A 57,671-nucleotide genomic window follows, 5' to 3' on the forward strand; every position below is an offset into this window, starting at 1 on the left:
TCAGCAGCGCCTCGCCGACCGCCATCGCGTCGGCAGCGAAGGCGCTGCCCGCGGGCAGACCGCGGGCGTCGCCGGGCACCGGCAGGGTCAGGCCGAGCACCGGCTCGCCGATCCGCGGACCCGCGGCGATGCGCAGCGTCTGCAGCAGCGACATCGCCCCCGCGTCGTCGACGTCGGGCCACGGCAGCCCGGTGGCTTCGGCGGCGGCGGATTCGTAGGCGGTGACCGAATGCCGCGGCGCCCACAGCGACAGCGCGTCGAGCACGTCGTCGGGCGCGGCACGGCCGGCCAGCCAGGCATTGCCCCACAGGGCCAGCGAAGCGCTCGGGCACCACATGCCCGGGAAGTTTAATTCCCCGCGTTGTCGGCGTCGGGATGCACGCTAGGGTTGAAACATGCCCGCCGCAGTGATCTGGCTCATCGGCGCCCTGGTGCTGGCCGGCGCCGAGATGCTCACCGGTGACCTGTTCCTGCTGATGATCGCCGGCGGTGCGCTGGCCGCCGCCGGATCCAGCGCGCTGATCGACTGGCCGATCTGGGCCGACGGGATCGTGTTCCTGGTCGTTTCGGTGCTGCTGCTGGCTCTGGTGCGGCCCTCGCTGCGCCGCAAGATGACGCCGAACGCGGTGCCGGAGACCGGTATTGAGGCACTGTCGGGCCGGCCCGCGCTGGTGCTGGAACAGGTCAGCCGGCACGGCGGCCGGATCAAGCTGGACGGCGAGATCTGGACGGCCCGCCCGCTGGCCGACAACGACACCTTCGAGCCGGGCGCGGAGGTGACCGTGATCACCATCGACGGTGCGACCGCCGTCGTCGGGCTGCATCACTGACGATCGACTATTGGAAAGGAGCCCGTCGTGGACGGTGCGGCTGCTGGATTGATACTGCTGTTGGCCTTGATCGGCCTGGCGGTGATCATCGTGGTCAAATCGGTGGCGCTGATCCCGCAGGCCGAGGCCGCGGTGATCGAGCGGCTCGGCCGCTACAGCCGCACGGTCAGCGGGCAGCTGACCCTGCTGGTGCCGTTCATCGACCGGGTCCGGGCGCGGGTCGACCTGCGTGAGCGGGTGGTGTCCTTCCCGCCGCAGCCGGTGATCACCGAGGACAACCTGACGCTGAACATCGACACCGTGGTGTATTTCCAGGTCACCAACCCGCAGGCCGCGGTGTACGCGATCAGCAACTACATCGTCGGCGTCGAGCAGTTGGCCACCACCACGCTGCGCAACGTCGTCGGCGGCATGACCCTGGAGCAGACGCTGACCTCCCGTGACCAGATCAACGGCCAGCTGCGGGGTGTGCTCGACGAGGCGACCGGCAAGTGGGGCCTGCGGGTGGCGCGGGTGGAGCTGCGCTCGATCGACCCGCCGCCGTCGATCCAGGAGTCGATGGAAAAGCAGATGAAGGCCGACCGCGAGAAGCGCGCGATGATCCTGACCGCCGAGGGCGTGCGGGAAGCCTCGATCAAGCAGGCCGAGGGGCAGAAGCAGTCCCAGATCCTGGCCGCCGAGGGCTCCAAGCAGGCCGCGATCCTGGCCGCCGAGGCCGAGCGGCAGTCCAACATCCTGCGCGCCCAGGGTGAGCGCGCCGCCCAGTACCTCAAGGCCCAGGGTGAGGCGAAGGCCATCGAGAAGACCTTCAAGGCGATCAAGGCCGCCCGGCCCACCCCGGAACTGCTGGCCTACCAGTACCTGCAGACCCTGCCGGAGATGGCCCGCGGCGAGGCCAACAAGGTGTGGGTGGTACCCAGCGACTTCGGCACCGCGCTGCAGGGCATGACCAAGCTGCTCGGCGCCCCCGGCGACGACGGGGTCTACCGCTACACCCCGTCGCCGGCCGATCCGGCCGACACCGCCCCGGACAACGACGCCGACGTCGCCGACTGGTTCCAGACCCAGACCGATCCGGCGCTGGCGCAGGCCGTCGCCCGCGCCGAGGCCGAGGCGCGGACGCCCTCGCCGGTGCTCGGTGGGCCCGCCCCGCAGGCGGTGACCGGCCCGCCGCCGAACTTCCCGCCGCCGCCCGGCTACCCGCAGCAGCGGAGGGACTGACCCGATGTCCGCGCTGAACTCCAACCGCAGCTACGCCGCGCTGGCGGCGTTCCACGCCGCCGACGCGGTGGCCTGCGCGATCCCCGCCCCGCAGATCACCGCGGCGCTCGATGCGGTGAACTGCCCGCAGCAGGTGCGGCCGGTGCTGCCGGTGGTCAAGGCCGCCGCGGCGATCGGGCTGCTGGCGGTCTACAAGCTGCCCGCGCTGGCCCGGCTGACCACCTTCATGCTGACCATCTACTTCACCCTGGCGGTCGGTGCCCACCTGAAGGCCAAGGACTACAGCCCCGGGTTGGCCGCGTCGTCGTCGTTTTTGGCGCTGTGCGCGACGATGACGGCGATGGGCCCGCAGCGGGAGAACTGACGACCGGCTCCGGGCCCGGGCCTACGCGGCGGCCTCCCGGGCCAGCCGCTCCAGCTGCTCGCGGTGGTGCCGCCGGTGCACCCGGGCCTCGTAGACCAGCCCGGCCACCCCGATGCTGGCGGTGCACACCGACACCAGGATCAGCAGCGGATTGATGTTCCCGGTCATCGCGTCGCCGAGGATCACCACCGCGGCGGTGCCCGGGGCCAGCCCGACGACGGTGGCCAGCGTGTAGGGCAGCAGCCGAACCGAGGAGGCGCCCGCGGCGTAGTTGATCACCGAGAACGGCACCGCCGGGATCATCCGCAGCGACAGCACGGCCGGCCAGCCGCGACGGCTCAGGTGCGCGTCGATGGCCTCGACCCGTGGGTGCAGCCGGCCCAGCTGCCAGCCGAACGCGCGGACCAGCAGCACCGCGATGACGGCGCTGATCGTCGAGGCCGTCACCGCGATCCCGACGCCCAGCGCGGGCCCGAACAGCAGCCCGGCGGCCAGGGTGAACGCGGTGCGCGGAAACGGCACCACGGTGGCCAGCGCGTGCGCGGCCAGAAATGCCAGCGGAAACCACGGGCCGGCGGCGGTGGCCCAGTCGCGCATCTGCACGGCACTGGGCATCGGCACGGCCAGCGCGAGCACCACCAGCGCGACCAGGGTGGCCGAGGTGAGCACCACCCGTCGTCCGGGGAGCTGACGCACGACGGCACCGGCGGTGACCGGCAACGTCCGCAACACGGCGGTGAAGCGCCGCACACCGACATCGGACCAGGCCACGGGATCCAAGCCTACGGGCTGCCGCGGAACACGCGACGGCGTCGGTGACCAGACTCACTGTGTTACTCGCCGGTAGCCAGCGGTCGGGTCAAAACCGCAGCTGAGCATCATTTAGCCTGAAGGGAACGCGATTTTCACAGGAGCTGCCAGTGTCTTCAGGGGTAACCGTCGAGCCCGCCGACCGGGCCGAGTTGGAAAGGGCCCGCGCCGTCTGGCGTTCCGGAGTCGCCAAGGTGCTGGCCAAGACGACCCGCAAGGAACCCGCCGAGCTCGGTGCCGAGCCGGATCGGCTGCTGGACACGCCGACCTACGAGGGTGTCACCGTCCGCCCGCTCTACACCGCGCTCGACGAGCTGCCCGAGGCCCCGCTGCCGGGCAGCTGGCCGTTCACCCGCGGCGGCGACGCCGGCCGTGACGTGCTGGCCGGCTGGAAGGTCGCCGACGTCTACCCGGCCCCGGGCCAGCCGGTGGGGGAGGCCAACGCCACCCTGCTGGCCGAGCTGGGCCTGGGCGTCAGCGCCCTGGTGCTGCGCGTCGGTGACGACGGGGTGGCCGCCGACGACCTGGACCGGCTGCTGGAGGGCGTCTTCATCGAGCTGGCGCCGATCCGGCTGGAACCCGGGCAGGGCTTCGGCGCGCACTACGGCGCCGCCGCCGAGGCGCTGACCCAGCTGGCCGCCGACGTCACCGCCGAGCACCGCGCCGGTCTGTCGATCGACCTGGGCGCCGACCCGCTGACCGCCGCGCTGACCGCCGCGCCGTCGCCGTGCCTCGACGAGGTCGTCGCGGTGGCCGGGCAGGCCGGCCCCGGCATCCGGGCGATCACCGTCGACGGGGCCGCCCTGCACGACCTGGGCGCCGACGCCGCGCTGGAGCTGGCCGGGGCGATCGCCGCGGCGGTGGACTACCTGCGGGCGCTGACCGCCGCCGGGCTGAGCGCCGGTGAGGCGCTGGGGCAGCTCGGTTTCCGGATCGCGGTGGCCGACGACCAGTTCGTCGGCATCGCCAAGCTGCGCGCGCTGCGCCGGCTGTGGGCCCGGGTCGCCGAGGTGCTCGGCGCCCCGGAGGCCGGTGCCACCCGGGTGCACGCCGTCGGATCGCTGGCCATGATGAGCCAGCGCGACCCGTGGGTGAACATGCTGCGCGGCACGCTGGCCGGCTTCGGTGCCGGCCTCGGCGGCGCCGACACCGTGCAGTTGCGCAACTTCGACGTCGCCATCCCCGGCGGGGTGCCCGGCGTCGCGCCCGGCTTCGCCCGCCGGATCGCCCGCAACACCCAGCTGCTGCTGCTGGAGGAGTCGCACCTGGGCCGGGTGCTGGATCCGGGGGCGGGCTCCTGGTACCTGGAGGACCTGACCGAGTCGCTGGCCGACGCCGCCTGGGCGCAGTTCCAGGCCATCGAGGCTCGCGGCGGGTTCGGCGCGGCAACCGATTTCGTGGCCGAGCAGATCGCCGCGGTGGCCGAGCGCCGCGCGGCCGACATCGCGCACCGGCGCACCGCGCTCACCGGGGTCAACGAATTCCCCAACCTCGACGAGGATCCGCTGCCGCGTACCGGCGAGCCGGCCGGGGTGCTGCGCTACGCGGCCGGATTCGAGGCGCTGCGCAACCGCTCGGATGCGGTCCTGGCCGCATCCGGCGCCCGGCCGAAGGTGCTGCTGCTGCCGCTGGGTCCGCTGGCCGAGCACAACGTGCGCACCACGTTCGCGGCCAACCTGTTGGCCTCCGGCGGCATCGAGGCGATCAACCCCGGCACCCTGGCCGCCGCCGGCATCGCCGATGCCGTTGCGGCGGCCCGGGATTCCGGGTTCGGCGGTGACATCGCGGTGATCTGCGGCACCGACGCCCGGTACGCCGGCGAGGCCGCCGCGGTGGTTCAGGCCGCGCGCGCGGCCGGCCTGGCGCGGGTGCTGCTGGCCGGACCGGAAGGCGCCGTCGCCGAGTCGACCACCCGGCCCGACGGCTATCTGACGATGAAAATCGATGCGGTCGAAGTACTTTCGGCCATGCTGACCCGATTGGGGGCGTGATGACCGCCGGCAGGACCACCGAGATCGCCAGCTTCGCCGAGGTGCCGCGCCGCGGCGCGGACGGCCCGCCGGCCGCGCCGGGAGCCGACCAGGTCAGTGCGCTGGTCGACGCGGCGGCCGCCGCGCACGGCTACACCGCCGAGCAGCTGAGTTTCCACACCCCCGAGGGCATCGAGGTGCGGCCGATCTACACCCGGGCCGACCGGGACGCGGTGGCCGCCGCCGGCTACCCGGTGGACACCTTCCCGGGGGAGCCGCCGTTCATCCGCGGGCCGTACTCGACGATGTACGTCAACCAGCCGTGGACCATCCGGCAGTACGCCGGCTTCTCCACCGCCGCGGAATCCAATGCGTTCTACCGGCGCAACCTGGCCGCCGGCCAGAAGGGCCTGTCGGTGGCGTTTGACCTGGCCACCCACCGCGGCTACGACTCCGATCACCCGCGGGTGACCGGCGACGTCGGGATGGCCGGGGTGGCCATCGACTCGATCCTGGACATGCGCCAGCTGTTCGACGGGATCGACCTCGGCTCGGTCAGCGTGTCGATGACGATGAACGGTGCGGTGCTGCCGATCCTGGCGCTGTATGTGGTGGCCGCCGAGGAGCAGGGCGTGCCGCCGGAGAAGCTGGCCGGAACCATCCAGAACGACATCCTCAAAGAGTTCATGGTCCGCAACACCTACATCTATCCGCCGGAACCGTCGATGCGGATCATCGCCGACATCTTCGCCTACACCAGCGCGAAAATGCCGAAGTTCAACTCGATCTCGATCTCCGGCTACCACATCCAGGAGGCCGGTGCGACCGCCGACCTGGAGCTGGCCTACACGCTGGCCGACGGGGTGGAGTACATCAAGGCCGGGCTGAACGCCGGGCTGGACATCGACAAGTTCGCGCCGCGGCTGTCCTTCTTCTGGGGCATCGGGATGAACTTCTTCATGGAGGTCGCCAAGCTGCGTGCGGGCCGGCTGCTGTGGAGCGAGCTGGTCGCCCAGTTCGACCCGAGCAACGCCAAATCGCTGTCGCTGCGCACCCATTCGCAGACCTCGGGCTGGTCGCTGACCGCCCAGGACGTGTTCAACAACGTCGCCCGCACCTGCGTGGAGGCGATGGCCGCCACCCAGGGGCACACCCAGTCGCTGCACACCAACGCCCTCGACGAGGCGCTGGCGCTGCCCACCGACTTCTCCGCGCGGATCGCCCGCAACACCCAGCTGCTGCTGCAGCAGGAGTCCGGCACCACCCGGCCGATCGACCCGTGGGGCGGCTCCTACTACGTCGAGTGGCTGACCGCGCAGCTCGTCGAGCGGGCCCGCGCGCACATCACCGAGGTCGCCGAGCACGGCGGGATGGCCGAGGCCATCGCGCTGGGCATCCCGAAGCTGCGGATCGAGGAGGCCGCCGCGCGCACCCAGGCGCGGATCGACTCCGGCGCCCAGACGCTGATCGGGGTGAACAAGTACCAGCTGACCGAAGAGGAGCAGATCGAGGTCCTGCGGGTCGACAACTCGAAGGTGCGCGGCGAGCAGCTGGCCAAGCTGGCCAAGCTGCGGGCCGAGCGCGACGAGGACGCCACCCAGGCCGCGCTGGCCGAGCTGACCCGGGCGGCCGCCGCCACCGGCCCGGCCGGCGAGGACGGGCTGGCCAACAACCTGATGGCGCTGGCGATCAACGCCGCCCGCGCGCACGCCACCGGCGGGGAGATCTCCGACGCCCTGGAAAAGGTGTACGGGCGCTACCAGGCCGAGATCCGTACCATCTCCGGGGTGTATCGCGATGAGGCCGGACGCGAGGGGAACGACACCAAGATGACGACGGTGACCGAGCTGGTCGAGGCATTCGCCGACGCCGACGGCCGCCGGCCGCGGATCCTGGTCGCCAAGATGGGCCAGGACGGGCACGACCGCGGCCAGAAGGTGATCGCGACGGCGTTCGCCGACCTGGGCTTCGACGTCGACGTCGGCCCGCTGTTCGCCACCCCCGACGAGGTGGCCCGGCAGGCCTCCGACAACGACGTGCACATCGTCGGGGTCTCCTCGCTGGCGGCCGGGCACCTGACCCTGGTCCCAGCGCTGCGCGACGCGCTCGCCGAGGTCGGCAGGCCGGACATCATGATCGTGGTCGGCGGCGTCATCCCGCCCGGGGACTTCGACGCGCTGTACCGCGACGGTGCCACCGCGATCTTCCCGCCGGGCACCGTGATCGCCGACGCGGCCGGTGACCTGCTGCGCAAGCTGGCCGACCAACTCGGGTACGACCTGGCCTGACATGGACGTCGCCGAACTGGCCGCCGGGGTCCGCTCCGGCAACCGCGCGGTGCTCGCGCGCGCCATCACCCTGGTCGAATCCGTGCGGCCGGACCACCGCGCGAAGGCCCAGCAGCTGCTGCTGGAGCTGATGCCCGATGCCGGCCGGGCCATGCACGTCGGGATCACCGGGGTGCCGGGGGTGGGCAAGTCGACGTCGATCGAGGCGCTCGGCATGTACCTGATCGAGGCCGGTCACCGGGTGGCGGTGCTGGCGGTGGACCCGTCCTCGACGCGCACCGGCGGCTCCATCCTCGGCGACAAGACCCGGATGGGCCGGCTGTCCAACGACCCGGCCGGGTACGTGCGGCCGTCGCCGACCTCGGGCACCCTCGGCGGGGTCACCAAGGCCACCCGGGAGACGATCGTGCTGCTGGAGGCGGCCGGATTCGACATCGTGCTGGTCGAGACGGTCGGGGTGGGCCAGTCCGAGGTGGCCGTGGCCGACATGGTCGACACCTTCGTGTTCCTGACCCTGGCCCGGACCGGGGACCAGTTGCAGGGCATCAAAAAGGGTGTGCTCGAGCTGGCCGACATCATCGTGGTGAACAAGGCCGACGGGGCGCACAAGATGGAGGCCCGCTCGGCGGCCCGTGAGCTCGCCGGTGCGATCCGGCTGATCTACCCCCGGGAAACGCTGTGGCGCCCGCCGGTTCTGACCATGAGCGCGCTGGAGGGCAGCGGTCTTGCCGAACTGTGGAACGCGGTCAGCGACCACCGCCGGGTGCTGACCGAGGCCGGCGAGTTCGAGACCCGCCGGCGCGCCCAGCAGGTGGACTGGATGTGGGAGATGGTCCGCGATGAGGTGCTGGCGCGGGTGCTGACCGCGCCGCGGGTCCGGGCGATCCGCGCCGAGGTGGAGCAGCGGGTCCGCGACGGTGCGCTCACCCCGGCGCTGGGCGCCGAGCAGATCCTGTCGGCCGTCGAACCGTAGCCCGGCTGCCGCCGGACACGCCGAAGACGGCACCGGAAAAAAGTGGTACGTGAAGCCACTTTTTGATTTTCGGATCGAATTGCGTTGTCCGCCAGTAGATCCTACATCGCGTCGGGTTGCCTATCGGACGTCATGTAGGATTCCTGGCTATTCCTACACGGTGTCCGATAGCGGCGCGACGCGGCTGACAGATGCTGCAATGTCGACTAATCCGCCATTTCTTCGGCTGAAATAGCCGCTCGCGCAATGCCTCTCGGCGAACGCCTCGCGGCGTGTGCCAATTGGGCCGGCGGTATGAAAAGCGTTCAGCTGCAAAAAGGAAGTCGCTGCCAGAATCGGTGGTGGCCGGATCGGCCGGCCCGGGGACGCCTTGACAGCCTCCATAGGCGCTCTTATGGGTTGACCGCAATCACATTTTTCGCTCGATGTCTGCCACCTCACATCGCAGCGACACGTTCGTATCCCGTCCCGCCTCGGGCCGACTGCCGACCCGGGGCGCATTTGTAGCGCCGCAAATGCGGTCTGCGTCATCTTGCCGAGCAAGGAGTTCTCTTGAGCATGCCCGGGTCTTCGTACACGCCGGTCGCGGTGATCGGTATGGCCTGCAGACTTCCCGGCGGCATCGACTCCCCGGACGGGCTGTGGACCACCCTGCTGGAAGCCAAGGACCAGGTCAGCACGGTTCCCGTCGACCGCTGGGACGCCGAGGACTACTACGACCCGCAGCCCGGCGTGCCGGGCCGGTCGGTGTCCAAATGGGGCGGCTTCCTCGACGACATCGCCGGATTCGACGCCGAGTTCTTCGGCGTGGGCGGGGCCGAGGCCACCGCAATCGACCCGCAACACCGGCTGCTGCTCGAAACCGCCTGGGAGGCAATCGAACACGCCGGCATTGATCCCAAGACGCTGACCGGCACCCGGGCCGGGGTGTTCGTCGGCATGACCCACGGCGACTACCAGCTGCTGGCCGCCGACGCGAACGTCATCGAAGGCCCCTACGGTTTCACCGGCACCAACTACAGCATGGCCTCGGGCCGGATCGCCTACGCACTTGGCGCGAGCGGGCCCGCCTACACGGTCGATTCGGCCTGCTCGTCGGGCCTGCTGACGGTGCACCTGGCCTGCCGCAGCCTGCACGATGGGGAAAGCGACACCGCGCTGGCCGGCGGGGTGTCACTGATGCTCGAACCCCGCAAGATGGTGTCCGGTTCGGCCCAGGGCATGCTGTCGGCGACCGGGCGATGCCGGGCATTCGACGCCGAGGCCGACGGTTTCGTCTCCGCCGAGGGATCGGCCATGGTGATGCTCAAGCGGTTGGCCGATGCCCAGCGCGACGGCGACCGAATCCTCGCGGTGATCCGCGGCAGCGCCGCCAACCAGGACGGCCGCACGGTGAACATCGCGACCCCGTCGGTGCCCGCGCAGCAGCAGGTTTACCGTGCCGCGCTGGACGCCGCCGGGGTCGACCCACGCGGCGTCGGGATGATCGAAGCGCACGGCACCGGCACCCCGGTGGGCGATCCGATCGAGTTCGAGAGCCTGGCCGGCGTCTACGGCACCGCCGGGCCCTGCGCCCTCGGATCGGTGAAAACCAATGTCGGACACAGTCAGTCGGCGGCCGGCACGGTCGGCCTGATCAAGGCCGTGCTGTCGGTCGGGCACGGCGTGGTGCCGGCCAACCTGCACTTCACCGGTCTGCCGAAGGAACTCCAAGCGGTGCAGACCGGCCTGTTCGTCCCGCAGCGGACCACCGATTGGCCGGTCGCCGACACCGAGCCCCGCCGGGCCGCGGTGTCCGCCTACGGGCTGTCCGGTACCAACGTGCACGCGGTCATCGAGCAGGCCCCCCAGCCAAGCCCGGCGCCGGAGCCGCGCACCGACACCGGGCCGGCACTGTTCGCCGTGTCGGCGAGTTCGCCAGAGGCGCTGCAGCGCAGCGCGGACCGGCTGGCGCACTGGGTGGCCGGCCCGTTCGGCGACACCGGTGCCACCCTGCCGGAGCTGGCACACACCCTGGCTTGTCGGCGCGGGCACCGCCGGGTGCGCGTCGCGGTGACCGCCCGGACCCGCGCCGAGCTGGTCGGTTCGTTGCGCTCGGTGGCCGAGCTGCCGCACCCCGCCGCGGTCGGCACCGACGACCGCGGCCCGGTCTGGGTGTTCTCCGGCCACGGTTCCCAATGGCCCGGCATGGGCACCGCCCTGCTGCGTACCGAGCCCGAATTCGCCCGTGCGATAGTCGAATTGGAGCCGCTGATCGCGGCCGAGGCGGGCTTCTCAGTCACCGAGATGCTGACCGGCGCCGGCCAGGTCAGCGCGATGGACCGGGTCCAGCCCGCGGTGTTCGCCGTGCAGATCGGTCTGGCCGCGGCACTGCGCAGCCGGGGCGTGCGCCCGGCCGCCGTGATCGGGCACTCGATGGGCGAGGTGGCCGCCGCCGTGGTGTCCGGCGGGCTGTCGCTGCACGACGGCGTCCGGGTGATCTGCCGGCGGTCGGCGCTGATGGCCTCGATCGCCGGATCCGGCGCGATGGCATCGGTGGAACTTCCCGCGGCCCAGGTGCTCTCCGAACTCGCCGCGCGCGGCATCGCCGACGTAACCCTGGCGGTGGTGGCCTCCCCGGGCTCCACCGTCGTCGGTGGCAACCGGGACTCGGTGCGCGAGCTGCTCACCGACTGGGCCGCCCGCGACATCGCCGCGGCCGAGGTCGCCGTCGAGGTCGCCTCGCACTCTCCGGAGGTCGAGCCGATCCTCGATGACCTGATCGAGGCACTGGCCGAGCTCAGCCCCGGCGAACCGCACTGCGACTACTACTCATCGACCCTGTACGACCCGCGCGACCCGGCCGACCTGGACGCCTATTACTGGGCCGACAATCTGCGTCACACCGTCCGCTTCTCGGCCGCCGTGCAGGCCGCGCTGGAAGACGGCCACCGGGTGTTCGCCGAACTGTCGCCGCACCCGCTGCTGACCCATGCCGTCGACCAGACCGCGGATGCCCTGGAGGTGCCGGTCGCCACGGTCGCGGCCATCCGCCGGGACCGGGAGGCCGTCGACGGGCTGCTTCCGATGGTCGGCGATCTGTACGCCGCCGGCGGTGCCGTCGACTTCGCCGCGCTCGCGGCGGACGGGCCGGTGCTGGACGCACCGCTGCCGGCCTGGACCCATCAGCACCTGATGGTTGAGCGCGACAAGGCCGGTGCGGCCGGACCGTCCGTCGCGGCGCACCCGCTGCTCGGCGCCCACGTGCGGCTGGCCGAAGAACCCGAACGGCACGTCTGGCAAGGCGATCTGGGCACCGATGCCCAGCCGTGGCTGGCCGATCACCAGGTGCACACCGCGGCCGCGCTGCCCGCCGCGGCGTACTGCGAGATGGCGCTGAACGCCGCAGCGGCCGTGCACGGTCCCGGCGCCGTCGTCACCGACATCGCCTTCGAGCAGCTGCTGCTGCTGGATCCGGACACCACCGTCTCGAGCACCGCCACCGCGACCGTCGACGGCGCCAGCGCCTTCGAAATCGAGACCACCGAGGACGGCACCCGGATCCGCCGGTCGGCCGCCCGGCTGGCGCCGGCAACCGGGGACCGGCCGCCCGCCCAGGACATCGCCGGGCTGCGCCGCGCGCATCCGAAGGCCATCGACGGGGACGCGCTGCGGGGCTGGTTCGCCGAGCGCGGCATCGACTACGGACCGGCCTTCGCCGGCCTGGCCGTCGCGCACACCGGCGCGGGCCCCACGGTGTTCGCCGAGGTCAGCGTGCCCGGGCCGCTGCGCTCGGCCCAGCGCGGCTACCTGATCCATCCCGCCCTGCTGGACGCCTGCTTCCAGACCGTCGGCGCGCATCCGGATCTGCAGGCCGACCTGACCGGCATGCTGGCACTGCCGCTGGCCGCGGCCCGGCTGCGGGTGTTCACCGACACCCGGGCGGCCCGCTACTGCCTGGCCCGGATCAACCGCCTCGAGCTCACCGAGATCGACGCCGACATCGAGATCCTCGACGAGCACGGTGCGACGCTGGCGACCGTCGAGGGCCTGCGGATGGGCACCGGGGTGTCGGCGGGTTCCCGGCGGGACCGGACGCTCGACGACCGACTGCTGAGCATCGACTGGACCGCCGCGCCCGCCCCGGAGCCGGCGGCGGCGCCCCCGGGCCGATGGCTGCTGATCGCCGCCACCCCGGCGGCCGCCGGACGGGCCGCGACGTTGGCCGCCGAGCTCGGCCACCGCGGTGCGAGCACCCAGTTGCTGTCGGGAGCCGAGGCGGTGGCCGGCGAGCGGTTCGCCGGGATTGCCGTGCTCACCGCGGCCAGCACGGACCCGGACGCGCCGGTGGCCGGGCTGGAGCCGGTGCGCCGGTTGGTCTCGATCCTGGCCGCGGTCGCCGACACCCCGGGCGAGCACCGGGTCGTGCTGGTCACCGAGGGCGCCCAACAGGTACTGCCCGGCGAACCGGTTGACCTGTCCCAGGGCGGCCTGCGCGGTATGGTCCGCGCCTTCGCCATGGAGCAACCGGACACCGCGGTCGCGCAGATCGACCTCGACACCGGCACCGATTCGGCCAAGGTCGCCGATCAGCTGCTCTCCGGCGGCACCGAGGACGAGAGCGCCTGGCGCGACGGCCACTGGTACGTGGCGCGGCTGCGGCCCACCCCGCTGCGGCCCGAGGACCGTCGCACGGTGCGCGCCGATCACCGCGACGACGGACTGCGGGTGGAGGTCCGTACTCCGGGCGATCTGGAATCGGTGGAGTTGGTGGCCTTCGACCGGCGCCCGCCGGGTCCCGGCCAGATCGAGGTCGCCGTCGCCGCGTCCACCCTGAACTTCGCCGACGTCCTGGTCGCCCACGGCCGGTACCCAAGCTTCGAGGGACAGCTGCCGCGGCTGGGCGCCGACTTCTCCGGCGTGGTGACCGCCCTGGGCGCCGGGGTGACCAATCATCGCGTCGGCGACCGGGTGGCCGGGATCACCGGCGCGGGCGCGTGGGCGAATTACCTGACCGCCGACGCGAACCTGGCGGTGCCCCTGGATGATTCGATCACCGACGCGGCGGCGGCCGCGGTGCCCAGCGCGCATGCCACCGCCTGGTACTGCCTGCACGAGCTGGCCCGGATCCGCCGCGGCGACAAGGTACTGATCCACTCCGCGACCGGCGGCGTCGGTCAGGCCGCCGTTGCCATCGCCCGCGCCGCCGGCGCCGAGATCTTCGCCACCGCCGGCAGTCCGGCCCGCCGGGATGTGCTGCGGGAACAGGGCATTGAGCATGTCTACGATTCCCGCAGCACCGCCTTCGCCGAGCAGATCCGGACCGACACCGCGGGCTACGGCGTGGACATTGTGCTCAACTCGCTGCCCGGCGCGGCGCAGCGAGCCGGCCTGGAACTGCTGTCCTTCGGCGGAAAGTTCCTGGAGATCGGCAAGCGCGACATCTACGGCGACACCCGGCTGGGTCTGCTGCCGTTCCGGCGCAACCTGTCGTTCTACGCCGTGGACCTGGCGCTCCTGACGCTGACCGACCCCGGCACCGTCGCCGGCGTGCTGAGCACCGTGTACCGCAACATCGCCGACGGTGTGCTGCCGGCGCCGGCCACCACCGAATACCCGCTGGCCGACGCCGCGAGCGCGCTGCGGACCATGGCGGCCGCCGGGCACACCGGAAAGCTCGTGCTCACCGTGCCCCGAACCGGCGCCAGCGAGGTGGTGCTGCCGCCCGAGCACGTTCCGGTCTACCGGCCCGACGGGTCCTACCTGATCACCGGCGGTCTCGGTGGCCTTGGCCTGTACCTGGCTGCCCGGCTGGCCGCCGCCGGCTGCGGGCGGATCGTGCTCAACGGCCGCTCCGCGCCGACCCCGGAGGCCGAGGCGGTGTTGGCGGAGATCCGCGCGACGGGTGTGCAGGTCGTGGTGGTCCGCGGTGACATCGCCGCCGCCGGTACCGCCGAGCGGTTGGTCGAGGCGGCCACGGCCACCGGGCTGCCGGTGCGCGGTGTGCTGCACGCGGCCGCCGTCATCGAGGACGCCACCATTGGCAACATCACCGATGAACTGCTGGAACGAGATTGGGGCGCTAAGGTGTACGGCGCCTGGCGGCTGCAGCACGCCACCGCGGACGCGCCGCTGGACTGGTTCTGCGTGTTCTCCTCGGCGGCCGCCATGGTCGGTTCCCCCGGGCAGGGCGGCTACGCCGCCGCCAACAGCTGGCTGGACTCCTTCACCCGCTGGCGGCGCACCCGTGGGCTGCCGGCCACCGCGATCGCCTGGGGCGCCTGGGCGCAGATCGGCCGGGGCCAGCAACTGGCCCGCGACGCCGCGGCCATGGCGATTGCCCCCGAGGACGGTGCGCACGCCTTCGAGGCGGTGCTGCGCAGCAACCGCGCCTACACCGGCTACGCGCCGATCGCCGGCACCTCCTGGATCGCGGCGTTCGCCCGGACCAGCAAGTTCGCCGAGGCGTTCGCCGCCCTCGGTGCGGCCAAACCGGGCACCAGTGCGCTGCGCGCCGAGCTGCGTGAGTTGCCGCCCCAGGACTGGCCGGCCCGGCTGCGCCGACTGATCACCGAACAGATCGCGCTGATTCTGCGGCGCAGCGTCGAACCCGATCGGCCGCTGAGCGAATGCGGTCTGGATTCGCTGGGCAGCCTGGAGATCCGCACCCGCATCGAGAAGCAGACCGGGGTGCGGGTGGCCGGGACCGCCATCACCACCGTGCGGGAACTGGCCGATCATCTGGTCGGCGCGATCGCCGCCGCGGACGACGCCGCCGGATCGGGGGCCGCATGGTCGCGATAACGGCGATCGGCGACTGGACCGGTGAACCGGGAGAATTGATCTCCTGGCACCCGTCGCCGGCCAGCCGAGCCAGGCTGGCCGCGGCGCCGGTGAGCCCGATCCCGGTCAGCTACCAGCAGGAGCAGCATCTGCGGGCGTTCCGGTCGCATACCGCGCGCGGCACCGAGATGGCCCGGCTGAACACGCCGGCCTGGGACCTGCCCGGGCACTGCGATGTGCGCGCCATGTCGCATGTGATCAACGCCTACCTGCGCCGGCACGACACCTACCACAGCTGGTTCGAGTTCGGCGACGACGATGCGGTGGTGCGCCGAACGGCACGCAGCCCCCGCGACATCACCCTGGCGCCGGTGGCCCACGGTGAGCGGACCGCGGCGCAGTGGCGCGAGCACGTGCTGGCCACCCCGGGCCCGCTGCAGTGGGACTGCTTCAGCTTCGGGGTGATTCAGCGCCGCGATCACTTCACCTTCTACCTGGCCATCGATCACCTGCACACCGATGCGATGTTCATGGGCCTGGTGCTCACCGAGATCCACCTGATGTACACCGCACTGACCGGCGGCCGCGCACCGATTCCACTGGCCCCGGCCGGCAGCTACCACGACTACTGCATCCGGCAGCGCGGCTACACCGAATCGCTGAGCCTGCAGTCCCCGGAGGTGGCCGAGTGGATTCGCTTCGCCCAGGGAAACGACGACGTGCTGCCGCACTTTCCGTTGCCGCTGGGCGATCCCGGGCAGGCCTGGGACGGCGATCTGATCACCGTCGAACTGCTCGACGCCGAACAGGGACACCGCTTCGAGGCGGCCTGCGGCCGGGCCGGCAGCCGGTTCTTCGCCGGGGTGCTGGCCTGCGCGGCCCTGACCGACAATGAAATCACCGGGCGGCAAACCTATTTCGCCATCACCCCGACGACGACCCGGCGCACCGCCGAGGAGTACCTGACCACCGGCTGGTTCACCGGACTGGTACCGGTCACCGTGGCGGTGAGCCCGGACTCCTTCGCCGACACCGCCCGATCGGCGCAGCAGTCCTTCGACACCAACCTCCCGCTCGCCGATGTTCCGGTCGAACGCGTGCTGGAACTTGCTGCGCCGCTGGGCATCACCGCGCCGTCCCCGGGCGTGACGATGGTGTCCTTCCTGGACGCCGGGCTGCCGCCGCTGTCACCGGAGATCATCGACGCGTGGGAGGGCATGAACGGAAAGCTGTTCTTCGACAACCGATCTGCCTACCAGGTCGGTATCTGGGTGAACCGCACCGCGCGGCGCACCACCGTGACGGCCGCATTCCCGGACAACCCGATCGCCCGCGCATCGGTGACCCGCTACCTGGAGGTGCTGACCCGCAGGTACCGCGAGGTCGCCGGCGTCGCGGCCGAGCGGTCCCCGGTGCGCCGCCGCCCGGCACGCGCCGAAGTCCCGGTCGGCGGCTGACCGATGGCAGCACCGACACCCCTCGATGTGCTGGACTATCTGGACCAGGCGATGTTCCTGGGCCTGCGGGCGACCGGTCAGGCCGCCGTCATGCAGTGCATCTGGATCTATGACCGGCCGGTGGACCTCGACGGGGTACGCCGATTCCACCGCAACTTCGGCCGCGGGCTGGCCGGCCGCCGGATCGCGCCCTCGCCGCTGCCGTTCGGCCGGCACCGCTGGGTGACCGGAACCCCCGGTGGCCTCGACATCGGCACCGACCCGATCCCGCGCGCCGAGCTCGGCGACTGGCTGGACCGGCGCGCACGGCTGCCGGTGGATCCGCAGTGGGGACCGGGCTGGCACCTGGGCGTGCAACCGCTGGCCGACGGCGGGACCGCGGTCAGCCTGGTCGGTTCGCACTGCCTGACCGACGGCGGCGGGGGAGTGCTGGAGATCCTCAACGCCGTCAACGGGACGCCCCGGGAACTCGGCCACCGGCCGGCCGGCGGCCGAAGCCGGCGCGCCGCCGTGGCCGCCGATACCCGCCAGCTGCTGCGGGATCTGCCCGCGGCGGGCCGCGCGCTGCGGCGCGGCGCCCGCAGCGCCGTGCGAGAGCGCCGAGGCCGCGCGGGTTCGCCCAAACCGAGCACCCCGCGCCGCGGCGGCGATGACGGCAACCATGTCACGGTGCCCTCGGTCACCTGGTTCATCGACGCCGAGCACTGGCGCGCCACCGCCGAGGCACTGGGCGGAAACTCGCACTCCCTGCTGGCGGGTTTCACCGCGCGGCTCGGCCACCGGATGGGCCGGCGGGCCGGACCGGACGGCACCGTCGCGCTGATCGTCCCGATCAACGACCGGCACGGCCCGGCGGACACCCGGGCCAATGCGGTCAAGCTCGGCGACGTCCGGCTCGACCCGCACCGGGTGACCGCCGACCTGACGGCGGCCCGCGCCGACATCCGGGCCGCGCTGGACCGCCTCGAGCACAGCCCCGCCCCGGTGCTGGACCTGCTGCCGCTGATTCCCTACGTGCCCAAACGCGCGGTCGGGCGGCTGGCCGAGTCGGCCTTCGGATTCGCCGACCAGCCCGCCTCCTGCTCCAACCTCGGCGCCCTGCCGGCCGCGATCGCCCGGCTCGACGGCACCGACGCCGACTATCTCGCGGTGCGCGGCATCGACCGCCACATCACCCGGGCCGTGCTGGACCAACGCAGCGGCGTGCTGACCGTGGTCGGCGCCCAGGTCGGCGCCCGGATGTCGATCGCGGTGGTCGGCTACCAGCCCGGCGCGGCCAACACCGGCGGCTGGCTCGACGATGTGGTGACCGCCACGCTCGCGGAATTCGGGCTGACCGGGGTCAGCATCTGATGACGGCACACCTCGGCTACCTCGACCAGGCGGCCCACCTGTCCATGCGGGCCACCGGCCGGCGCCAGCTCGTTCAGCTGGGCTGGCTCTACAGCGGCCCGGTCGATCGGCAGGGCCTGGCGCGCTTTCACCGCGCGTTCGGCCGCGGGCTGGCCGGCCGGCGCATCGAACGCTCGCCGCTGCCGTTCGGCCGGCACCGCTGGGTCGCCGCCGCCGAACCCGCGCCGCTGCAGATCGGCGAAAACCCAAGGCCGCGAGCCGAACTCGGCGACTGGTTCGATGAATGCTCCCAGCTCCCGATCGACCCGGAGCACGGCCCGGGCTGGCACATGGCGGCGGTGGCGCTGAGCGACGGCGCGACGGCGGTCACCGTGGTGGCATCGCACTGCCTGCTCGACGGCGTCGCGGTGCTGGCCGAGGCCGCCCGCGCGGCCGGCGGCGCGGCCGAGCCGCTGCGCTGGCCCGCGCCGCGGTCCCGGTCCGCCGCGCGCGCCGTGCTGGCCGACGCCGCCCAGACCTGCCGCGACCTGCCCGACGCGCTGGCCGCCGTCCGCGCCGGGTGGCGCGCCCGCGGCGGCGCGCCGGACGGCCGCGCCGGGGCCCCGCCGCCGTCGGCCGAGCGCGACCAAACCGTGCTGGTCCCCGCCATCAACGTGTTCGTCGACGCCGGCAGCTGGGACGCCGCCGCCGCCCGGCGCGGCGGCAACGGGTACAGCCTGCTCGCCGGGCTGGCCACCGAACTCGGCCGCCGGATGGGCCGCTGCGGCGAGGGCCGGCCGGCCGAGCTGCTGATCGCGCTGAGCGAGCGCACCGACACCGACACCCGGGCCAACGCGCTGCGGATGGCCACCGTCGAGGTCGATCCCGGCGGTGTCGCCGCCGATCTGACCGCGGCGCGCACCGCCATCCGGGCCGCGGTGGCGTCCGCGCGGGCCGAGCCGGACGGGTTGTTCGCGCTGCTGCCACTGACCCCCTTCATCCCGCGGCGCACCGCCCGGCGCCTCGGCGCCGCGCTGTTCGGCAGCCGGCCGATATCGTGCTCCAACCTCGGTGAGCTGGACCCGGCGGTCTGCTGCCCGGACGGCACGCCCGCTGACCGGCTGTTTTTGCGTCCGGTCGACCAGAACGTGCGCGCCGGCGACATCATCGGCGGCGGCGGGCAGCTCGTCGTGGTGGCCGGCCGGACCGGTGCCACCGTGACCATCGGCGTCGTCGGCTACGCACCGGGTGGCGACAACACCCGAGCCGGGCTGGCCGCCGCCGCCGCCGCCGCGCTGGCCGAGTTCGAGCTGACCGGCGAGTTCGTTTGACCTCCCGGCACCCCGGACGTCTGCTGCCCGCCCTGGGTCGGCTGGTGGTCGCCCGCCCGGTGCTGGTGATTCTGGCCTGGCTCGGCACCGCGGCGGTGCTGGTGCTGACCATCCCGCCGCTGGCCGTGGTCGCCCAGCGCAATCCGCCGCCGATGCTCCCCGCGGACGCCCCGGTGCTGGCGGCCGGCACCGCGATGCAGGCGGCGTTCGGCGAGGCGGGTTCGGGCAACCTGGCCGTGGTGGTGCTGCACCACGACCGCGAACGGTTCACCGACGATGACGAGGCCGTCTACCGTGACCTGGTGACCCGGCTGCGCGCCGACACCGCCGACGTCGAGTCCGTTCAGGACTTCATCACCACGCCCGAACTGCGCGAGGTGATGACCAGCAAGGACAACCAGGCCTGGACGCTGCCGGTCAGCCTGACCGGAACGATGGGCACCCCGGCGGGGCAGGCGGCGTTTCGCGGCGCGATGGCCATCGTGCGGGAGAGCACCGCGGACACCGCGCTGACCGCCGATGTGGTCGGGCCGGCGGCAACCCTGGAGGACGTCAACGCGATCGGCGCCGACGATCAGCACGTCATCGAGATCGCCACTGTCGTGCTGGTGCTGACCATCCTCATCCTGGTGTACCGCAATGCCGTGGCCATGCTGATGCCGCTGCTGACCATCGGGGTTTCCCTGGTCATCGCCCAGCAGGTGGTGGCCGGGCTGGGCCTGCTCGGGCTGGGGCTCGGGCCGCAGACCCTGATGCTGATGACCGGAATGATGATGGGCGCCGGGGTCGACTACGCGGTCTTCCTGTTCAGCCGCTATCAGGAATTGCTGCGCGCCGGCCGGAAATCCGACGACGCGCTGATCGCCGCGCTGCAGACCATCGGCGAGGTGATCGCCGGCTCGGCCGGCACCGTCGCGCTCACCTTCGTCGGCCTGGGCCTGGCCACCCTCGGGGTGTTCGCCACCGTCGGTCCCGCACTCACCATCACCATCGCCACCGGCTTCCTCGCCTCGATGACGCTGCTGCCGGCGCAGATCGCGATCGCCGGACGCCGCGGGTGGATCGCGCCGCGGCGCGACCTCACCGGCCGGCTGTGGCGGCGCACCGGGGTGGCCGTGGTTCGCCGGCCCGGCCGCTACCTGGCCGCCAGCCTGGTGCTGCTGATCGGGCTGGCGGCCTGCACCGGGTTCGCCCGATTCAACTTCGATGACCGGATCACGCTGCCCGCGGACGCCCTGAGCAATCGCGGCTACGACGCGATGACCGCGCACTTCCCGATCAGCACCACCCTGCAGCAGTTCGTCGTGATCCACACCCCGGACCAGGATCTGCGCACCCCGCGGGCGCTCGGCGACCTCGAGCAGCTCGCGGCGCGGATCGCCCAGCTGCCCGGCATCGAGGCGGTGCGGGGCCTGACCCGGCCCACCGGCGAGACCCTGGAGCAGGGCCGGGCCACCTATCAGGCCGGTGAGGTCGGCGGGAAGCTGCGTGACGCGTCGTCGCAGATCACCCGGAACGACGCCAACCTCAGCAAACTCACCGACGGCGCCGACCAACTCGCCGACGTGCTCGGTGAGGTCCGCGACCAGGTCAGCGGATCGCTGGGCACCATCCGCGTTCTGGTGAGCGCACTGACCGAGCTGCAGCGCAAGGTCGGCGGCGGTCCCACGCTGGCCGAGATCGACCGCACCGCAACGCTGGTCGACAACATCCAGACCATGGGCGGGGCCCTCGACGACAGCGTCGAGCGGATGAGCCGATTGCACACCTGGGCCGCGCCGATGGTCGCGGTGCTCAACACCGCTCCGGCGTGTGACGCCGATCCCGGCTGCGCGGCCGGGCGGGCCGATCTGGCCGCGCTCGCCGACTCCGGTGACAATCCGTCGATGCAGGCGCTTGGCGAATTGGTGCGCCAGCTCAAAAACACGAAATCCTCGACCACCCTGGGTGATTCGGTCCGCACGCTGGGGCGAAGCCTGGCCACCGTGACCGCGTCGGCGCGCACCCTGGGCCTGGGCGGCGCGGCCGGGCGGCAGCACACGCTCATCGAGGCGCTCAACGGCGCCGGGACGCTGGCCGAGTCCAGCCGCAAGCTCGCCGACGGGGTGCAGCTGCTGGTCGACCAGACCCGCAAGGTCGGCGGCGGACTGGATCAGGCCTCGGAGTTTCTGCTGGCGATGAAACGCGACGCCGCGACCCCGTCGACGGCCGGCTTCTACATCCCGCCGGAGGTGCTGACCCAGAAGGAGTTCGAGAAGGTCGCCAAGCTGTTCGTGTCCGCCGACGGGCGCACCGTGCGCTACCTGGTGCAGACCGCGCTGAACCCGTTCGGCACCGCGGCGATGGATCAGGTGGATCAGATCGTGGCCGCCGCCCGCAGCACACTGCCCAACACCGCGCTGGCCGGCGCACAGATCTCCATGGTCGGGTTCTCCGCGGTCAACCACGACATCCGCGACTACTACACCAGCGACCTGCGGTTCATCGTGATTTTGACGCTGGTGGTGGTGTTTCTGATTCTGGCGCTGCTGCTGCGTGCCGTGGTGGCACCGCTGTACCTGGTGGCCTCGGTGGTGCTGTCGTACGCATCGGCGCTGGGCATCGGGGTGGCGCTGTTCCAATTCGGGCTGGGACAGGAGCTGCACTGGAGCGTGCCCGGGATGGCCTTTTTGGTGCTGGTGGCCGTCGGCGCGGACTACAACCTGCTGCTGATCTCCCGGATCCGGCAGGAGTCCGGGCGCGGGGTGCGCACCGGCACCATCCGCACCGTCGCGGCCACCGGCGGCGTGATCACCTCGGCCGGCCTGATCTTCGCGGCCTCCATGCTGTCGCTGACGGTGTCCAGCATCAGCACCGTCGTGCAGATGGGCTTCGTCATCGGCGTCGGTCTGCTGCTGGACACCTTCGTGGTGCGCACCGTCACCGTCCCCGCGCTGTGCGTGCTGATCGGTGACGCCAACTGGTGGCCGGCCGGGGGCCGGACCCGCTACCGCACCCGCTCGAAGGTCCCGCTGGCGTAGCGCTCGACGCAGGCCTGCCGGCGGATCTTGCCGCTGGTGGTCAACGGGATCGCCCCGCGTGAGACCAGCACCAGCTCGCGGGCGACGATGCCGTGCGACTCCGAGATCGCCGAGTGCACGGAATTCTCGATCTGCGCCAGCCGCTCACCGATCTCCGCCTCGGTCTGGCCGAGGTTCTTGGTCTCCACGATCGCGACGAGTTCCTCGGCGTCGGGGCCCTGGACGACGATCGCCGCCGACCGGCAGCCGGAGATCGCGGTGACGGTGGCCTCGATGTCGTCGGGATAGTGGTTGCGCCCGCGCACGATCAGCAGATCCTTGATCCGCCCCACAATGAACAGCTCGCCCGCCGAGAGGAACCCCAGATCCCCGGTGCACAGCCAATTGTCGTGCGGGGTGTCCGGCGCCGGGTCGACGATGATGCCGCCGAAGGTGCGCGCGGTCTCCTCCGGTTTGTTCCAGTACCCCTGGCAGACATTGTCGCCGCGCACCCAGATCTCACCGATCGTCCCGTCGGCGCACTCGCGGCGGGTCTGCGGATCGACGATGCGCACCGCGGGGGAGTCCGGCGTGCCGTAACCGACCAGTGCGGTTCCGTCGTCACTGCGGCGGGCCTGCCCCTGCGCGAGCAGGTCCGGATCGAAGCTCACGACGGTCGGCGCGGCGGCCGGGGCGGCCGTGGCGACGTACAGCGTCGCCTCGGCCAGGCCGTAGGACGGCCGGATCACCCCGGCGGACAGCCCCAGCGGGGCGAACCGGCGGGTGAAGCGATCCATCGAGCCGGGCAGCACCCGTTCGGCGCCGTTCATCACCGCGAGCACCGAACTCAGGTCGGCGCCGGGCAGATCGTCGTCGCTGACCCGGGCGGCGGCCAGGTCGAAGGCGAAGTTGGGTGCCGCGGTCAGGGCGCTGGGGTAAGCGGCGAGCAGCTGCAGCCACCGGGCCGGGCGGGCCAGGAATGCCAGCGGCGAGGTGAACACGGTGTGCCAGCCGCCCAGGATCGGTGCGCAGACGCCCAGCAGCAGGCCCATGTCGTGGTAGAAGGGCAGCCAGGACACCACGGTGGTGTCGGCCGGCGCGACCCCGCCGTGGTGCGGGAAGAAGTACCGGATCATCTGCCGGTAGTTGGCGACCAGGTTGGCGTGCGAGACCATCACGCCGGCCGGGGTTCGCGTCGACCCCGAGGTGTACTGCAGATAGGCCACCTCCGGCGTCGGCCGTCGGCCCGCCGCGGCGCGCGGGGCGGGTGCCGGCAGCCGGTCGACCTCGATGATGGTGGCGTCCGGCGCCGCGCCGGCGTGCGCGGCGACGGCCGCCGCGGCGGCCGAATCGGTCAGCAGCACCGTCGGTGCGGCGTCGGCCAGCACCGCCAGTACCCGCTCGTCGGAGAATCCGGGGGCCGGCGTCGACAGCGGTACCGCGATCAGGCCGGCCTCCAGCGCCGCGAGATAGCCGATCACATAGTGCAGGTTCTGCGGGGCCAGCACCGCGGCGCGATCGCCGGGGGCGGTGCGCTCGCGCAGCACCGCGGCCAGGTCGGCCACCCGGCGGTACAGCTGCGCCCAGGTCAGCTCCTCGGCGACGCCGTCCCACTGGCTGTCGTAGTCGATGAAGGTGAAGGCGGGGTCGTGCGGTTGCAGGCTGGCGCGCTCCCGCAGCACCGCCGTCAGTGACGTTTGGATGATTCCGGGTCCTCTCAAGATCGCACCGACGACGGCCATCGGATCCCACTTGGGTAACGGTCGCGCATAACTGTAGTTATTGTGCCACGGCGCCGATTACCGTTGTGTCATGGGTCACACAGCCGAACACGGAACCGGGCTGCCCCGCGGCGTGCGCGGCGCGGCCGACCCGGCCTTCGGCTGGGCGGTGCGCAGCTTCGCGGCGATGTTCCCGCACCGGCGGTTCGGCGGCGGCGCGCTGTCGGTGTACCTGGACGGCGAGCCGGTCGTCGATGTCTGGACCGGCTGGTCGGACCGGGCCGGCCGGCAGCGCTGGGACGCCGACACCGGGGCGATGGTGTTCTCCGCGACCAAGGGCGTGGCCTCGACCGTCATTCACCGGCTGGCCGACCGCGGCCTGATCGACTACGACGCACCGGTCGCTGAATACTGGCGGGACTTCGGCCAGAACGGCAAGGCCGACATCACCGTCCGGGAGATGATGAGCCACCGGGCCGGGCTGTCCAACCTGAGCGTCGGCGCCGGCGCGGAGATCCTCGACCATGTCCGGATGGAGGAGCGGATGGCCGCCGCGCCGCACACCGAGCTGCGCGGCAAGCCGTCGTATCACGCGCTGACCTACGGCTGGCTGCTGTCCGGGCTGGCCCGCGCGGTCACCGGGTCGGGCATGCGGGAGTTGTTCCGCGCCGAGATCGCCGCGCCGCTGGGCACCGACGGCCTGCACCTGGGCCGGCCGCCGGCCGGCGCCGCGACCCGGGCCGCCCAGATCATCGGGCCGCAGCGGATCCCCGGGGTGCCCGGCTTCGACCGGCTGGCGCCCCGGGTCGCCGCGCACCCGGCCTCGGCGATCTTCGGCGCGATGTACTTCCCGTCGATGACCCGGGTGATCCGCGGGGACACCCCGCTGCTGGACGCCGAGATCCCGTCGGCCAACGCGGTGACCACGGCGCGCGCCCTGGCCCGGATGTACGCCGCGCTGGCCAACGGCGGCGCGGCCGGCGGGCAACGGCTGCTGTCGGCCGAGACCGTCCGGCGGCTGCGCGGCCGCCGGGACCTGAGCCCGGACCGCGCGCTGCTGGGCCTGCCGATGGCGTTTCACCTGGGCTACCACGCCTCCCCGGTGCCCGGGGTGCTGCCGGGCTACGGTCACGTCGGCCTCGGCGGGTCGCACGGCTGGGCGATTCCCGATGCCGGCATCGCGATCGGCTTCGTGCACAACCGGCTGCTGACCCCGTTCCTGCTCGGCGACCAGGCCGGCTTCCTGGGCACCGCCCAGCTGATTCGGCGCGGCGCGGCGACCGCCCGGGCCCGCGGCTACCGGACGGTGCCCGACCTGGGCGCCGGCTTCCCGCTGCCCGCCGCGGCCGCCGGCTGAGGCACTACCGCAGCGCGATCAGCGACAGCGCGGCCAGCGCGGCGACGGACCAGCCGATCACCGGGACCGCCACCGTCGCCGGGGTGCCGCGGCGGCGGCGCACCTGGGACAGCCCGAGCGCCAGCAGGGCCAGCAGCACGGCCGCCATCGCCAGGGTCAGCCGCACCGCCGCCACGTCGTGGAACATCATCACCCCGGCCAGCGCGGCCAGGCTGATCGCGGTGCGCTCCCAGGCCAGCTCGGTCCGCTCGTGCTGCAGCCCCGGGTCGGTCATCCCGGCACCCGCAGCGCCAGCAGGCCCAGCGCGACGATCGCCGTGGTCAGCAGCACCGCGCCGAGGATCACCGGCAGCCGGCTGCTGGGCAGGTCCGCGCCCGCGGTCATGGCCTCCTGCACCCGGCGCCAGCGCCGCACCGAGAGCACCGCCAGCACCCCGCCGAAGGCGATCAGCAGCGCGCTCAGGCCGTGCCGCAGCTCGCCGATGCCGAGGTCGGGCAGCACGATCAGCGCCACGCCGCCGCCGATCAGCGCCAGCGTGGTGCGGATCCAGGCCAAAAACGTGCGCTCGTTGGCGAGGGTGAACCGGTAGTCCAGAGACACGGCTGCCACCCTAGCCAGCGGGCGGCGGTAGAATTCGGCGAATCGGCGTCGATCCGGCCATCACCGGGGAGCCTTCGGAGGAACCGTCGCCCCGGCGACCCAGTAGAACCGAACGGGTGGGCCCGTCACAGCCCACGATTGAGCGGCGCGCCCCGCGGGTGCGCAAGCGGGGTGGTACCGCGGCGCTCGCGCAGACCGCGCGCGGCGTCGTCCCCGTGCCGGAACCTCAGGCACAGGAGACGACGGTCGTGGCCGACACCCCGCAGGCATATCCCCGCTTCACCCCGGACTTCCCGGCCCTGGAGCTGCAGGTGCTCGAGCATTGGGCCGCCGACGACACCTTCCGGGCCAGCATCGCCCGGCGCGCCGACGCCCCGGAGTACGTGTTCTACGACGGCCCGCCGTTCGCCAACGGCCTGCCGCACTACGGCCACCTGCTGACCGGCTACGTCAAGGACATCGTCCCGCGGTACCGCACCATGCGCGGCTTCAAGGTGGAACGCCGATTCGGCTGGGACACCCACGGCCTGCCCGCCGAGCTGGAGGTGCAGCGCCAGCTCAACATCACCGACAAGGCCCAGATCGAGGCGCTCGGCATCGGGGCGTTCAACGACGCCTGCCGGGACTCGGTGCTCAAGTACACCGCGCAGTGGCAGGACTACGTCACCCGCCAGGCCCGCTGGGTCGACTTCGACAACGACTACAAGACCCTGGACCTGACCTTCATGGAGTCGGTGATCTGGGCGTTCAAGCAGCTGTGGGACAAGGGCCTGGCCTATGAGGGCTTCCGGGTGCTGCCGTACTGCTGGAACGACGAGACCCCGCTGTCCAACCACGAACTGCGGATGGACGACGACGTCTACCAGTCCCGCCAGGACCCGGCGCTGACCGTCGGCTTCCTGGTGCCCGGCGGCCCGCTGGCCGGGGCCCGGCTGCTGGTCTGGACCACCACGCCGTGGACCCTGCCGTCGAACCAGGCCGTCGCGGTGCACCCCGAGGTGACCTACGCGGTGGTCGCCGCGCCGGACGGCAACCGCTACGTGCTGGCCAAGGCCCGGCTGGCGGCCTACGCCCGGGAACTGGGGGAGTCCCCGCAGATCGTCGCCGAGTACACCGGCGCGCAACTGCTGGGGCAGAGCTACCGGCCGCCGTTCCCGTACTTCACCGCCGGGGACACCGCGGTCAACGCGTTCCAGATCCTGCCCGCGGACTTCGTCACCACCGACGACGGCACCGGCATCGTGCACCTGGCCCCGGCCTACGGCGAGGACGACAAGGCCAGCACCGACGCCGTCGGGATCATCCCGGCCACCCCGGTCGACTCCACCGGCCGCTTCGACGCCACCGTGGCCGACTACGCCGGCCAGCAGGTGTTCGACGCCAACCCCAACATCATCCGGGATCTGAAGAACCACACCGGATCGGCGGCCGCCGGCGAGGCGGTGCTGCTGCGGCACGAGACCTACGAGCACTCCTACCCGCACTGCTGGCGCTGCCGGAACCCGTTGATCTACCGGGCGGTGTCGTCGTGGTTCGTCCGGGTCACCGAGTTCCGGGACCGGATGGTCGAGCTCAACCAGCAGATCAGCTGGCATCCCGAGCACGTCAAGGACGGCCAGTTCGGCAAGTGGCTGTCCGGCGCCCGGGACTGGTCGATCTCGCGAAACCGGTACTGGGGCAGCCCGATTCCGGTGTGGCGCTCCGACGACCCGGCCTATCCGCGGATCGACGTGTACGGCAGCCTGGACGAGCTGGAACGCGACTTCGGGGTGCGCCCGGACAATCTGCACCGGCCTTACATCGACGCGCTGACCCGGCCCAACCCCGATGACCCGACCGGGCGATCGACCATGCGCCGGATCGAGGACGTGTTCGACGTCTGGTTCGACTCCGGTTCGATGCCGTTCGCCCAGGTGCACTACCCGTTCGAGAACGCCGACTGGTTCCTCGGCGGCGGCGGCCAGGAGGCGCACTTCCCGGGCGACTTCATCGTCGAGTACATCGGCCAGACCCGCGGCTGGTTCTACACCCTGCACGTGCTGTCCACCGCGCTGTTCGACTCCCCGGCGTTCAAAACCTGTGTGGCACACGGCATCGTGCTCGGCAACGACGGCCAGAAGATGAGCAAGTCGCTGCGCAACTACCCGGACGTGTCCGAGGTGTTCGACCGCGACGGCTCCGACGCCATGCGCTGGTTCCTGATGGCCTCGCCGATCCTGCGCGGCGGCAACCTGATCGTCACCGAGCAGGGCATCCGCGAGGCGGTCCGCCAGGTACTGCTGCCGCTGAGCAACGCCTACAGCTTCCTGGCGCTGTACGCGCCCCGAAAGGGCCTGTGGCGCACCGATTCTGAGAATGTGCTGGACCGCTACATCCTGGCCAAGCTGGCCCGGCTGCGCGACGACCTGACTGTCGCGCTGGACCAGTGCGACATCTCCGGGGCGTGCGAACAGCTGCGCCAGTTCACCGAGGCGCTGACCAACTGGTATGTGCGGCGGTCCCGGAACCGGTTCTGGGAGGAGGACGCCGACGCGATCGACACCCTGCACACCGTGCTGGAGTTGACCTGCCGGCTGGCCGCGCCGCTGCTGCCGATGCTGACCGAGACGATCTGGCGCGGCCTGACCGGCGGGCGCTCGGTGCACCTGACCGATTGGCCCGACGCCGACCTGCCCCGGGACCGCGAGCTGGTCGCGGCGATGGACCGGGTGCGCGACGTGTGCTCGGTGGGCTCCGCGCTGCGCAAGGCCAAGAAGCTGCGGGTCCGGCTGCCGCTGCCGAAGCTGACGGTGGCCACCGACGACCCGGATCAGCTGGCCCCGTTCGTGGACCTGATCGCCGAGGAACTCAACGTCAAGGCCATCGAGCTGACCGACGACATCGCCGGCCACGGCCGGTTCGAGCTGACCGTCAACGCCCGGGCCGCCGGACCGCGGATCGGCAAGGACGTGCAGGCCGCGATCAAGGCGGTCAAGGCCGGTGCGGCGGTGCTCAACGCGGACGGCACGCTGACCGCGGGCCCGGCGACCCTGCGGGAGGGCGAGTACACCTCGAAACTCGTCGCCGCGGACCCGGAATGGACCCACGCGCTGCCCGACGGGGCCGGGCTGGTGGTCCTGGACGGCACCGTCACCCCCGAGCTGGAGGCTGAGGGCTGGGCCAAGGACCGGATCCGCGAACTGCAGGAACTGCGCAAGAGCTCCGGGCTGGAGGTGTCCGACCGGATCACCGTGGTGATGGCGGTGCCGCCGCAGCGGGCCGACTGGGCGGCGGCCCACCGCGAGCTGATGGCCGGGGAGATCCTGGCCACCGCCTTCGAGTTCGGCGAGCCCGCCGGCGGCACCGAGATCGGCGACGGGGTGCGGGTGGCGATCAGCCGGGTATGACCCGGGCGCAGCGCCCGGCGTGGCCGACCACGTCGCCGACCACCAGCTGCCGGCCGCGGCGCAGCTCGACCTCGCCGTTGACGGTCACCATCCCGTCGCCGATCTCGGTCTTCGCCTCGGCCCCGGAGTCGATCAGCCCGGCGAGTTTGAGGAACTGGCCCAGCCGGATGACGGTGTCGCGGATCGGCACGTCCTGCATGCCGGTCAGACTAGACCGGTGACCCGCTGGGTTCTGCATCTGGACATGGACGCGTTCTTCGCCTCCGTCGAACAGCTGACCCGGCCCACCCTGGCGGGCCGGCCGGTGCTGGTCGGCGGGCTCGGTGGGCGCGGGGTGGTGGCCGGGGCGAGCTACGAATCGCGGGTGTTCGGCGCGCGCTCGGCGATGCCGATGCACCAGGCCCGGCGGCTGGTCGGGGCGACGGCGGTGGTGCTGCCGCCGCGCGGCGCGGTGTACCGGGTGGCCAGCCAGCGGGTGTTCGACACCGTCCGGGCCCGCATCCCGGTGCTCGAACAGCTGTCCTTCGACGAGGCGTTCGGCGAGCCGGCCGAGCTGGCCGGCGCCACCGCCGGGCAGGTCGAGGCGTTCTGCGCCCGGCTGCGCGCCGCGGTGCGCGCCGAGACCGGGCTGATCGCCTCGGTGGGCGCCGGCTCGGGCAAGCAGATCGCCAAGATCGGCTCCGGGCTGGCCAAACCCGACGGCGTCCGGGTGCTGCGGCCGGACCAGGAGCCGGTGCTGCTCGACGGTCTGCCGGTGCGCAAGCTGTGGGGCATCGGCCCGGTCGCCGAGGAACGGCTGCGCCGGCTCGGCATCGAGACCGTCGGCCAGTTCGCCGCACTCGATGAGGCCGAGGCGGCCGATGTGCTCGGCCCCACCGTCGGGCCCGGGCTGCACCGGCTGGCCCGCGGCATCGACGACCGGCCGGTCGCCGAGCGCGCCGAGGCCAAGCAGATCAGTTCCGAGTCCACCTTCCCCGCCGACCTGGTCACCCTGGATCAGCTGCGCGAGGCGGTGCCCTCGATCGCCGAGGACGCGCACCGCCGGCTGCTGCGCGACGGCCGCGGCGCCCGCACCGTGACGGTCAAGCTGAAGCGCTCGGACATGTCGACGCTGACCCGCTCGGCGACCCTGCCGTACGCCACCGCCGAGCCGGCCACCCTGGTCGGCACCGCGCTGCGGCTGCTGCTCGACCCGGCCGAGATCGGCGGCGTCCGGCTGCTGGGGGTCGGCTTCTCCGGGCTGTCCGACGTGCAGCAGGAGTCGCTGTTCCCGGACCTGGACCGGGCGGAGCTCGCCGACGGTGACGTCGCCGCCCCGGCGCCGGCGGCGGCGGGGGACTGGCGGATCGGCGACGACGTCGCGCACCCGGACTTCGGTCACGGCTGGGTGCAGGGCGCCGGGCACGGGGTGGTCACGGTGCGCTTCGAGACCCGGGCCACCGGGCCGGGGCCGGCCCGCACCCTCGGGGCCGCGGACCCGGGGCTGCGGCGCGCCGACCCGCTGGACAGCCTGGCCTGGTGATCAGCCCCAGTCGGTGACGGTCTGCCCGACCGGCAGCCCGGCGGCCAGCGCCGCCATCAGCAGCACCCGGGCCTGCGGCGGCCGCAGCCGCGGCACCATCACCGCGCCGGCGTCCACCAGCGCCGCGCCCGGTGCGTAGTCGGCGCCGACCCCGGCGAACGGCACCCGGGTGGACACCGCCACCGCGACCCCGTCGGCGCAGTGCCGGCGCACCGCCTCGGCGACCGGGCTGCCCGCGTTGCCCGCACCCATCGCCGCCAGCACGATGCCGCGCGCCCCGGCCGCCACGCAGCCGTCCATCGCCGCGCCGTCCGCGCCGGGGTAGGCCGCGACGATGTCGACCCGCGGCGCGCCGGCCGCCGACACCGGGCCGACGTACAGCCGGGGCCGGTCGGCGGCCAGCGCCCCGGCGAATCCGCTCGGCGCGACCGGGCCGACCTTGTGCAGCCCCGGCGCGGCCAGCACCTCCCCGCCCAGGCAGACCAGCACCCCGCGGCCGCGGACGTCCGGTTCGGCGGCCAGCCCCACCGCATCGGCCAGGTTCGCCGGGCCGTCGGACTCCGGGTCGTCGGCGGCGTACTGCGCCCCGGTGAGCACCACCGGCGTCGCGGTGTCGAGGGTCAGGTCCAGCCACAGCGCCGTCTCCTCCAGACTGTCGGTGCCGTGGGTGATCACGATCCCGTCGGCGCCGGTGTCGTCGGCGGCCAGCACCGCGGCCCGGATCCGGTCCCAGTCGGCCGGGGTGAGCTGGGAACTGTCGGCCGCGGCCAGCTCCACGGTGTCGATGGCCAGCCCGGCGGTCAGCTGCGGGTCCAGGCCGGCGGCCAGGTCCGCGCCGCTGCGCTGCGGGCGCCGGACGCCGTCGGCTCCGGTGTCGGTGGAGATGGTGCCGCCGGTGGCGATCACAACGATGCGGGTCATCCTCCGATCATGCCCGCGAACCGGCTGGGGGATGATGGTCGGGTGACTGACGAAACCCCGGCGGCCGACACCGTCGCCCCGGCCCGGTCGCGCCGGCGGATCGGGCAACTGTTTGCCGTGGCCGCCCTGGTGCTGGCGATCGACGTGGCGACCAAGGTGCTGGCGGTCAAGCTGCTGACCCCGGGCCAGCCGGTCCCGATCATCGGCGACACGGTCAACTGGATGCTGGTGCGCAACTCCGGCGCGGCATTCTCGATCGCCACCGGCTACACCTGGGTGCTGACCCTGATCGCCTCGGCGGTGGTACTCGGCATCGCCTGGATGGGCCGACGGCTGGTCTCACCGTGGTGGACGCTCGGGCTCGGCATGATCCTCGGCGGGGCGCTGGGCAACCTCGGCGACCGGTTCTTCCGGGCCCCCGGCGGGATGAGCGGGCACGTGGTGGACTTCCTGTCGATCGGCTGGTGGCCGGTGTTCAACCTGGCCGACTCCGCGGTGGTCGGCGGGGCGATCCTGCTGGTCGGGTTGTCGCTGTTCGGCATCGACTACGACACCGCCCCCGGCGCCGAGGAACCCGAGCGGCCCGAGCAGCCCGAGGCCGAGGAGCCCGAGGAGCCGGCCGAGCCCGCCGAGCCCGCCGGGGCCGATGCCGGCGGGGCCGAGTCCGCCGGGGCCGATGCCGGCGGACCTTCGGCTCGCGGAACTACACCGCTCGCCGAGTCCGCCGGGGCCGATGCCGGCGGACCTTCGGCTCGCGGAACTACACCGCTCGCCGAGTCCGCCGGGGCCGATGCCGGCGGACCTTCGGCTCGCGGAACTACACCGCTCGCCGAGTCCGCCGATGACTGAGCGGTCCATGCCGGTGCCCGAGGGCCTGGCCGGGATGCGGGTCGACGCCGGGCTGGCCCGGCTGCTGGGGCTCTCGCGCACCGCGGCCGCCGCGATCGCCGCCGACGGCGGCGTCGAACTCGACGGGGTCCGGGTCGGCAAGTCCGACAAGCTCACCGACGGGGCCTGGCTGTCGGTCACCATCCCCGACGCCCCGCCCCCGGTGGAGAACACCCCGCAGGACATCGAGGGCATGACCATCCTGTACTCCGACGACGACATCGTCGCCGTCGACAAGCCGCCCGGGGTGGCCGCGCACGCCACCGTCGGCTGGCACGGCCCGACCGTGCTCGGCGGCCTGGCCGCCGCCGGGTTCCGGATCTCCACCTCCGGCATTCACGAGCGGCAGGGCATCGTGCACCGGCTGGACGTCGGCACCTCCGGGGTGATGGTCGTCGCGCTGTCCGAGCACGCCTACACCGTGCTCAAGCGGGCCTTCAAGCAGCGCACCGTGGACAAGCGCTACCACGCGCTGGTGCAGGGCCACCCGGACCCGTCCAGCGGCACCATCGACGCGCCGATCGGCAGGCACCGCGGCCACGACTGGAAGTTCGCGGTCACCGAGGGCGGGCGGCACAGCGTCACCCACTACGACACCATCGAGGCGTTCACCGCCGCCAGCCTGCTGGACGTGCACCTGGAGACCGGGCGCACCCACCAGATCCGGGTGCACTTCTCCGCCCTGCACCACCCGTGCTGCGGGGACCTGACCTACGGCGCCGACCCGACGCTGGCCCGCCGGCTGGGGCTGGAGCGGCAGTGGCTGCACGCCCGCTCGCTGGGCTTCGCCCACCCCGCCGACGGCAGGCGGGTGGAGATCACCGCGCCCTACCCCGAGGACCTGCGGCACGCCCTTGACGTGCTGGCGCAGCACGGGTGAGGCGCGACTCCGGGCTGCTCTACGGGCTCGGCGCCTACGGCATCTGGGGCCTGTTCCCGGCCTTCTTCCCGCTGCTGGAACCGGCCGGCGCCCCGGAGATCCTGGCCCACCGGATCGGCTGGACCGCGCTGTTCATGCTGATCGTGGTCGCCGCGCTGGGCCGGTTGGCCACGCTGCGGCAGCTGGCGCCGCGCACCTGGGGGCTGCTGGGCGTGGCGGCCGCGCTGATCTCGATCAACTGGGGCGTCTACATCTACGCCGTCAACAACGGGCAGGTCACCGACGCCGCCCTCGGCTACTTCATCAACCCGCTGTTCAGCGTCGCGCTGGGGGTGGTGATCTTCGGTGAGCGGCTCAACCGGGCCCAGTGGGCGGCGCTGGTGATCGCGCTGGCCGCGGTGCTGATCATCGCGGTGGCGGCCGGCTCGCCGCCCTGGATCGCCCTGGCGGTGGCCGGCAGCTTCGGGCTCTACGGGGTGGTCAAGAAGGTGGTGCCGGTGGACCCGACCATCAGCGTCGGGGTGGAGGCCGCGTTGATGACGCCGATCGCGCTGGGCTACCTGGCGGTGCTGGCCGGCACCGGCGCCGCCACCTTCGGCGCGGCGGGGGCCGGGCACGCGGCGCTGACCGTGCTCACCGGACCGGTCACCGCGATTCCGCTGCTGCTGTTCGCCGCCGCCGCCCAGCGGCTGCCGCTGGTCAGCCTGGGGCTGCTGATGTACATCACCCCGGCGATGGCGATGAGCTGGGGGATCCTGGTCGGGCACGAGCCGATGTCGGCGCCGCGCTGGGCCGGGTTCGCGCTGATCTGGGTGGCGCTGGCGGTGTTCAGCACCGACGCGGTGCGGCGCGCCCGGGCCCGCTGATCGCGGCGAGAAATTTTGGTGTCAAAGACCACCGCCGGGCGCTGTTAGCGTCGGCGGATGATGAAAATGAAGCAGCTGGTGATCGCGCTGGCCGGGGCGGCCATGGTGGTGGCGGCGCTGTCCGGGTGCAGCTTCGAGGCCAGCGTGGGCAAATACGTGTCCAAGGACGAGCTGGCCAAGGTCGCCAAGGTGAAGATGGAAGAGGCCGTCGGGCAGACCGCGAAGTCGGTCGTCTGCGACGATGACCTGGAGGGCAAGGTGGGCGCCACCCAGCGCTGCGTGCTGACCGCCAACGACGGCTCGCGCGTCGGCCTGACCACCACCGTGACCAGCGTCGAGGGCACCAACGTCAAGTTCGACGTGGTCGCCGACGACAAGCCGATGGAGTAGGACACGCGCGACACGCCCAACACACCCCGCGGGGCTGGCCGGGAGAATGGGTTCTGTCGGGCAGCAGTCCTAGACTGACGGACCTATGGGTACCGGCGGCTCCTTCGTGCATCTGCATAACCACTCCGAGTATTCGATGCTCGACGGAGCCGCCAAGGTCACCCCGATGCTGGCCGAGGCCAACCGGCTGGGGATGCCCGCGATCGGGATGACCGACCACGGCAACATGTTCGGCGCCAGCGAGTTCTACAACGCCGCGGTCAAGGCCGGCATCACCCCGATCATCGGCATCGAGGCCTACATCGCCCCGGAGTCCCGGTTCAACACCAAGCGGATCACCTGGGGCGACCCCAGTCAGCGCTCCGACGACGTCTCCGCCAGCGGCGCCTACCTGCACATGACGATGGTCGCCGAGAACGCGACCGGCCTGCGCAACCTGTTCAAGCTGTCCTCGCTGGCGTCCTTCGAGGGGCAGCTGGGCAAGTGGCCCCGGATGGACGCCGAGATCATCGCCGAGCACGCCGAGGGGATCATCGCCACCACCGGCTGCCCGTCCGGTGAGGTGCAGACCCGGCTGCGGCTCGGGCACGACCAGCAGGCGCTGGAGGCCGCCGCCAAGTGGCGGGAGATCTTCGGGCCGGACAACTTCTTCCTGGAGTTGATGGACCACGGCCTGTCCATCGAGCGACGGGTCCGCGAGGGCCTGCTGGACATCGGCCGCAAGCTCGGCATCCCGCCGCTGGCCACCAACGACTGCCACTACGTCACCCGCGACGCCTCGCAGAACCACGAGGCGCTGCTGTGCATCCAGACCGGCAAGACGCTCTCGGACCCGACCCGGTTCAAGTTCGACGGCGACGGCTACTACCTGAAGTCCGCCGAGGAGATGCGGGCCATCTGGGACGACGAGGTGCCCGGCGCGTGCGACTCCACCCTGCTGATCGCAGAGCGGGTGCAGCCCTACACCGAGGTGTGGACCCCGGTGGACCGGATGCCGGTGTTCCCGGTGCCCGAGGGCCACGACCAGGGCTCCTGGCTGCGGCATGAGGTGCAGGCCGGCCTGGCCCGGCGCTTCCCGGCCGGGGTGCCGCAGGAGTACACCGACCGCGCCGCCTACGAGATCGACGTGATCTGCGGCAAGGGTTTCCCGTCGTACTTCCTGATCGTGGCGGACCTGATCAGCTACGCCCGCTCCATCGGCATCTGGGTCGGCCCGGGCCGCGGCTCGGCGGCCGGCTCGCTGGTGGCCTACGCGCTGGCGATCACCAACATCGACCCGATCCCGCACGGCCTGCTGTTCGAGCGGTTCCTGAACCCCGAGCGGCCCTCGGCCCCGGACATCGACATCGACTTCGACGACCGCCGCCGCGGCGAGATGGTGCGCTACGCCGCCGAGAAGTGGGGCAGCGACCGGGTGGCGCAGGTGATCACCTTCGGCACCATCAAGACCAAGGCCGCGATCAAGGACTCCGCCCGGGTGCACTACGGCCAGCCCGGGTTCGCCATCGCCGACCGGATCACCAAGGCGCTGCCGCCGCCGATCATGGCCAAGGACATTCCGGTCTCCGGCATCACCGACCCCAGCCACGAGCGGTACAAGGAGGCCGCCGAGGTTCGGGCGCTGATCGACACCGACCCGGACGTGCGGACCATCTACCAGACCGCGCTCGGCCTGGAGGGCCTGGTCCGCAACGCCGGCGTGCACGCCTGCGCGGTGATCATGAGCTCCGAGCCGCTGATCGACGCGATCCCGCTGTGGAAACGCCCGCAGGACGGCGCGGTCATCACCGGCTGGGACTACCCGTCCTGCGAGGCCATCGGCCTGCTGAAGATGGACTTCCTGGGCCTGCGGAACCTGACGATCATCGGCGACTGCTTGGAGAACATCAAGGCCAACCGGGGCATCGACCTGGACCTGGACACCCTGCCGTTTGACGACCCGGCCACCTACGAGCTGCTGTCGCGCGGGGACACCCTGGGGGTGTTCCAGCTCGACGGCGGGCCGATGCGCGACCTGCTGCGCCGGATGCAGCCCACCGAGTTCAACGACATCGTCGCGGTGCTGGCGCTGTACCGGCCCGGCCCGATGGGCATGAACGCCCACAACGACTACGCCGACCGCAAGAACGCCCGGCAGCCGATCAAACCGATCCACCCCGAGCTCGAGGAGCCGCTGCGGGAGATCCTGGCCGAGACCTACGGCCTGATCGTCTACCAGGAACAGATCATGTTCATCGCCCAGAAGGTCGCCTCCTACACCATGGGCAAGGCCGATGCGCTGCGAAAGGCGATGGGCAAGAAGAAACTTGAGGTGCTGGAGGCCGAGTACAAGGGCTTCCACGAGGGGATGACCGGCAACGGTTTCTCCGAGGCCGCGGTCAAGGCGCTGTGGGAGACCATCCTGCCGTTCGCCGGGTACGCGTTCAACAAGTCGCACGCCGCCGGCTACGGCCTGGTGTCCTACTGGACGGCGTATCTGAAGGCCAATTACCCGGCGGAATACATGGCCGGGCTGCTGACCTCGGTCGGCGACGACAAGGACAAGGCCGCGGTGTACCTCGCCGACTGCCGGCGGCTGGCCATCACGGTGTTGCCGCCCGACGTCAACGAGTCCGGGCTGAACTTCGCCTCGGTCGGGGCGGACATCCGCTTCGGGCTCGGCGCGATCCGCAACGTCGGCGCCAACGTGGTCGCCTCGCTGCTCGAAACCCGTTCCAGCAAGGGCACATTCACCGATTTTTCGGACTACCTGAACAAGATCGACATCGCCGCCTGCAACAAGAAGGTCACCGAGTCGCTGATCAAGGCCGGCGCGTTCGACTCGCTCAAGCACGCCCGCAAGGGCCTGTTCCTGGTGCACACCGACGCGGTGGACTCGGTGCTCGGCACCAAGAAGGCCGAGGCGATCGGCCAGTTCGACCTGTTCGGTGGCGGCGACGACGGCGAGGACGCCGGCGATCCGGTGTTCACCATCAAGGTGCCCGACGACGAATGGGACGACAAGCACAAGCTGGCCCTGGAGCGGGAAATGCTGGGCCTGTACGTGTCCGGGCACCCGCTGGACGGGATCTCGCACCTGCTGGCCAACAGCGTGGACACCCAGATCCCGGCGATCCTGGAGGGCGACGTGGCCGACGGCACCCAGGTGCAGGTCGGCGGCATCCTGGCGTCGGTGAACCGGCGGGTCAACAAGAACGGGTTGCCCTGGGCCTCGGCGCAGTTGGAGGACCTCACCGGCGGTATCGAGGTGCTGTTCTTCCCGCAGACCTATTCGATGGTCGGCGCCGACATCGCCGACGACGCGGTGGTGCTGGTCAAGGCGAAGGTCAACCTGCGCGACGACCGGGTCTCGCTGATCGCCCACGAGCTGATCGTGCCGGACTTCAGCAGCGCGGCCTCGGACCGTCCGCTGTCGGTCAGCCTGCCGACCCGGCAGTGCACCATCGACAAGGTCAGCGCGCTCAAGCAGGTGCTGGCCCGGCACCCCGGCACCACCCAGATCCACCTGCGGCTGATCAGCGGGGAGCGGACCACCACCCTGGAGCTGGATCAGGGCCTGCGGGTCACCCCGTCCTCGGCGCTGATGGGCGACCTCAAGGCGCTGCTCGGCCCGGGCTGCCTCGGCGGCTGACCCCGGTGTCGACGATCACGGCCTGGAATCTGATCGGGCCGCTGGGGCTGCTGCTCGCGCTGCTGGGCTTCGGGCTGCACCGGCTGGGTGCCGGGCTGCGGTGGGCGACCGGCGGCGGGCGGGGCCTGCTGATCGCCGGGCTGACGGTGTTCGCCGGCTGGGCGGCGGGCTACCTCGGGTTCTTCGCCACCTGGCTGTACGCGCCGGTGCTGCGGGGCTTTCGGGACAACCCGGTCGCGTTGCCGGCCGCGGTCTACACCCAGGCGCTGCTGATGTCCGGGGCGGTGCTGGCCGCCTGCCGGCGGCGGTGGCGAACGCTGCTGCCGCTGATGGTGTTCGCGGTGGCGGTGCTGGGCTTCGGGGCCTGGCTGACCGTGCACCCCGACCAGTGGCTGCCGCCGCTGTCGAGCGCCCAGAAGTAGAACCCGAAGGCGATCACGTTGGTCAGACAGATCGCCGCGCCGCTGCTCAGCGGGTGCCTCCAGCGCGAGGATCGGCAGCGCGATCTGCAGGGCTGCGCGGGAGTTGTCGGCGTTGTCGTCGGTGGTGGCATCGCCGCTAGGGCTGACCGACCGGATACCGCGGTGGGGCGCCGCCGGGTGAGTAGGCTGGAAAACATGCCGCTTTCCGGAGAATACGAACCGAGCACCCTGGACTGGGCCCGCGCCAACGCCGAGCAGATCATGGCCTCCGGCGGGACCGAGGGGATGGCGATGCGCGGCATGGCCGTGGTGCTGCTGACCACCGTCGGGGCCAAGACCGGCAAGCTCCGCAAGACGCCGCTGATGCGGGTCGAGCACGACGGCGAGTACGCCGTGGTGGCCTCCCTCGGCGGCGCGCCCAAGCACCCGGTCTGGTACCACAACGTCACCGCGCACCCGCACGTCGAGCTGCAGGACGGCACCGTCACCGGCGACTACCAGGCCCGCGAGGTGTTCGGCGAGGAGAAGGCGCTGTGGTGGCAGCGCGCGGTGGCGGCCTACCCGGACTACGCGGACTACCAGAAGAAAACCGACCGGCAGATCCCGGTCTTCGTGCTCACCCCGAAATCCTGAGCCGCCGCGGCGTGGCACCATATACCGGTGTCCGCCGAGTTGAGCCAGCCCTCGCACACCGGTCTGTCCGCCGACGAGGTCGAGGCGGCGGCCCGGCGCATCGCCGGTGTGGTCAACCCGACCCCGCTGCAGTTCAGTGACCGGCTGTCCCAGCTGACCGGCGCCCAGGTCTACCTCAAGCGGGAAGACCTGCAGGTGGTCCGCTCCTACAAGGTGCGCGGCGCCTACAACCTGCTGATGCAGTTGAGCCCGCAGGAGAAGGCCGCCGGGGTGGTCTGCGCATCGGCCGGCAACCACGCCCAGGGGTTCGCGCTGGCCTGCGCTTCGATGGGCGTGCACGGCCGGATCTATGTGCCGGCCAAGACCCCGAAGCAGAAGCGCGACCGGATCGCCTACCACGGTCGGGAATTCGTCGAGCTCATCGTCGCCGGAGCCACCTTCGACCTGGCCGCCGCGGCGGCCGCCGCCGACGTCGAGCGCACCGGCGCCACCCTGGTGCCGCCCTACAACGACCTGCGCACCATGGCCGGGCAGGGCACCGTCGCGGTGGAGATCCTCGAGCAGCTCGGCGGGGAACCGGACCTGGTGGTCATCCCGGTCGGCGGCGGCGGCTGCATCAGCGGCATCACCGCCTACCTGGCCGAGCGGACCGGCGCGACCTCGGTGCTCGGCATCGAACCGGCCGGCGCGGCCTCGATGTGCGCGGCGCTGGCCGCCGGTGAGCCGGTGACCCTGGAGAACGTCGACCAGTTCGTCGACGGCGCGGCGGTGGCCCGGGCCGGTGACCTGCCGTATCGGGTGCTCGCGGCGGCCGGCGACATGGTCTCGCTGACCACCGTCGACGAGGGCGCGGTGTGCACCGCGATGCTCGACCTCTACCAGAACGAGGGCATCATCGCCGAGCCCGCCGGGGCGCTGTCGGTGGCCGGGCTGATGGAGGCCGACATCGCCGCCGACGCGACGGTGGTGTGCCTGATCTCCGGCGGCAACAACGACGTGTCCCGCTACGGCGAGGTGCTGGAACGCTCGCTGGTGCACCTGGGCCTCAAGCACTACTTCCTGGTCGACTTCCCGCAGGAGCCCGGCGCGCTGCGCCGCTTCCTGGACGGGGTGCTCGGCCCCAACGACGACATCACCCTGTTCGAGTACGTCAAGCGCAACAACCGGGAGACCGGCGCCGCGCTGGTCGGCATTCAGCTCGGCTCGGCCGCCGACCTCGACGGCCTGCTGGCCCGGATGGCCGGCTCCGAATGCCACATCGAGATGCTCGAGCCGGGCAGCCCGGCCTACCGCTACCTGACTTAGGAGCGGGCCGCCACGGTGGCCGCGGCCACCAGCGCCAGCACGATCGCCAGCGGCGCCAGCACCGCGGCCAGGCTCAGGGTGGCGGCGCCCGCGGTCAGCCAGGCCGTCACGCCGGCCATCGCGGCCAGCGCGACGACGGCGACGCCGGCCAGGGGGAGCGCGGAGAACCGCCGGCCGGCGACCGGCCGGGGCGCGGGCACCCCGTCGGGCACGGTGCGCCAGTCGGCGTCGCGGTAGACCAGCCGGGCGGTGACGACCATCGCGATCAGCACCGCGGCGGTGAACACCCAGCCGCTGAGCGCCAGCTGCACCCCGCCGCTGAGAATGTGCCCGCTGGCGCAGCCGCCGGCCATCCGGGCGCCGAACAGCACCAGGAACGATCCGCCGAACGCGGCGGCGGCCCGGCGGCCGGTGCTCGGCCCGAACCGGTTGCGCCAGGACGGCGGCAGCACCCGGCGGAAGCCGCTGAACCGGCGCCCGATCAGCACCGCGGCGACCAGCCCGCCGAACATCACCCCGACGTCGGTCAGCGGCTCCCAGCCGATGCCGCGGGTGACCACGGCGGTGTAGTCGAAGCCGGGCAGCGCCAGCTTGCCGACCAGCCAGGAATAGCTGGTGGACTGGCCGAAGATCTGCCGCAGGAAGATCGCGGCCACCACCAGCGTCGCCACCGCGGCCGCGGTCACCAGGATCCGCCGGGCGTAGAAGTCGTTGGTGGCCGGGCCGTCGTCGGGTTTCGGCGCGTCGTCGTGGACCAGGTCGACGGTGCCCTCCCGCAGCGCGGCGGCGGTGTCGGCGGCTCGGGCGCGGTCGCCGTCCTCCAGGGAACACCGGCGCAGGTGCCGCAGGCAGCTGCTGCTGTTGCCGCCGGAGTAGCGCGGCAGATAAAACAGCGCGCCGAACATCAGCGCCGCATAGCCGACGGCGACGGCGAAGGTCAGCCCCGGCCGCAGCGCCGCGATGTCGCCGGTGAGGATCAGGTCGCCGAAATTGGCGGCCTCGGTGAGCCAGCGGCCGGCCGGGGTCTGGTAGACCAGCGTCCACGCGGCGGCGCCGAGGATCGCCCCGGGGATGGCGTACAGCGCGTCGCGGCGGCCCTCACCGAGGGCGATCCACTCGGTGCCCGGAAAGTAGCCGCTGATCGCGACGCCGACGCCGAACAGCAGCCCGCCCAGCAGCACGCCCCACAGGTACAGCGGTTTCGGGCCGAAGTGCATCGCGAAGCCCAGCGCGTGCAGGCCGTAGAGCAGCACCGCGCCCATCGCGGTGACCGCGGCGAAGCAGCCGATGATCAGCCGGTCCAGCAGCCGGGCGGTGCGGATGACGGTTTCGGGGTTCCCGATGCCCCAGTGCGCGGCGGGCAGGCCGAAGCCCAGGCCGACCAGCAGGCCGACCCACAGCGGTGCGGTGACACTGACGTGCATTCCGGGGAGTCTAGTCCCCGCGCCCCGATACCCCCTGGGGTGTGGTCGTGCGCAGCACCGCGAAGGACTCGCCGTCCAGCGCGGTGGCGCTGGCCCCGACCCGCGGGCTGCCCCAGGCGTAGACCAGCTCGCCGGTGACCGGGACCGCGACCGAGTCCGGGCCGAAGTTGCCGGCGATCGCCAGCGCGCCGCGATGCAGCACCAGCCAGCGGGCGTCCTCGTCGTAGTCCACCCGGATCCGGTCCAGCCGGAAGTCGGCCAGGTCCTCCTCGGTGTGGCGCAGCGCGATCAGGTCCCGGTACAGCGCCAGCATCCGGGCGTGCTCGCGGGTGCCCGGCTCGGCCCAGTCCAGCTTGGAGTCGACAAAGGTCTGCCGGTCCTGCGGGTCGGGGATCTGCTCGGCGTCCCAGCCGTGTTCGGCGAACTCGGCGCGCCGGCCGGCCCGGGTGGCCTCGGCCAGCTCCGGCTCGGGGTGCGAGCTGAAGAACCGGAACGGGGTGCGCGCCGCCCACTCCTCGCCCATGAACAGCATCGCGGTGAACGGGCTGAGCAGTGCCAGCGCCGCGCTGAGCGCGAGCTGGCCGGCGCTCAGGTAGTCGCTGGGCCGGTCCCCGGTGGCCCGGTTGCCGATCTGGTCGTGGGTGCAGGTGTAGGCCAGCAGCCGGTGCCCGGGGATCGCGGCGGTGTCCAGCGGGCGGCCGTGCCGGCGTCTGCGGAACGACGAGTAGGTGCCGGCGTGGAAGAAGCCGTGCCGCAGGGTGCGGGCCAGGGTCTCCAGCGAACCGAAATCCCGGTAGTAGCCCTGCCGTTCGCCGGAGACGGCGGTGTGCAGCGCGTGGTGGATGTCGTCGTCCCACTGCGCGGTCAGCCCGTAGCCGCCGTCGGCCCGCGGGGTGATCAGCCGCGGGTCGTTGCGGTCGCTCTCGGCGATCAGCGTCAGCGGTCGGCCCAATTGCGCTGCCAGTTCGTCGGTTTCGGTGGCCAGCTCCTCCAGGATGTGCACCGCGGTGGTGTCGATCATGGCGTGCACGGCGTCCAGCCGCAGGCCGTCGAGGCCGAAGTCGCGCATCCAGCGCAGCGCGCAGTCCAGGATGTGGGCGCGCACCGGATCGGAGTTCTCCTCGGCGATGTTGATCCCGGCGCCCCACGGGTTGGAGCCCGCCGACTGGTACGGCCCGAACCGGGGCAGGTAGTTGCCGGACGGGCCGAGGTGGTTGAACACCACGTCCAGCAGCACCCCGAGGCCGCGGCGGTGGGCGGCCCGGACGAACCGGATCAGCGCGTCGGGGCCGCCGTAGGGCTCGTGCACGGCGTACCAGCCGACCCCGTCGTAGCCCCAGCCGTGCGGGCCGGAGAACGCGTTGACCGGCATCAGCTCGACGAAGTCGACCCCGAGATCGACCAGGTGGTCCAGCTTGTCGATGGCGGCGTCGAGGGTCCCGGCGGCGGTGAAGGTGCCGATGTGCGCCTCGTAGATCACCGCGCCGGGCAGCGCCCGGCCGGCCCAGCCGGTCTCGGGCGCCGGCGGCGTCCACAGTTGGGAGCGCTGGTGCACGCCGTCGGGCTGGCGCGGGGAGCGCGGATCGGGCAGCACCACCGGGTCGTCGTCGAGCAGGAACCCGTAGCGGGCATCCCCGGCGGCGGGCACCGCGGTACGCCACCAGCCGTCCGGGCCGCGGTCCATCGGGTGCGCCACGCCGTCCAGGTCGAGCCGGACGACGCCGGGGGTGGGTGCCCAGACCGCGAACTCGCGTACCGGCTCAGCCATCGGCGCGCTCCAGCAGCGCGACCGGGTGCCCGGCCAGCAGCCGAGCGGCCCGCACCGTCCCGCTGTGCACACCACCGCCGATCAGGTCGGTCCAGCGTCCCGGCGGCAGCGTCAGGGTGGTGTCGCCCCAGCCGGTTTCGGCCAGCGCCACGGTCCACCGGGACACCGCGACGACGACGTCGTCGCCGCGGCCGAAGGCGACCAGGTGCCCGGCGCGCGGGCCGTCGGCGGGCAGCGGGCGGTAGTCGCCGGCGGTGAAGGTCGCGGGCCGCCGCCGGCGCAGCCGCAGCGCGGCGGCCACCACCGTCAGCTTCGGGTGGCTGCCGGCGGCCAGCGCGGCTCGGCGCGCCGGGTAGTCGACCGGGCGGCGATTGTCCGGGTCGACCAGGCTGTCCTCCCACAGCTCGGTGCCCTGGTACACGTCGGGCACCCCGGGGACGGTCAGCGCCAGCAGCTTCTGGCCCAGCGCGTCGGCGCGGGCGTGCGGTTCGAGCCGGGTGACCAGCTCGGTCAGGCCGGCGGCCACCGGGCCGTCCAGCACGGCGTCGAGCCAGTCGTGCACGGCGGCCTCGAAGTCGGGGTCGGGGTCGATCCAGTTGGTGTGGGTGCCGGCCTCCCGGATGGCCTTCTCGGCGTAGCCGTGCAGCCGGGCGCGCAGCTCGCCGGTCACCCGGCCGTCGGCCGGCCACACCCCGAGGATGTTCTGCAGCAGGAACAGCCCGGTCGCGGGGTCCGGGGCCGGGGCGCAGCGCTGCCAGTGCGCGACCGCTTCGGCCCAGCGTTCGGGCAGCTGGGACAGCACCCCGATCCGGGCCCGGACGTCCTCGCCGCGCTTGGTGTCGTGGGTGGTCAGCGTGGTCATGGTGGCCGGCCAGTGCGCGGCCCGCATCGCGGCGGCGCGGTGAAACTCCGCGGCGCTGACCCCGAACCGGTCCGGCTCGCCGCCCACCTCGTTGAGCGACACCAGCCGCGGATCGCGGTAGAACAGGCAGTCCTCGAACGCCTTGGCGGTGACCGCGCCGCACAACTGCTGGAACCGCTGGGCCGGGTCGCGGTGGGTCAGCGCCGCCGACACCAGGGTCAGCGGCTCGGCCAGCTCCGGGTGCGCGGCGGCGGTGTCGGCCAGCGCGGTGCCCAGCAGCGCCGACAGCCCGGCGTAGTCGCAGCGGTACACCCCGATCCGGCACAGCAGCGCCACGATCGCCGCGGGCAGCCGGTCGTGGTCGCGCCCGGTCGCCGCGACCATCACCCGGCGCAGCCGGGCCAGCTCGGGGGCCAGGGTGTCGGTCGCGGCGGCGGTCTTGCCGGCGATCAGCAGCGCCGCCGCGCCGTCCGGGTCGAAGCCGGCGGCCCGGGACAGCGCGGTCAGCCCGGCCGCGCCGGCCGGGTCGACGAACAGCCCGCCGATCTCGCGCAGCACGTCATAACCGGTGCTGCCGTCGATCGGCAGCGTCGGCTCCAGCGCCTCGCCGACGGCCAGCACCTTCTCGATCACCAGGTAGGCGTCCGGCCCGATCAGCGCCCGCAGCCGGTCCAGGTAGCCGGCCGGGTCGGCCAGTCCGTCGGGGTGGTCGATCCGCAGGCCGTCGACCAGGCCGTCGTCGAACCAGCTGCGTACCTGCGCGTGGCTGGCGGCGAACACCGCGTCGTCCTGCTGACGCAGCCCGGCCAGCGAGGTGATGGAGAAGAACCGCCGGTACCCGCAGCGCCCGCCGCGCCAGCCGACCAGCCGGTAGTGCTGCCGATCGTGCACCGCCGCGCCGCTGCCGGCCGCGGTGCCCGGTGCGATCGGGAAGACCAGATCGCCCAGGACCAGGGTGTCCCCGTCGACCCGCAGCGCCGCGGTGTCGGCGTCGGCGCCCAGCACCGGCAACACGATCCGGCGCTCCGGGTCCGCCGCCCAGTCGATGTCGAAGAACCCGGCGTAGCGCGAGGCCGCGCCGTGGGTCAGCACATCCCACCACCACCGATTGTGCCGCGGGCTTTGCACCCCAACGTGATTGGGCACGATGTCGACGATCAGGCCGATGCCGCGGGCCCGGGCCGCCGCCGACAGCCGGACCAGCCCGTCGCGGCCGCCGAGCTCGGCCGAGACGGTGCTCGGGTCGACGACGTCGTAGCCGTGCGCCGAACCCGGCAGCGCCGTCAGGATCGGCGAGAGGTACAGGTGTGAGACACCGAGGTCGTCGAGGTAGTCCAGCAGCGCCTCGGCCTCGGCGAAGCCGAACCGTGCCCCGGAGGCCGGGCCGCGCAACTGCAGCCGGTAGGTGGACAGCACCGTCACCGCGCTCACCCGGTCCGCTGCAGCACGACGACCGAACGTCCGGTCAGGGTAAAGGATTCGCCGGCGCTGACCACCAGTTCACTGTGCCCGGTCGGCACTGCGGTGTCGAGCACCGCCGTCCACTGCCGAGCGAAGCCGTGGTTGGGGGTGATCACCTCGATGTCGGCCATGTGGGCGTTGAAGCACAGCAGAAACGAGTCGTCGACGATCCGCTCGCCGCGATTGTTGGGTTCGGCGATCGCCTCGCCGTTGAGGTACACCGTCACGCTCTTGAAGCCGGAATACCAGTCGTCGTCGGTCATTTCGATGCCGTCGCGGGTCAGCCAGACGATGTCGCGGATCTGCTCCCCGCGCCGCACCGGCTTGCCGTCGAAGAACCGGCGGCGCCGGAACACCGGATGCTTGCGCCGCAATCGCGTTGCGCGACGGACGAATTCGACCAGGTCGGCGTTGCTGGTCAGCATCGACCAGTCCATCCAGGACAGCGGCGAGTCCTGGCAGTAGGCGTTGTTGTTGCCGCGCTGGGTGCGGCCGAACTCGTCGCCGTGGCTGATCATCGGGGTGCCCTGGCTGACCATCAGGGTGGCCAGCATCGCCCGCATCTGCCGGCCCCGCAACTGAAGAATCTCCGGGTCGTCGGTGGGGCCCTCCACCCCGCAGTTCCACGACCGGTTGTCGTTCTCGCCGTCGCGATTGTGCTCGCCGTTGGCCTCGTTGTGCTTCTCGTTGTAGGACACCAGGTCGGCCAGGGTGAAGCCGTCGTGGGCGGTGATGAAGTTGATGCTGGCGCTGGGCCGCCGGCCGGTCTCCTCGTAGAGGTCCGAGGAGCCGGTGAGCCGGGAGGCGAACTCGCCGAGGGTGGCCGGCTGGCCGCGCCAGTAGTCGCGCACCGTGTCACGGTACTTGCCGTTCCATTCGGTCCACTGCGGCGGGAAGTTGCCGACCTGGTAGCCGCCCTCGCCGATGTCCCACGGCTCGGCGATCAGCTTGACCTGGCTGACCACCGGATCCTGCTGCACCAGGTCGAAGAAGGCGCTGAGCCGGTCCACGTCGTAGAACTCCCGGGCCAGGGTGGCGGCCAGGTCGAACCGGAACCCGTCGACGTGCATGTCGAGCACCCAGTAGCGCAGCGAGTCCATGATCAGCTGCAGGGTGTGCGGGTGCCGGGCGTTGAGGCTGTTGCCGGTGCCGGTGAAGTCCTTGTACAGCCGGTTGTCGTCGTCGCGCAACCGGTAGTAGGCGGCGTTGTCGATGCCGCGGAAGTTGATCGTCGGCCCCAGGTGGTCGGACTCGGCGGTGTGGTTGTAGACCACGTCGAGGATCACCTCGATGCCGGCCTGGTGCAGCGCCTTGACCATGGTCTTGAACTCGGCGACCGCGCCGCCGGCGTTGCGGGTGGCGGCGTACTGGAAGTGCGGGGCGAAGAACCCAACGGTGTTGTAGCCCCAGTAGTTTCGCAGCCCGAGGTTCAGCAGCCGGTGATCGTGCAGGAACTGGTGCACCGGCATCAGCTCGACGGCGGTGATGCCGAGGGACAGCAGGTGGTCGATGGCCGCCGGATGCGCCATCCCGGCGTAGGTGCCGCGCAGTTCCGGCGGGATGCCCGGATGGGTCTGCGTCATGCCCTTGACGTGCGTCTCGTAGATGATCGTCTCGTGGTAGGGGGTGCGCGGTGCCCGGTCGTTGTCCCAGTCGAAGTACGGGTTGATCACCACGCTGGTCATGGTGTGCCCGAGCGAATCCACCCGCGGCGGCACCCCGCCGGAGGCCGGGTCCTCGGCGTTCAGGTCATAGGAGTACAGCGCCTGGGTGAAGTCGAAGTCGCCGTGGAAGGACTTGCCGTACGGGTCGGCCAGCAGCTTGGAGGCGTCGCAGCGCAGCCCGGCCGCCGGATCCCACGGGCCGTGCACCCGGAACCCGTAGCGCTGCCCGGGGGTGATGGTCGGCAGGTAGGCGTGCCAGACGTAGCCGTCGACCTCGTCGAGCTCCACCCGGATCTCGCCGCCGTCGCGGCCGATCAGGCACAGCTCAACCCGTTCGGCCACCTCGGAGAACAGCGAAAAGTTGGTGCCCGCACCGTCGTAGCTGGCGCCAAGGGGGTACGGCGAACCGGGCCACACCGAGGTGATGCCGCGATGACTGCGGTCCTGGTCGGTGCCGACCGCCAGGGTGCCCGGCGAGCTGGGGTGCGGGCTGGTCGTCATGACCGGCAAGCCTATCGCCGGTCACCACCAATTGGTGGCGGCGCCGATCTGTCGGCCGAGCTCGTCGGTCATCGAGCGCATGTAGGTCGAGGTGAAGTGGTGCGAGTCGTGGAAGATCAGCACGTTGCCCTCGACCGCCCGGCACTCGTCCGGCCGGCACACCGCGTCGCTCATATCCAGCGGCTTGAGCAGCGGGAACCGGGTCAGGTAGGCCAGCGTCGGGTTGGTCTCGGCGAGCACCACATCGCGTTTCATGCCGCAGGACTGGGCGTCGCCGCCGCCGGCCAGGCAGTCCCGCGGGATGTAGGGGTTGCCGTTCTTGACGAACCACGGGGTGTCGCGCATCGCCAGCACCGGGATGTTGGCGCGATCCAGGATCTCCCAGATGCCCAGGTAGCCCGAGGGCATCACGTCGCCGGGCTTGATGTTCCACGGCCGGGTCGAGGTGGTGAACACGTAGTCCGGGTCGTCGGCGACCAGCTGATCCATCACCTTGTCCACCCACTGCCGGCACAGCGGGTAGGGGGCGTTGTTGCCCATGATCTTGGGCACCGGCTCGGTGGTCAGCGCGCAGCCCATCTTCAGGTAGGTGACGACCTGGAAGTGGTGCTCCTTGCCGAGCAGGTCCAGCGCGGTGATCCAGTGCTCGGCGTGCGAGCCGCCGGCCAGCGCGATCACCCGGGTGGCGTTCGGGTCGCCGTAGACGCACTTGAGGATCTCGGCGTTCTTGAAGTCGCTGATGCAGCCCGCGTCGGTGCTGGCGGGCAGGTCCTTCTCGGCCTCCAGCACGGTCGGGCGCATCGGCACGTTGGGCACCCGGGCGCCGTCGATCAGGGCCCGGGCCCCGGGGTAGTCCCGCGGGCTGAGCGAGGCGAGTTCGCGGCCGTCGGCCCGTTCGGCGGACACCTGCTGGCGCCAGCCGAACGCGGCGGTCAGCAGCGCCACCAGCATCAGCACCACCACGGTGCTCACGATCGAGGTGCGCCCGAACACCCGCCGCCACCACCGGGTCGGCCGGTCGGCGGGCGGGTCGGCCGGGCCGACCTGGTGGCGCAGCGGCTCCTCGACGTAGCGCATGGTCAGGTAGGCCAGCCCGCCGGAGACCAGCAGGATCGCCGCGCCGTCGAGCAGCCCGGCGTGCGCGTTGCCGGAATAGACCAGCCAGAAGATCAGCAGCGGCCAGTGCCACAGGTACAGCGAGTAGGCCATCGAGCCGAGGGTGACCAGCGGAGACCAGGCCAGCATCCGGCTCGGCAGCGGCATCCGGTTGCGAGTGCGCGGATGGGACTGCCGGTTGGCGGCGGCCAGGATCATCAGCACCGTCGCGCCGACCGGCACCAGCGCCCACGGGCCGGGGAACTCGTTGACGCCGTCGATCCACAGTCCGGAGGTCAGGATCAGCGCCATCGCGACGGTGCCGGCCAGCGTCCGCAGCCACATCGGCCAGCGCACCAGCGGCACCAGTGCCCCGGCCAGGGCGCCGGCCAGCAGCTCCCAGGCCCGGGCGAAGCTGTCGTAGTAGGCGACGGTCTGGTCGGCCTGGTGGGCGAAGATGGCGTAGACGAACGAGGCCACGGTCAGGGCGGCGACCAGCACCACGAAGAAGCCGCGCAGCCGGCGGCCCAGCGGCCGGCGCAGCAGCACCGCCAGCCCCATGATCAGGGCCAGCAGGGTCAGGTAGAACTGGCCCTGCACCGACATCGACCAGATGTGTTGCAGCGGGCTGACCGAATCCCCGGCGCGCAGGTAGTCCGAGGCGGTGTTGGCCAGCTCCCAGTTCTGGTAGTAGCCCAGGCTGGCCAGGGTCTGGTCTGCGAAGGTTTCCCAGCGGGTCTGCGGCTGGATCAGCACGGTCAGGATGGCGGTGCCGAACAGCACCACGATCAGCGCGGGCAGCAGCCGGCGGAGCAGTCGGTGGATCTGGTGCACCGGCCGCAGCGCCGCGGCCGGGTTCAGCGCGTTGCGCAGCAGCTTGCCGCCGAAGAAGAACCCGGACAGCACCAGGAACACGTCGACGCCGCCGGACACCCGGCCGAACCAGACGTGGAAGACGGCGACCATCGCGATGGCCACGCCGCGCAGGCCATCGAGATCGTGTCGGTAGAAGCCCGCTTTCCGGGTGCCCATCGCGACGGGGGCGACGGGTTCGGCAACGGTGACGCGGACCGGCCGAACAGCGGTGAGGATAGCCATGGTCGCCAGATAGGGTACCTAACTTTGCTGATAGTCCTCGAATCGCGGAATTTCCCCGGGCCGCCGCAGCCCTTAGGGTGACTGCTCGTGGCCTTGACCCCGAGCGAGATTTCCGCGATCGACGCCGCGCACATCTGGCACCCGTACGCCCGGATCGGCCCGGACGCGCCGGCCCCGCTGGTGGTGACCGGCGCCCGCGGCGCGGAGCTCACCCTGGTGCACGACGGCACCGAGATCACCGCGCTGGACGCGATGGCGTCGTGGTGGACGGCCGTGCACGGGCACGGGCACCCGGTGCTCGACGCCGCGATGACCCGCCAGCTCGGGGTGCTCAACCACGTGATGTTCGGCGGGCTGACCCACGAGCCGGCCGCCCGGCTGGCCGAACTGCTGGTGGCGATCACCCCGGAGCCGCTGCAGACGGTGTTCTTCTCCGACTCCGGTTCGGTGTCGGTGGAGGTCGCGGTGAAGATGGCGCTGCAGTACCAGCGCGCGATCGGCCGCCCACAGCGGCACCGGCTGATGACCTGGCGCGGCGGCTACCACGGCGACACCTTCACCCCGATGAGCGTGTGCGATCCCGACGGCGGCATGCACACCATGTGGAATGCCGGCGAGCACGCGCTGCTGGCCAGCCAGATCTTCGCCCCGGCGGTGCCGGCCGGCTACCACCGGGACTACAGCGCCGCGTTCGAGGCGCAGCTGGCCGCGCACGCCGACCAGGTCGCCGCGGTCATCGTCGAGCCGGTGGTGCAGGGCGCCGGCGGCATGCGGTTCCACGACCCGCGCTACCTGGCCGATCTGCGCGCGGCCTGTGACCGGCACGGCGCGCTGCTGATCTTCGACGAGATCGCCACCGGATTCGGCCGCACCGGGGAGCTGTTCGCCGCCGATCACGCCGGCGTCAGCCCGGACATCATGTGCGTCGGCAAGGCGCTGACCGGCGGCTACGTCACCCTGGCCGGCACCCTGTGCACCCGGGAGGTGGCCGCCGCGATCAGCGACTCGGCCGACGGGGCGCTGATGCACGGGCCGACGTTCATGGCCAACCCGCTGGCCTGCGCGGTGTCGGTGGCCAGCGTCGAGGTGCTGCTGGCCCAGGACTGGCGGGCCCGGGTCGCCGAGATCGGCGACGGGCTGCGGGCCGGGCTGGCCGAGCTGGCCGGCGATCCGGCGGTCGCCGACGTGCGGGTGCTCGGCGCGATCGGGGTGGTCGAGCTGCACCGGCCGGTCGACCTGCCCGCGGCCACCCGGGCCGCGCTGACGCACGGGGTGTGGCTGCGGCCGTTCCGCAACCTGATCTACGTGATGCCGCCGTTCATCTGCACGCCCGCCCAGGTCGCGGCGATCACCGCGGGGATGGCGGCCGCGGTCCGGGCGCACCGGTGAGCTAACCTGAACAGCGTTCAATTGGAGGGAGTCACCGCGTGACGCGCGCCGCCGTATCGCCGCTGTCCTGGCTCGATGACGTCGAGCGGGACCGCCGCGCGGCCAGCCTGCGCCGCGGCCTGCGCACCCGCGAGGCCGTCGAGGCCGACCTGGACCTGGCCCGCAACGACTACCTCGGGCTGGCCGATCACCCCGCCGTGGCCGCCGGTGCCGTCGCGGCCGTCCAGACCTGGGGGACCGGCTCCACCGGGTCGCGGCTGGTGACCGGAAACACCGCCCTGCATGAGGAGCTGGAGACCGAACTCGCCGGCTTCCTCGGCGCCGCCTCGGCGCTGGTGTTCTCCTCCGGCTACACCGCCAACCTCGGCGCCGTCGTCGCGCTGTCCGGCCCGGACTGCCTGCTGGTCTCCGACGAGCTCAACCACGCCTCGCTGGTCGACGGCTGCCGGCTGTCGCGCTCGGCGGTGACGATCGCCGGGCACTGCGACGTCGACGCGGTGGCGGCGGCGCTGGCCGCCCGGACCCAGCCGCGCGCGGTGGTGCTGACCGAGTCGGTGTTCTCCACCGACGGCGGGCTGGCCCCGCTGGCCGAGCTGCACGCGACCTGCCGCAGGCACGGCGCCCTGCTGATCGTTGACGAGGCGCACGGGCTCGGGGTGCGCGGCGACGGCGGCCGCGGGCTGGTGCACGAGCTTGGCCTGGCCGGTGCACCCGACATCGTCATCACCGCCACGCTGTCCAAGGCGCTGGGCAGTCAGGGCGGGGTGGTGCTCGGCCCGGCGCCGGTGCGCGCCCACCTGATCGACGCCGCCCGGACCTTCATCTTCGACACCGGCCTGAACCCGGCGGCGGTCGGCGCGGCGCTGGCCGCGCTGCGGCTGCTGGCCGCCGAGCCCGCCCTGGCCAGCGCGGTGCTCGACAACGCCGCCGCGCTGGCCCGGGCCTGCGGCCAGCAGCGGCGGCCCGAGTCGGCGGTGGTGTCGGTGATCCTCGGCGCCCCCGACGTCGCGCTGGCCGCCGCCGCGGCCTGCCTGGACCGCGGCGTGCGGGTCGGGGTGTTCCGGCCGCCGACGGTGCCCGAGGGCACCTCCCGGCTGCGGCTGACCGCCCGGGCCTCGCTGACGCCCGCCGAGCTCGATCTGGCCGCCCGGGTGCTGGCCGAGGTGCTCGCCGGTTCATGAGCGTGCTGTTCATCACCGGCACCGGCACCGGTATCGGCAAGACCGTCGCGACCGCGGCGCTGGCGGCTGCCGCCGGAGCCGCCGGGCTGGGCGTCTCGGTGTGCAAGCCGGTGCAGACCGGCGTCGCCGACGGCGACGACGACCTGGCCGAGGTCACCCGGCTGGCCGGGGTACGCGCGGTGCACCCTGGGTTCGGCTATCCGCTGCCGCTGTCCCCGGCCGCCGCGTCGGCGGCCGCCGGCCGCCCGATGCCGACCCGCGCCGAGCTGCGTGCGCTGATCGAATCCGCCGACACCGGCGGCCTGACCCTGGTGGAGGGTGCCGGGGGACTGCTGGTCGAGCTGGCCGACGACGGCGCCACCATCGCCGAGCTGGCCGGCGACCTGGGCGCACCGGTGCTCGTCGTCGTCGCGCCCGGGCTCGGCACGCTCAACCACACCGCGCTGACCCTGGAGGCGCTGCAGCGCCGCGGGCTGGCCTGCGCCGGGCTGATCATCGGGTCCTGGCCGGCGCGCCCGGGCGCCGCCGCGGAGTCCAACCGGATCGAGCTGGCCCGGCTGGCGCCGCTGCGCGCGGTGCTGCCGGAGCGGGCCGGCGCGCTGGGCCGCGCGGAGTTCACCGCGCAGGCCACCGCCGCCGTCGACGCCGACTGGCTCAGCGCGCTGGCGACACCGGCGCGCTGACGTCGGCGGCCAGCCCGGCGATCAGCAGCCGCAGCCCGAAGCCGAACGCGGCGCCGGCATCGACGTGCAGCATGGATTGCTGCTCGGGCAGCGCGCCGACGGCGTCCCACTGCAGCCGGGACTGTTCGTCGGCGGTGAAGCCCAGCACGTAGTGCACGATGGTGCGGGCGGCCAGGGTGCGCTGCGGCGCCGGCACTCCCGCGGCGCCGGCGGCCTCGGTCAGCTGCCCCAGCAGTTCCTCGATCACCCGGGATTGGCCGGCGGCGAAGCTGGCCGACACCAGCTCGGCGCCGTCGGTGTGCGACAGCAGCGCGTCGCGCAGCCCGGTGGCCACCGCGGTGATCCGGGCCGGCCAGTCACCGGCCGGCGGCGTCGCGGCCGCCGGGGCGAGCACCCGGTCGGCGACCGCCCCGAGCAGCTGCTGCTTGCTGGCGAAATGCCAATACAGCGCGCCGGCGGTGACGTCGAGTTCGCGGGCCAGTCGGCGCATGGTCAGGTCCGCGAGGCCGTAGGCGTCCAGGATGCCGGCGGCCGTGGCGATGATGCCGGCCCGGTCATGGGGGTCTCGTTTGTGCGGCGGCACGACGCTAGCCTAACCTGAACACCGTTCAAGACGATCAGGAGGACATCGGGTGACGCAGGCAGCGACCGACGTGCTGGGCCTGGCCCGGGAGCAGGTGCTCGAGCGGGGCGAGGGACTCGACAAGGACCAGGTGCTGCAGGTGCTGCAGCTGCCCGACGACCGGCTCGAAGACCTGCTGGCGCTGGCCCACGAGGTCCGGATGCGCTGGTGCGGCCCGGAGGTCGAGGTCGAGGGCATCATCAGCCTCAAGACCGGCGGCTGCCCGGAGGACTGCCACTTCTGTTCGCAGTCCGGCCTGTTCGCCTCCCCGGTGCGCAGCGCCTGGCTGGACATTCCCAGCCTGGTCGAGGCCGCCAAGCAGACCGCCAAGTCCGGCGCCACCGAGTTCTGCATCGTCGCCGCGGTCCGCGGTCCGGACGAGCGGCTGCTGGCCCAGGTCGCCGCGGGCATCGAGGCGATCCGCAACGAGGTCGACATCCAGATCGCCTGCTCGCTGGGCATGCTGACCCAGGAGCAGGTCGACCAGCTCGCGGCGATGGGCGTGCACCGCTACAACCACAACCTGGAGACCGCCCGGTCGCATTTCCCGAACGTCGTGACCACCCACACCTGGGAGGAGCGCTGGGACACCCTGAACATGGTCGCCGAGGCGGGCATGGAGGTGTGCTGCGGCGGCATCCTCGGGATGGGCGAGACCCTCGAGCAGCGCGCCGAGTTCGCCGCCGACCTGGCCGCGCTGAACCCGCACGAGGTGCCGCTGAACTTCCTCAACCCGCGTCCGGGCACCCCGTTCGGGGACCTGGAGGTGCTGCCGGCTGCCGAGGCGCTCAAGGCCGTCGCCGCGTTCCGGCTGGCGCTGCCCCGGACCATGCTGCGCTTTGCCGGCGGCCGCGAGATCACCCTCGGTGACCTGGGCGCCAAGCAGGGCATCCTCGGTGGCATCAACGCCGTCATCGTCGGCAACTACCTGACCACCCTGGGCCGGCCGGCCGAGTCGGATCTGCAGTTGCTCGACGACCTGCAGATGCCGCTCAAGGCCCTCAACGCCACCCTGTGACGACCGAACAGCTGCCGGAGATCGTCGGCGCCGGAAAGTTCAACGTCTACACCGGTATTGGCACCGACAGCGCGGCCGGCGCCGCGGTGCCCACGGCCGCGCAGCTGGGCCTGGAGGCGCCGCGGTTCTGCGCGGCGTGCGGCCGCCGGATGATCGTGCAGATCCGGCCCGACGGCTGGTGGGCCAAGTGCTCGCGGCACGGGCTGGCCGATTCCACCGAGCTCGATTCGCGCCGCTGAGCGTCGACCGCGGTCTACTGTTGCCGGGAAACCAGCACGGGAGGCGGCATGAAAGCCCGGGATCCTTGGTCCGGCAGCGGCGTTCGGCGAACGCTGGTGCTGCTCGTCGCGGTGCTGATCGCCGGGACCGGTTTGCTGACCGTCAGCGCCCCGCGCGCCGCGGCCGACGGTGCGCACTACGTCATCGCGACCGATATCACCTTCGCCCCGTTTGAGTTTCAGGACGACCGCGGCGACTACGTCGGCATCGACATGGACCTGATCCGGGCCATCGCCGAGGATCAGGGCTTCACCGTCGACATCAAGCCGCTGGGTTTTGACGCCGCGCTGCAGGCCGTGCAGGCCAACCAGGCCGACGTGGTGATGGCCGGGATGTCCATCACCGACGAACGCCGGCGGGTGTTCGACTTCTCCGACCCGTACTTCGAATCCGGCGTCCAGATGGCGGTGCTGGCCACCAACACCGACATCGGCTCCTATGCGGACCTGCGCGGCAGGCGGGTCGCGGTCAAGAACGGCACCGAGGGTGCGGCGTTCGCCGAATTCATCCGGGACCGCTACGGGTTTTCCACGGTGTCCTTCGCCGACTCGGCCTCGATGTACGACGAGGTGCGCACCGGCAACTCGGTGGCGATCTTCGACGACTACCCGGTGCTCAACTATGGCATTGCCCAGGGCAACGGGTTCAAGACGGTGACCCCGAAGGAGGCCGGCAACAGCTACGGGGTCGCGGTCAACAAGGGCCGCAACGCCGAATTCCTCACCGCGTTCAACGCCGGCCTGCGCAACCTGAAGGACTCCGGCGGCTACGACGAGATCGTCGAGCGCTACCTGGGCGCCGGCGCGGGTGCCGCCGACAACACCTTCCTCGGCCTGCTGACCAGCACGTTCCCGCTGCTGATGGCGGGCCTGAAGATGACGCTGATCCTGACGGTGGTGTCCATCGTGATCGCGTTGGCGCTCGGGGTGCTGTTCGGGCTGATGCGGGTGTCCCGGTCGATCTGGCTGCGCGCCATCGGCACCGTCTACGTCGACGTCTTCCGCGGCACCCCGCTGCTGGTGCAGGCCTTCTTCATCTACTTCGGCATTCCCACCGCGATGGGCATCCAGATGACGGCGATGACCGCAGGCATCATCACGCTGTCGCTCAACGCCGGCGCGTACATGACCGAGATCGTCCGCGGCGGCATCCAGGCGGTGGATTCCGGCCAAATGGAGGCGGCCCGCAGCCTGGGCATCGGCTACCTGCCGACGATGCGCAAAGTCATTCTGCCGCAGGCCATCCGGACCATGGTCCCGTCGTACATCAACCAGTTCGTGATCACCCTGAAGGACACCTCGATCCTGTCGGTGATCGGCATCGCCGAACTGACCCAGACCGGGCGGATCATCATCGCGCGCAACTTCCAGTCGTTCAACATGTGGCTGATCATCGGCATCATCTACTTCGTGGTGATCATCGCGCTGACCAAGTTCTCGGATCGAGTGGAAAAGAGGCTGGTGAAATGAGCCACCCGGGGCCCGCCACCGTTGCCGCCGAACCCGTCGTCAAGATTCGAATCGAGGGGCTGCGCAAGTGTTTCGGTGATCTGGTGGTGCTCGACGGCATCGACACCACCATCTCCGAGGGCGAGGTGGTCTGCGTCATCGGCCCGTCCGGCTCGGGCAAGTCGACCTTCCTGCGCTGCCTGAACAAGCTGGAGGAGAGCACCGCGGGCCGGGTCGTCGTCGACGAGTTCGACCTCACCGACCCGAGGGTGGACCTGGATCGGGTGCGTCAGCGGATCGGCATGGTGTTCCAGCATTT

The 57,671-nt window shown here is 72.1% G+C and carries 41 protein-coding genes and 1 pseudogene (2 of these 42 cut by a window edge); 29 read left to right on the forward strand and 13 right to left on the reverse strand.

Going from position 1 to position 57,671, the window contains the following annotated elements; translation table 11 throughout:
• On the reverse strand, positions 1-337 hold the beginning of the coding sequence (locus tag G6N10_RS03275; RefSeq protein ID WP_085098511.1) for an Rv1486c family protein. 515 nt of this gene lie to the left of the window's left edge; the window shows 337 of its 852 coding nt (coding positions 1-337); it begins with the start codon at positions 335-337; its stop codon lies off the left edge, out of view.
• Positions 338-395: 58 nt separating this feature from the next.
• Here G6N10_RS03275 and G6N10_RS03280 point away from each other — a divergent pair, with 58 nt between their 5' ends.
• The 3 genes from G6N10_RS03280 to G6N10_RS03290 are packed head-to-tail and all read left to right on the forward strand — an operon-like array spanning position 396 to position 2,415.
• Positions 396-830, forward strand: coding sequence for an NfeD family protein (locus tag G6N10_RS03280; RefSeq protein WP_085098507.1), 435 nt, complete (start codon positions 396-398; stop codon positions 828-830).
• Between the two features lie 27 nt (positions 831-857).
• On the forward strand, positions 858-2,051 hold the full coding sequence (locus G6N10_RS03285; RefSeq protein ID WP_085098504.1) for an SPFH domain-containing protein: 1,194 nt from the start codon (positions 858-860) through the stop codon (positions 2,049-2,051).
• A gap of 4 nt (positions 2,052-2,055) precedes the next feature.
• Entirely contained in the window at positions 2,056-2,415 is a 360-nt protein-coding gene (locus tag G6N10_RS03290; protein ID WP_085098501.1) for a DoxX family protein, read from the forward strand.
• A 21-nt stretch (positions 2,416-2,436) separates the two neighbouring features.
• Here the strand turns inward: G6N10_RS03290 and G6N10_RS03295 are convergent, their stop codons facing one another.
• On the reverse strand, positions 2,437-3,186 hold the full coding sequence (locus G6N10_RS03295) for a TVP38/TMEM64 family protein (protein ID WP_407663964.1): 750 nt from the start codon (positions 3,184-3,186) through the stop codon (positions 2,437-2,439).
• Between the two features lie 149 nt (positions 3,187-3,335).
• Here G6N10_RS03295 and mutA point away from each other — a divergent pair, with 149 nt between their 5' ends.
• From mutA to G6N10_RS03335, 8 genes are all read left to right on the forward strand, one after another.
• Positions 3,336-5,216: a methylmalonyl-CoA mutase small subunit gene (mutA, locus tag G6N10_RS03300; protein WP_085098498.1), complete on the forward strand. Its 1,881-nt coding sequence runs from the start codon at positions 3,336-3,338 to the stop codon at positions 5,214-5,216.
• A complete protein-coding gene (gene scpA / locus G6N10_RS03305; RefSeq protein ID WP_085098494.1) occupies positions 5,216-7,483 on the forward strand; it encodes a methylmalonyl-CoA mutase in 2,268 nt (755 codons plus the stop codon). The genes mutA and scpA overlap by 1 nt, the downstream gene beginning before the upstream one ends.
• A 1-nt stretch (position 7,484) precedes the next feature.
• Positions 7,485-8,456 carry a methylmalonyl Co-A mutase-associated GTPase MeaB gene (gene meaB / locus G6N10_RS03310; RefSeq protein ID WP_085098491.1) on the forward strand — a complete coding sequence of 324 codons (972 nt, stop codon included), beginning with the start codon at positions 7,485-7,487 and terminating at the stop codon, positions 8,454-8,456.
• Positions 8,457-9,014: 558 nt separating this feature from the next.
• On the forward strand, positions 9,015-15,239 hold the full coding sequence (gene pks2, locus G6N10_RS03315) for a sulfolipid-1 biosynthesis phthioceranic/hydroxyphthioceranic acid synthase (protein ID WP_085098488.1): 6,225 nt from the start codon (positions 9,015-9,017) through the stop codon (positions 15,237-15,239).
• Positions 15,227-16,675 (forward strand): condensation domain-containing protein, encoded by a 1,449-nt coding sequence (locus G6N10_RS03320; RefSeq protein WP_085098485.1) that lies wholly within the window; start codon positions 15,227-15,229, stop codon positions 16,673-16,675. Before pks2 ends, G6N10_RS03320 begins: the two co-directional genes overlap by 13 nt.
• A 3-nt stretch (positions 16,676-16,678) precedes the next feature.
• Positions 16,679-18,028, forward strand: coding sequence for a hypothetical protein (locus G6N10_RS03325; protein WP_085098483.1), 1,350 nt, complete (start codon positions 16,679-16,681; stop codon positions 18,026-18,028).
• A complete protein-coding gene (locus G6N10_RS03330; protein WP_085098480.1) occupies positions 18,028-19,338 on the forward strand; it encodes a hypothetical protein in 1,311 nt (436 codons plus the stop codon). The genes G6N10_RS03325 and G6N10_RS03330 overlap by 1 nt, the downstream gene beginning before the upstream one ends.
• The gene (locus G6N10_RS03335) at positions 19,335-22,358 is read left to right on the forward strand and encodes an MMPL/RND family transporter (protein ID WP_085098477.1); all 3,024 of its coding nucleotides are present in this window, start codon (positions 19,335-19,337) and stop codon (positions 22,356-22,358) included. Before G6N10_RS03330 ends, G6N10_RS03335 begins: the two co-directional genes overlap by 4 nt.
• On the opposite strand, the gene G6N10_RS03340 is transcribed toward G6N10_RS03335, so the two are convergent.
• Positions 22,325-24,079: a fatty-acid--AMP ligase gene (locus G6N10_RS03340; protein WP_085098474.1), complete on the reverse strand. Its 1,755-nt coding sequence runs from the start codon at positions 24,077-24,079 to the stop codon at positions 22,325-22,327. The two genes, G6N10_RS03335 and G6N10_RS03340, sit on opposite strands and share 34 nt — an antisense overlap.
• A 70-nt stretch (positions 24,080-24,149) precedes the next feature.
• Here G6N10_RS03340 and lipL point away from each other — a divergent pair, with 70 nt between their 5' ends.
• Positions 24,150-25,415, forward strand: a complete 1,266-nt coding sequence (gene lipL, locus G6N10_RS03345) for an esterase/beta-lactamase LipL (protein ID WP_085098471.1) — start codon at positions 24,150-24,152, stop codon at positions 25,413-25,415.
• 4 nt (positions 25,416-25,419) lie between these two features.
• On the opposite strand, the gene G6N10_RS03350 is transcribed toward lipL, so the two are convergent.
• Both G6N10_RS03350 and G6N10_RS03355 read right to left on the reverse strand, forming a co-directional pair.
• Positions 25,420-25,689 carry a DUF202 domain-containing protein gene (locus G6N10_RS03350; RefSeq protein WP_085098468.1) on the reverse strand — a complete coding sequence of 90 codons (270 nt, stop codon included), beginning with the start codon at positions 25,687-25,689 and terminating at the stop codon, positions 25,420-25,422.
• Positions 25,686-26,015, reverse strand: coding sequence for a YidH family protein (locus G6N10_RS03355; protein WP_234810621.1), 330 nt, complete (start codon positions 26,013-26,015; stop codon positions 25,686-25,688). Before G6N10_RS03355 ends, G6N10_RS03350 begins: the two co-directional genes overlap by 4 nt.
• A gap of 248 nt (positions 26,016-26,263) precedes the next feature.
• On the opposite strand from G6N10_RS03355, the gene ileS reads away from it, so the two are divergent.
• Entirely contained in the window at positions 26,264-29,401 is a 3,138-nt protein-coding gene (gene ileS / locus G6N10_RS03360; protein ID WP_085098581.1) for an isoleucine--tRNA ligase, read from the forward strand.
• Here ileS and G6N10_RS03365 read toward each other — a convergent pair.
• Positions 29,388-29,600: an RNA-binding S4 domain-containing protein gene (locus G6N10_RS03365; protein ID WP_085098462.1), complete on the reverse strand. Its 213-nt coding sequence runs from the start codon at positions 29,598-29,600 to the stop codon at positions 29,388-29,390. The two genes, ileS and G6N10_RS03365, sit on opposite strands and share 14 nt — an antisense overlap.
• 18 nt (positions 29,601-29,618) lie before the next feature.
• On the opposite strand from G6N10_RS03365, the gene G6N10_RS03370 reads away from it, so the two are divergent.
• On the forward strand, positions 29,619-30,923 hold the full coding sequence (locus G6N10_RS03370; protein ID WP_085098459.1) for a DNA polymerase IV: 1,305 nt from the start codon (positions 29,619-29,621) through the stop codon (positions 30,921-30,923).
• Here the strand turns inward: G6N10_RS03370 and G6N10_RS03375 are convergent, their stop codons facing one another.
• Complete coding sequence (locus G6N10_RS03375; RefSeq protein WP_085098455.1) at positions 30,924-31,844, reverse strand: asparaginase; 921 nt, start codon at positions 31,842-31,844, stop codon at positions 30,924-30,926.
• Positions 31,845-31,853: 9 nt separating this feature from the next.
• Here G6N10_RS03375 and lspA point away from each other — a divergent pair.
• The 8 genes and pseudogenes from lspA to ilvA all read left to right on the forward strand — a co-directional run.
• Positions 31,854-32,537: pseudogene (gene lspA / locus G6N10_RS03380) on the forward strand (signal peptidase II); the annotation flags it as partial.
• 148 nt (positions 32,538-32,685) lie between these two features.
• Complete coding sequence (locus G6N10_RS03385; protein WP_085098449.1) at positions 32,686-33,612, forward strand: RluA family pseudouridine synthase; 927 nt, start codon at positions 32,686-32,688, stop codon at positions 33,610-33,612.
• A complete protein-coding gene (gene rarD, locus G6N10_RS03390) occupies positions 33,609-34,478 on the forward strand; it encodes an EamA family transporter RarD (protein WP_085098446.1) in 870 nt (289 codons plus the stop codon). The genes G6N10_RS03385 and rarD overlap by 4 nt, the downstream gene beginning before the upstream one ends.
• A 57-nt stretch (positions 34,479-34,535) precedes the next feature.
• Positions 34,536-34,868 (forward strand): DUF4333 domain-containing protein, encoded by a 333-nt coding sequence (locus tag G6N10_RS03395; RefSeq protein WP_234810620.1) that lies wholly within the window; start codon positions 34,536-34,538, stop codon positions 34,866-34,868.
• A gap of 85 nt (positions 34,869-34,953) precedes the next feature.
• Complete coding sequence (gene dnaE, locus G6N10_RS03400; protein ID WP_085098440.1) at positions 34,954-38,499, forward strand: DNA polymerase III subunit alpha; 3,546 nt, start codon at positions 34,954-34,956, stop codon at positions 38,497-38,499.
• 5 nt (positions 38,500-38,504) lie between these two features.
• On the forward strand, positions 38,505-38,921 hold the full coding sequence (locus G6N10_RS03405) for a hypothetical protein (protein ID WP_085098437.1): 417 nt from the start codon (positions 38,505-38,507) through the stop codon (positions 38,919-38,921).
• Positions 38,922-39,116: 195 nt separating this feature from the next.
• Positions 39,117-39,554 carry a nitroreductase family deazaflavin-dependent oxidoreductase gene (locus tag G6N10_RS03410; RefSeq protein WP_085098434.1) on the forward strand — a complete coding sequence of 146 codons (438 nt, stop codon included), beginning with the start codon at positions 39,117-39,119 and terminating at the stop codon, positions 39,552-39,554.
• Positions 39,555-39,581: 27 nt separating this feature from the next.
• Entirely contained in the window at positions 39,582-40,859 is a 1,278-nt protein-coding gene (ilvA, locus tag G6N10_RS03415) for a threonine ammonia-lyase IlvA (RefSeq protein WP_085098431.1), read from the forward strand.
• Here ilvA and G6N10_RS03420 read toward each other — a convergent pair.
• From G6N10_RS03420 to G6N10_RS03440, 5 genes are read right to left on the reverse strand one after another with little or no spacing between them, the layout of a single operon-like run.
• Complete coding sequence (locus tag G6N10_RS03420; RefSeq protein ID WP_163742186.1) at positions 40,856-42,283, reverse strand: YeeE/YedE thiosulfate transporter family protein; 1,428 nt, start codon at positions 42,281-42,283, stop codon at positions 40,856-40,858. The two genes, ilvA and G6N10_RS03420, sit on opposite strands and share 4 nt — an antisense overlap.
• A 10-nt stretch (positions 42,284-42,293) precedes the next feature.
• Complete coding sequence (treZ, locus tag G6N10_RS03425) at positions 42,294-44,051, reverse strand: malto-oligosyltrehalose trehalohydrolase (protein ID WP_085098573.1); 1,758 nt, start codon at positions 44,049-44,051, stop codon at positions 42,294-42,296.
• Positions 44,044-46,335, reverse strand: a complete 2,292-nt coding sequence (gene treY / locus G6N10_RS03430) for a malto-oligosyltrehalose synthase (RefSeq protein ID WP_085098576.1) — start codon at positions 46,333-46,335, stop codon at positions 44,044-44,046. Before treY ends, treZ begins: the two co-directional genes overlap by 8 nt.
• A 5-nt stretch (positions 46,336-46,340) precedes the next feature.
• Positions 46,341-48,539, reverse strand: a complete 2,199-nt coding sequence (gene glgX / locus G6N10_RS03435) for a glycogen debranching protein GlgX (protein WP_085098428.1) — start codon at positions 48,537-48,539, stop codon at positions 46,341-46,343.
• A gap of 21 nt (positions 48,540-48,560) precedes the next feature.
• On the reverse strand, positions 48,561-50,732 hold the full coding sequence (locus G6N10_RS03440) for an acetyltransferase SucT (protein WP_407663965.1): 2,172 nt from the start codon (positions 50,730-50,732) through the stop codon (positions 48,561-48,563).
• Between the two features lie 87 nt (positions 50,733-50,819).
• Here G6N10_RS03440 and G6N10_RS03445 point away from each other — a divergent pair, with 87 nt between their 5' ends.
• The 3 genes from G6N10_RS03445 to bioD are packed head-to-tail and all read left to right on the forward strand — an operon-like array spanning position 50,820 to position 53,985.
• A complete protein-coding gene (locus G6N10_RS03445; RefSeq protein WP_085098422.1) occupies positions 50,820-52,121 on the forward strand; it encodes an adenosylmethionine--8-amino-7-oxononanoate transaminase in 1,302 nt (433 codons plus the stop codon).
• A 38-nt stretch (positions 52,122-52,159) separates the two neighbouring features.
• Positions 52,160-53,302, forward strand: a complete 1,143-nt coding sequence (locus G6N10_RS03450; RefSeq protein ID WP_085098419.1) for an 8-amino-7-oxononanoate synthase — start codon at positions 52,160-52,162, stop codon at positions 53,300-53,302.
• Positions 53,299-53,985: a dethiobiotin synthase gene (bioD, locus tag G6N10_RS03455; protein WP_085098416.1), complete on the forward strand. Its 687-nt coding sequence runs from the start codon at positions 53,299-53,301 to the stop codon at positions 53,983-53,985. Before G6N10_RS03450 ends, bioD begins: the two co-directional genes overlap by 4 nt.
• Here the strand turns inward: bioD and G6N10_RS03460 are convergent.
• A complete protein-coding gene (locus G6N10_RS03460; protein ID WP_109750572.1) occupies positions 53,957-54,568 on the reverse strand; it encodes a TetR/AcrR family transcriptional regulator C-terminal domain-containing protein in 612 nt (203 codons plus the stop codon). The two genes, bioD and G6N10_RS03460, sit on opposite strands and share 29 nt — an antisense overlap.
• 49 nt (positions 54,569-54,617) lie before the next feature.
• On the opposite strand from G6N10_RS03460, the gene bioB reads away from it, so the two are divergent.
• The 4 genes in view from bioB to G6N10_RS03480 are tightly spaced (at most 48 nt apart) and all read left to right on the forward strand, a layout consistent with a single transcriptional unit that may run on beyond the window.
• Entirely contained in the window at positions 54,618-55,625 is a 1,008-nt protein-coding gene (gene bioB / locus G6N10_RS03465; protein ID WP_085098413.1) for a biotin synthase BioB, read from the forward strand.
• Positions 55,622-55,864, forward strand: a complete 243-nt coding sequence (gene bsaP, locus G6N10_RS03470; protein WP_085098410.1) for a biotin synthase auxiliary protein BsaP — start codon at positions 55,622-55,624, stop codon at positions 55,862-55,864. The genes bioB and bsaP overlap by 4 nt, the downstream gene beginning before the upstream one ends.
• 48 nt (positions 55,865-55,912) lie before the next feature.
• On the forward strand, positions 55,913-57,373 hold the full coding sequence (locus tag G6N10_RS03475; protein WP_179962810.1) for an amino acid ABC transporter substrate-binding protein/permease: 1,461 nt from the start codon (positions 55,913-55,915) through the stop codon (positions 57,371-57,373).
• Positions 57,370-57,671, forward strand: the 5' end (the start) of a protein-coding gene (locus G6N10_RS03480; RefSeq protein WP_085098402.1) for an amino acid ABC transporter ATP-binding protein. The gene runs 466 nt beyond the window's last position; the window shows 302 of its 768 coding nt (coding positions 1-302); its start codon is at positions 57,370-57,372; its stop codon lies beyond the right edge, outside the window. Before G6N10_RS03475 ends, G6N10_RS03480 begins: the two co-directional genes overlap by 4 nt.

Source organism: Mycolicibacterium fallax, from assembly GCF_010726955.1.
Taxonomy (GTDB): Bacteria; Actinomycetota; Actinomycetes; order Mycobacteriales; family Mycobacteriaceae; genus Mycobacterium; species Mycobacterium fallax.

Coding starts and splice junctions, on each gene's coding strand:
- G6N10_RS03280 (WP_085098507.1), top strand. CDS start 396: ATGCCCGCCGCAGTGATCTGGCTCATCGGCGCCCTGGTGCTGGCCGGC.
- G6N10_RS03290 (WP_085098501.1), top strand. CDS start 2,056: ATGTCCGCGCTGAACTCCAACCGCAGCTACGCCGCGCTGGCGGCGTTC.
- scpA (WP_085098494.1), top strand. CDS start 5,216: ATGACCGCCGGCAGGACCACCGAGATCGCCAGCTTCGCCGAGGTGCCG.
- meaB (WP_085098491.1), top strand. CDS start 7,485: ATGGACGTCGCCGAACTGGCCGCCGGGGTCCGCTCCGGCAACCGCGCG.
- pks2 (WP_085098488.1), top strand. CDS start 9,015: ATGCCCGGGTCTTCGTACACGCCGGTCGCGGTGATCGGTATGGCCTGC.
- G6N10_RS03320 (WP_085098485.1), top strand. CDS start 15,227: ATGGTCGCGATAACGGCGATCGGCGACTGGACCGGTGAACCGGGAGAA.
- G6N10_RS03325 (WP_085098483.1), top strand. CDS start 16,679: ATGGCAGCACCGACACCCCTCGATGTGCTGGACTATCTGGACCAGGCG.
- G6N10_RS03330 (WP_085098480.1), top strand. CDS start 18,028: ATGACGGCACACCTCGGCTACCTCGACCAGGCGGCCCACCTGTCCATG.
- G6N10_RS03340 (WP_085098474.1), bottom strand. CDS start 24,079: ATGGCCGTCGTCGGTGCGATCTTGAGAGGACCCGGAATCATCCAAACG.
- lipL (WP_085098471.1), top strand. CDS start 24,150: ATGGGTCACACAGCCGAACACGGAACCGGGCTGCCCCGCGGCGTGCGC.
- G6N10_RS03350 (WP_085098468.1), bottom strand. CDS start 25,689: ATGACCGACCCGGGGCTGCAGCACGAGCGGACCGAGCTGGCCTGGGAG.
- G6N10_RS03365 (WP_085098462.1), bottom strand. CDS start 29,600: ATGCAGGACGTGCCGATCCGCGACACCGTCATCCGGCTGGGCCAGTTC.
- G6N10_RS03375 (WP_085098455.1), bottom strand. CDS start 31,844: ATGACCCGCATCGTTGTGATCGCCACCGGCGGCACCATCTCCACCGAC.
- G6N10_RS03385 (WP_085098449.1), top strand. CDS start 32,686: ATGACTGAGCGGTCCATGCCGGTGCCCGAGGGCCTGGCCGGGATGCGG.
- G6N10_RS03395 (WP_234810620.1), top strand. CDS start 34,536: ATGATGAAAATGAAGCAGCTGGTGATCGCGCTGGCCGGGGCGGCCATG.
- dnaE (WP_085098440.1), top strand. CDS start 34,954: ATGGGTACCGGCGGCTCCTTCGTGCATCTGCATAACCACTCCGAGTAT.
- G6N10_RS03410 (WP_085098434.1), top strand. CDS start 39,117: ATGCCGCTTTCCGGAGAATACGAACCGAGCACCCTGGACTGGGCCCGC.
- G6N10_RS03420 (WP_163742186.1), bottom strand. CDS start 42,283: ATGCACGTCAGTGTCACCGCACCGCTGTGGGTCGGCCTGCTGGTCGGC.
- treZ (WP_085098573.1), bottom strand. CDS start 44,051: ATGGCTGAGCCGGTACGCGAGTTCGCGGTCTGGGCACCCACCCCCGGC.
- glgX (WP_085098428.1), bottom strand. CDS start 48,539: ATGACGACCAGCCCGCACCCCAGCTCGCCGGGCACCCTGGCGGTCGGC.
- G6N10_RS03440 (WP_407663965.1), bottom strand. CDS start 50,732: ATGGCTATCCTCACCGCTGTTCGGCCGGTCCGCGTCACCGTTGCCGAA.
- bioD (WP_085098416.1), top strand. CDS start 53,299: ATGAGCGTGCTGTTCATCACCGGCACCGGCACCGGTATCGGCAAGACC.
- G6N10_RS03475 (WP_179962810.1), top strand. CDS start 55,913: ATGAAAGCCCGGGATCCTTGGTCCGGCAGCGGCGTTCGGCGAACGCTG.